Annotated in this window: 48 protein-coding genes and 2 pseudogenes; 15 read left to right on the forward strand and 35 right to left on the reverse strand. The window is 65.1% G+C overall.

Features of this window, described 5'->3' with window-relative positions; genetic code table 11:
• Positions 1-340: integrase core domain-containing protein (locus BLQ77_RS24635; protein ID WP_165617195.1), on the forward strand; the 340-nt coding region annotated here is incomplete at its 5' end.
• A gap of 5 nt (positions 341-345) precedes the next feature.
• Here the strand turns inward: BLQ77_RS24635 and BLQ77_RS29915 are convergent.
• Complete coding sequence (locus BLQ77_RS29915; RefSeq protein WP_089963609.1) at positions 346-1,095, reverse strand: transposase; 750 nt, start codon at positions 1,093-1,095, stop codon at positions 346-348.
• Positions 1,096-1,323: 228 nt separating this feature from the next.
• Here BLQ77_RS29915 and BLQ77_RS24645 point away from each other — a divergent pair.
• Positions 1,324-2,386 (forward strand): annotated as a pseudogene (locus tag BLQ77_RS24645) (IS110 family RNA-guided transposase).
• A 389-nt stretch (positions 2,387-2,775) separates the two neighbouring features.
• Here the strand turns inward: BLQ77_RS24645 and BLQ77_RS24650 are convergent.
• The 12 genes from BLQ77_RS24650 to BLQ77_RS24705 form a co-directional block, all read right to left on the reverse strand.
• On the reverse strand, positions 2,776-4,323 hold the full coding sequence (locus BLQ77_RS24650) for an AMP-binding protein (protein WP_165617196.1): 1,548 nt from the start codon (positions 4,321-4,323) through the stop codon (positions 2,776-2,778).
• Positions 4,324-4,346: 23 nt separating this feature from the next.
• Entirely contained in the window at positions 4,347-5,126 is a 780-nt protein-coding gene (locus BLQ77_RS24655) for an enoyl-CoA hydratase-related protein (RefSeq protein ID WP_207545889.1), read from the reverse strand.
• Between the two features lie 13 nt (positions 5,127-5,139).
• Positions 5,140-7,077 carry a TRAP transporter permease gene (locus BLQ77_RS24660; RefSeq protein ID WP_089963614.1) on the reverse strand — a complete coding sequence of 646 codons (1,938 nt, stop codon included), beginning with the start codon at positions 7,075-7,077 and terminating at the stop codon, positions 5,140-5,142.
• Positions 7,078-7,163: 86 nt separating this feature from the next.
• Positions 7,164-8,339, reverse strand: a complete 1,176-nt coding sequence (locus tag BLQ77_RS24665) for a TAXI family TRAP transporter solute-binding subunit (RefSeq protein ID WP_089963616.1) — start codon at positions 8,337-8,339, stop codon at positions 7,164-7,166.
• Positions 8,340-8,395: 56 nt separating this feature from the next.
• A complete protein-coding gene (locus BLQ77_RS24670; protein ID WP_089963619.1) occupies positions 8,396-9,166 on the reverse strand; it encodes an SDR family NAD(P)-dependent oxidoreductase in 771 nt (256 codons plus the stop codon).
• 17 nt (positions 9,167-9,183) lie between these two features.
• Positions 9,184-9,570, reverse strand: a complete 387-nt coding sequence (locus BLQ77_RS24675; RefSeq protein ID WP_089963622.1) for a Zn-ribbon domain-containing OB-fold protein — start codon at positions 9,568-9,570, stop codon at positions 9,184-9,186.
• A 1-nt stretch (position 9,571) separates the two neighbouring features.
• Positions 9,572-10,723, reverse strand: coding sequence for a thiolase family protein (locus BLQ77_RS24680; protein ID WP_089963625.1), 1,152 nt, complete (start codon positions 10,721-10,723; stop codon positions 9,572-9,574).
• Complete coding sequence (locus BLQ77_RS24685; RefSeq protein WP_089963628.1) at positions 10,720-11,829, reverse strand: acyl-CoA dehydrogenase family protein; 1,110 nt, start codon at positions 11,827-11,829, stop codon at positions 10,720-10,722. Before BLQ77_RS24685 ends, BLQ77_RS24680 begins: the two co-directional genes overlap by 4 nt.
• Complete coding sequence (locus BLQ77_RS24690) at positions 11,826-13,082, reverse strand: acyl-CoA dehydrogenase family protein (protein ID WP_089963631.1); 1,257 nt, start codon at positions 13,080-13,082, stop codon at positions 11,826-11,828. The genes BLQ77_RS24685 and BLQ77_RS24690 overlap by 4 nt, the downstream gene beginning before the upstream one ends.
• A gap of 140 nt (positions 13,083-13,222) precedes the next feature.
• A complete protein-coding gene (locus tag BLQ77_RS24695; RefSeq protein WP_089963632.1) occupies positions 13,223-13,993 on the reverse strand; it encodes an enoyl-CoA hydratase-related protein in 771 nt (256 codons plus the stop codon).
• A complete protein-coding gene (locus BLQ77_RS24700; protein ID WP_089963634.1) occupies positions 13,990-14,859 on the reverse strand; it encodes a MaoC family dehydratase in 870 nt (289 codons plus the stop codon). Before BLQ77_RS24700 ends, BLQ77_RS24695 begins: the two co-directional genes overlap by 4 nt.
• Position 14,860: 1 nt before the next feature.
• A complete protein-coding gene (locus tag BLQ77_RS24705; RefSeq protein ID WP_165617197.1) occupies positions 14,861-15,742 on the reverse strand; it encodes an NAD(P)-dependent oxidoreductase in 882 nt (293 codons plus the stop codon).
• Positions 15,743-15,977: 235 nt separating this feature from the next.
• On the opposite strand from BLQ77_RS24705, the gene BLQ77_RS24710 reads away from it, so the two are divergent.
• From BLQ77_RS24710 to BLQ77_RS24725, 4 genes are all read left to right on the forward strand, one after another.
• Positions 15,978-16,526: a TRAP transporter small permease subunit gene (locus BLQ77_RS24710; RefSeq protein ID WP_165617198.1), complete on the forward strand. Its 549-nt coding sequence runs from the start codon at positions 15,978-15,980 to the stop codon at positions 16,524-16,526.
• A gap of 1 nt (position 16,527) precedes the next feature.
• Positions 16,528-17,838: a TRAP transporter large permease gene (locus BLQ77_RS24715; RefSeq protein ID WP_089963639.1), complete on the forward strand. Its 1,311-nt coding sequence runs from the start codon at positions 16,528-16,530 to the stop codon at positions 17,836-17,838.
• Positions 17,839-18,234: 396 nt separating this feature from the next.
• Positions 18,235-18,498 carry a YjhX family toxin gene (locus BLQ77_RS24720; RefSeq protein WP_089963641.1) on the forward strand — a complete coding sequence of 88 codons (264 nt, stop codon included), beginning with the start codon at positions 18,235-18,237 and terminating at the stop codon, positions 18,496-18,498.
• A gap of 1 nt (position 18,499) precedes the next feature.
• Positions 18,500-19,000 carry a GNAT family N-acetyltransferase gene (locus BLQ77_RS24725; RefSeq protein WP_089963643.1) on the forward strand — a complete coding sequence of 167 codons (501 nt, stop codon included), beginning with the start codon at positions 18,500-18,502 and terminating at the stop codon, positions 18,998-19,000.
• A 176-nt stretch (positions 19,001-19,176) separates the two neighbouring features.
• On the opposite strand, the gene BLQ77_RS24730 is transcribed toward BLQ77_RS24725, so the two are convergent.
• Positions 19,177-20,298 carry a CaiB/BaiF CoA transferase family protein gene (locus BLQ77_RS24730; protein ID WP_089963645.1) on the reverse strand — a complete coding sequence of 374 codons (1,122 nt, stop codon included), beginning with the start codon at positions 20,296-20,298 and terminating at the stop codon, positions 19,177-19,179.
• A 51-nt stretch (positions 20,299-20,349) separates the two neighbouring features.
• Entirely contained in the window at positions 20,350-21,465 is a 1,116-nt protein-coding gene (locus BLQ77_RS24735; protein WP_242661856.1) for a CaiB/BaiF CoA transferase family protein, read from the reverse strand.
• A gap of 178 nt (positions 21,466-21,643) precedes the next feature.
• Here BLQ77_RS24735 and BLQ77_RS24740 point away from each other — a divergent pair, with 178 nt between their 5' ends.
• A complete protein-coding gene (locus BLQ77_RS24740; protein ID WP_089963648.1) occupies positions 21,644-22,678 on the forward strand; it encodes a LysR family transcriptional regulator in 1,035 nt (344 codons plus the stop codon).
• Positions 22,679-22,786: 108 nt separating this feature from the next.
• Here BLQ77_RS24740 and BLQ77_RS24745 read toward each other — a convergent pair whose 3' ends face one another.
• Complete coding sequence (locus BLQ77_RS24745; RefSeq protein ID WP_089963650.1) at positions 22,787-23,881, reverse strand: C4-dicarboxylate TRAP transporter substrate-binding protein; 1,095 nt, start codon at positions 23,879-23,881, stop codon at positions 22,787-22,789.
• 165 nt (positions 23,882-24,046) lie between these two features.
• On the opposite strand from BLQ77_RS24745, the gene BLQ77_RS24750 reads away from it, so the two are divergent.
• On the forward strand, positions 24,047-24,781 hold the full coding sequence (locus tag BLQ77_RS24750) for a FadR/GntR family transcriptional regulator (RefSeq protein ID WP_165617200.1): 735 nt from the start codon (positions 24,047-24,049) through the stop codon (positions 24,779-24,781).
• On the opposite strand, the gene BLQ77_RS24755 is transcribed toward BLQ77_RS24750, so the two are convergent.
• Positions 24,778-26,208: a hypothetical protein gene (locus BLQ77_RS24755; protein WP_131822057.1), complete on the reverse strand. Its 1,431-nt coding sequence runs from the start codon at positions 26,206-26,208 to the stop codon at positions 24,778-24,780. The two genes, BLQ77_RS24750 and BLQ77_RS24755, sit on opposite strands and share 4 nt — an antisense overlap.
• Positions 26,209-26,306: 98 nt before the next feature.
• On the opposite strand from BLQ77_RS24755, the gene BLQ77_RS24760 reads away from it, so the two are divergent.
• The 5 genes from BLQ77_RS24760 (at position 26,307) to BLQ77_RS24780 (ending at position 31,222) form a co-directional block, all read left to right on the forward strand.
• On the forward strand, positions 26,307-27,038 hold the full coding sequence (locus BLQ77_RS24760) for a FadR/GntR family transcriptional regulator (protein WP_165617201.1): 732 nt from the start codon (positions 26,307-26,309) through the stop codon (positions 27,036-27,038).
• A gap of 61 nt (positions 27,039-27,099) precedes the next feature.
• A complete protein-coding gene (locus BLQ77_RS24765; protein WP_089963659.1) occupies positions 27,100-28,257 on the forward strand; it encodes an acyl-CoA dehydrogenase family protein in 1,158 nt (385 codons plus the stop codon).
• Positions 28,257-29,393, forward strand: a complete 1,137-nt coding sequence (locus tag BLQ77_RS24770; RefSeq protein WP_089963662.1) for a CaiB/BaiF CoA transferase family protein — start codon at positions 28,257-28,259, stop codon at positions 29,391-29,393. Before BLQ77_RS24765 ends, BLQ77_RS24770 begins: the two co-directional genes overlap by 1 nt.
• Positions 29,390-30,403: a nitroreductase family protein gene (locus tag BLQ77_RS24775; protein WP_089963663.1), complete on the forward strand. Its 1,014-nt coding sequence runs from the start codon at positions 29,390-29,392 to the stop codon at positions 30,401-30,403. Before BLQ77_RS24770 ends, BLQ77_RS24775 begins: the two co-directional genes overlap by 4 nt.
• Before the next feature lie 60 nt (positions 30,404-30,463).
• Positions 30,464-31,222, forward strand: coding sequence for a short-chain dehydrogenase/reductase (locus BLQ77_RS24780; RefSeq protein WP_089963665.1), 759 nt, complete (start codon positions 30,464-30,466; stop codon positions 31,220-31,222).
• 37 nt (positions 31,223-31,259) lie between these two features.
• On the opposite strand, the gene BLQ77_RS24785 is transcribed toward BLQ77_RS24780, so the two are convergent.
• The 11 genes from BLQ77_RS24785 to BLQ77_RS24835 all read right to left on the reverse strand — a co-directional run bounded on the left by BLQ77_RS24785 (position 31,260) and on the right by BLQ77_RS24835 (position 42,724).
• On the reverse strand, positions 31,260-32,228 hold the full coding sequence (locus tag BLQ77_RS24785) for a PDR/VanB family oxidoreductase (protein WP_089963667.1): 969 nt from the start codon (positions 32,226-32,228) through the stop codon (positions 31,260-31,262).
• A complete protein-coding gene (locus BLQ77_RS24790; RefSeq protein ID WP_089963669.1) occupies positions 32,225-33,448 on the reverse strand; it encodes a CaiB/BaiF CoA transferase family protein in 1,224 nt (407 codons plus the stop codon). Before BLQ77_RS24790 ends, BLQ77_RS24785 begins: the two co-directional genes overlap by 4 nt.
• Positions 33,445-34,650 (reverse strand): CaiB/BaiF CoA transferase family protein, encoded by a 1,206-nt coding sequence (locus BLQ77_RS24795; RefSeq protein WP_165617202.1) that lies wholly within the window; start codon positions 34,648-34,650, stop codon positions 33,445-33,447. Before BLQ77_RS24795 ends, BLQ77_RS24790 begins: the two co-directional genes overlap by 4 nt.
• Positions 34,651-34,667: 17 nt before the next feature.
• Positions 34,668-35,993 (reverse strand): Rieske 2Fe-2S domain-containing protein, encoded by a 1,326-nt coding sequence (locus BLQ77_RS24800; RefSeq protein ID WP_089963673.1) that lies wholly within the window; start codon positions 35,991-35,993, stop codon positions 34,668-34,670.
• 42 nt (positions 35,994-36,035) lie between these two features.
• Positions 36,036-36,377 carry a hypothetical protein gene (locus BLQ77_RS24805; protein WP_089963676.1) on the reverse strand — a complete coding sequence of 114 codons (342 nt, stop codon included), beginning with the start codon at positions 36,375-36,377 and terminating at the stop codon, positions 36,036-36,038.
• A 13-nt stretch (positions 36,378-36,390) separates the two neighbouring features.
• Positions 36,391-37,503, reverse strand: coding sequence for a thiolase C-terminal domain-containing protein (locus tag BLQ77_RS24810; protein ID WP_089963679.1), 1,113 nt, complete (start codon positions 37,501-37,503; stop codon positions 36,391-36,393).
• Positions 37,500-37,904, reverse strand: a complete 405-nt coding sequence (locus BLQ77_RS24815; RefSeq protein WP_165617203.1) for a Zn-ribbon domain-containing OB-fold protein — start codon at positions 37,902-37,904, stop codon at positions 37,500-37,502. Before BLQ77_RS24815 ends, BLQ77_RS24810 begins: the two co-directional genes overlap by 4 nt.
• 280 nt (positions 37,905-38,184) lie before the next feature.
• On the reverse strand, positions 38,185-38,973 hold the full coding sequence (locus BLQ77_RS24820) for an SDR family NAD(P)-dependent oxidoreductase (protein ID WP_207545890.1): 789 nt from the start codon (positions 38,971-38,973) through the stop codon (positions 38,185-38,187).
• A gap of 27 nt (positions 38,974-39,000) precedes the next feature.
• Positions 39,001-40,434, reverse strand: coding sequence for an aldehyde dehydrogenase family protein (locus tag BLQ77_RS24825; RefSeq protein ID WP_089963687.1), 1,434 nt, complete (start codon positions 40,432-40,434; stop codon positions 39,001-39,003).
• On the reverse strand, positions 40,434-41,684 hold the full coding sequence (locus tag BLQ77_RS24830; RefSeq protein ID WP_089963690.1) for a cytochrome P450: 1,251 nt from the start codon (positions 41,682-41,684) through the stop codon (positions 40,434-40,436). Before BLQ77_RS24830 ends, BLQ77_RS24825 begins: the two co-directional genes overlap by 1 nt.
• Before the next feature lie 32 nt (positions 41,685-41,716).
• A complete protein-coding gene (locus BLQ77_RS24835; protein WP_089963692.1) occupies positions 41,717-42,724 on the reverse strand; it encodes a PDR/VanB family oxidoreductase in 1,008 nt (335 codons plus the stop codon).
• A 315-nt stretch (positions 42,725-43,039) separates the two neighbouring features.
• On the opposite strand from BLQ77_RS24835, the gene BLQ77_RS24840 reads away from it, so the two are divergent.
• Positions 43,040-43,750, forward strand: a complete 711-nt coding sequence (locus BLQ77_RS24840; RefSeq protein WP_165617204.1) for a FadR/GntR family transcriptional regulator — start codon at positions 43,040-43,042, stop codon at positions 43,748-43,750.
• 74 nt (positions 43,751-43,824) lie between these two features.
• On the opposite strand, the gene BLQ77_RS24845 is transcribed toward BLQ77_RS24840, so the two are convergent.
• The 6 genes from BLQ77_RS24845 to BLQ77_RS24870 all read right to left on the reverse strand — a co-directional run bounded on the left by BLQ77_RS24845 (position 43,825) and on the right by BLQ77_RS24870 (position 52,321).
• Positions 43,825-45,984, reverse strand: a complete 2,160-nt coding sequence (locus tag BLQ77_RS24845) for a 3-hydroxyacyl-CoA dehydrogenase NAD-binding domain-containing protein (protein ID WP_089963694.1) — start codon at positions 45,982-45,984, stop codon at positions 43,825-43,827.
• A 3-nt stretch (positions 45,985-45,987) separates the two neighbouring features.
• A complete protein-coding gene (locus tag BLQ77_RS24850) occupies positions 45,988-47,193 on the reverse strand; it encodes an acetyl-CoA C-acetyltransferase (RefSeq protein ID WP_089963696.1) in 1,206 nt (401 codons plus the stop codon).
• A 75-nt stretch (positions 47,194-47,268) separates the two neighbouring features.
• Positions 47,269-48,810 carry an AMP-binding protein gene (locus BLQ77_RS24855; protein ID WP_089963698.1) on the reverse strand — a complete coding sequence of 514 codons (1,542 nt, stop codon included), beginning with the start codon at positions 48,808-48,810 and terminating at the stop codon, positions 47,269-47,271.
• Positions 48,811-49,137: 327 nt separating this feature from the next.
• Positions 49,138-50,481 (reverse strand): TRAP transporter large permease, encoded by a 1,344-nt coding sequence (locus BLQ77_RS24860; protein WP_089963700.1) that lies wholly within the window; start codon positions 50,479-50,481, stop codon positions 49,138-49,140.
• A 33-nt stretch (positions 50,482-50,514) separates the two neighbouring features.
• Positions 50,515-51,018 carry a TRAP transporter small permease gene (locus tag BLQ77_RS24865; protein ID WP_089963702.1) on the reverse strand — a complete coding sequence of 168 codons (504 nt, stop codon included), beginning with the start codon at positions 51,016-51,018 and terminating at the stop codon, positions 50,515-50,517.
• Positions 51,019-51,253: 235 nt separating this feature from the next.
• Positions 51,254-52,321, reverse strand: coding sequence for a C4-dicarboxylate TRAP transporter substrate-binding protein (locus BLQ77_RS24870; protein WP_165617205.1), 1,068 nt, complete (start codon positions 52,319-52,321; stop codon positions 51,254-51,256).
• A gap of 305 nt (positions 52,322-52,626) precedes the next feature.
• On the opposite strand from BLQ77_RS24870, the gene BLQ77_RS24875 reads away from it, so the two are divergent.
• Complete coding sequence (locus BLQ77_RS24875) at positions 52,627-53,571, forward strand: NAD(P)H-dependent flavin oxidoreductase (RefSeq protein WP_089963707.1); 945 nt, start codon at positions 52,627-52,629, stop codon at positions 53,569-53,571.
• A 143-nt stretch (positions 53,572-53,714) separates the two neighbouring features.
• Here BLQ77_RS24875 and BLQ77_RS24880 read toward each other — a convergent pair.
• A pseudogene (locus tag BLQ77_RS24880) lies at positions 53,715-53,952 on the reverse strand (IS5/IS1182 family transposase); the annotation flags it as partial.

Consider the following 53,952-nt stretch of genomic DNA (forward strand, 5'->3'; position numbering starts at 1 on the left):
CCGGAACACTGCTTATTCTCGGCCCATGCGTTTCGACATGATCTGTGAGGCCAACGGGATTGTGCACCGGCTGACCAAACCCAACCATCCCTGGACCAACGGACAGGTCGAACGGATGAACCGCACGATCAAGGAGGCCACCGTCAAACGCTTCCACTACGAAAGCCATGATCAGCTGCAAACGCACCTCTCGGACTTCATGGCAGCATACAACTTCGCGCGCCGGCTCAAAACCCTCAACGGGCTCACACCCTACGAATACATCTGCAAGATCTGGACATCAGAGCCGGACAGATTCATCTTGAACCCGATCCACCAGATGCCGGGACTGAACACCTAGCGAACCTACTCACGCCTTGCTGCCGAAGGTCCGGCTGGGTCGGAAATGCTTGGCATTTGGGTCGGAATTGCTTGGCACGGCCCACTGACAAGATTCAGAAAATTCGCTGCCAAGAGTCGGAAATGTGCGGCATTCGACATCAGCCCTTCGAGGAACAAACGCCTGAACAGCCGCGCCAGCACCTTCACCGGCAGGAAGAATGCTGGGCGACAGGCGACCCAGCGAGTGCCATCCGGTGATAGGCCTCCCCCTGGGACGATGACATGCACATGCGGGTGGTGCGTCAGCATCCGGTCGCTGTCAATGTCGCCAACCTTCAGATGGGTGACCTCGCTGGTGCGCAGCCCGCCGCCATAGGGAACGCTGAAGGCGGCGCGATAACGAAGACCTGGTCCAGGCGCGGCTTCCAGAATGCGTGACACTTCCTCGGCGCTCAGTAGCACCGGGATCTGCTTGGTCGCCCGCTGATAGCGCATTTGCCGCTTCATCTCCGGTCGCAGGCTTGGCGTTGCATAGAAGAAGCTCAGCACCGTCAGCCGGTTGTTGAAGGTCGGTGCGCCAATGCCGCGCTCCTTCATATCGAGCTGGAACGCGCGCAACTCCTCCGGTGTCGCGCTATCCGGCGCGTGCCCAAGAAACCGCGTGAAGTCCCGCATCGCACGCAGATACTTCGTCTGCGTCTTTGCTTGCAGCCCCTTGATCTGCATGTCTTCGACAAAACGTTGGCGTAGTTTGGGAACATAATGATCTGACATCGAAACCTCCTGTCATCAGATTGAGACCTTCTCAATCGTCAGACAGGTTCGTCAGTTCGCAAAATCCACGCCGCTCACATCAGCCCACATCACACGCCACAAGCGCCAATACCGCGAGAGCGGTTTCGTCCTCGTCCACATAGCGGATGAGGTGGATGGCTCCTGCTCCACCGGCATCGAACGTGCCAAAGTGCAGTTGTCATTGACTGCTAGGGAAGGAGCCACCCAATGACAGTAAAGACCGTAGGCTTGGATCTGGCCAAGGACGTTTTCCAAGTACACTGCGTTTCGGCGACCGGGCGCAAGATCCTCAACAAGAAGATCAAGCGAGCGGAGCTTTTGGCATTTTTCGAGACCTTGCCGAGATGTGTGGTCGGCATGGAAGCCTGTGGTTCTGCGCATCATTGGGGCAGAGAGCTGCGCAAGCTGGGCCATGATGTTCGGCTGATGCCAGCCGCTTACGTAAAGCCCTATGTGAAGCGTGGTAAGACGGATGGTGAGACGGGACCGTGGCCCCGGTGGGGCCGCGAAAGCCCAAGCGAACGATGCCGAAGCGATCTGTGAAGCTGTGCGTCGCCCCACCATGCGGTTTGTCGAGATCAAATCAGAAGATCAGCAAGCTGTTCTGGCCATCCATCGTGTCCGGGATCTCGTCGTGCGCCAACGCACCCAGGTCGTGAACATGATCCGCAGTATCCTGCGGGAGTTCGGGCACATCCTGCCGACGGGCATCGAGCCCGTGTCGAAATCTGCCCGAGAGCATGGGACTGAAGAACAATTGAAAATGCCCGAGATGGCTGACGGCATTCTCGGGGTGATGTGCCATCAGCTGAATGGTCTCAATGCGCGTATCGATGGGCTGACCAAACTGATCGAGCAACATGGATGGCTGGATGCTGATGCACGGCGAGTGATGCGCATGCCGGGCGTCGGCCCCATCACGGCCTCAGCCATTGTCGCTCCCATCGGCGACGCAAAGCAGTTTGAAACAGGACGTGATCTCGCCGCTTGGCTGGGCATGAGACCACTGAACAAGTCCAGTGGCGGCAAGGAACGGCTTGGGCGCATTCCCAAGAAGGGGGATCGATACATCCGTAGACTGCTGATCATCGGCATGACGTCACGGGCGCTGATGGCCAAGAACAAACCGGAGAATGCTGACACTTGGACGGCAAGACTACTGGCTGAGAAACCATTCAGGTTAGCGACGGTCGCCATGGCCAACAAATCCGCCCGGATCATCTGGGCGCTTCTGGCGAAACGAGAGGAATACCGGCGGCCGATCGCTTGATCCTGCCCAGAGATGCAAGACGTTTGATGTGATGATGCGAAACGAAGTTGACCAAGAGCAAGGACACTCCGACGAATGTTGCGGCCCTCAGGGGTCGTTTAGCCGATAGGAACCTTGCTTGCGGAACTCATCAGGGCCAGTGGCAGCCGTCACGCAAACGGGCCGGACACACGACTGTACTGACAGACCATCGCGATCAGGAAAAGCTCTTGCAATGCAGGAGCCATCCACACAGGCATTCGAGACACCGATATCCCCGCAGATTTATGCGAACACATCGTGCTGCCGGAAGCCCAACCGCGCCGTGTCATTTCAGGGGCGGTGCAATACATCCTGTGAAGGGCCTGGCTCCCGGGCCCGTCCAAGCCGCTCCCGACGGGCCGCCCCTCTCAGGCCTCGCCCGCGATCACTGCGTCGCGCAGTTTGCGCTTCATGAGCTTGCCGCTTTCCTCGCGCGGCAGGGTCTCGACGATCTCGATCCGGCGCGGGATCTTGTATTTCGCGATCCGCGGTTCGAGGAAGGCGCGCACTGAGTCGGCATCGGGCGTGGCGCCCCGGGCGGGCTGGATATAGGCGGCGACGATCTCGCCGAACTCGGGGTCGGGCAGGCCGAAGACGGCGCAATCGGCGATGTCGGGGCTCAGGACCAACTCGCTTTCGATCTCGGCCGGGTAGATGTTGGTCCCGGCAAAGATGATCATGTCGCGCTTGCGGTCGCTGATGAACAGGAACCCGTCCTCGTCCAGATAGCCCACGTCCCCGATCGAGATGAAGCCGTCCTTTTCACACTCTGCCCGCGCCTCGGGGTTGTTGATGTAGGTGAAGTCCGAATAGGTGCCGTTCTTCACGTAGATCTCGCCCGGCTCGTTCGGGCCGAGGATTTCGTCGTTCTCGCCAAGGATGCGCACCTCGGCATGATCGACGCAGCGGCCGACTGTGCCGGGTTTCGCCAGCCAGCCCTCGGGCGAGGCGTGCAGCGCGATGCCGACCTCGGTGCCGCCGTAGACCTCGTGGACGATGGGGCCAACCCACTCCATGAGTTCGCGCTTGACTTCGACCGGGCAGGCGCTGGCGGTGTGGCTGATGAACCGCAGCGACGAGACGTCGTATTTGTCGCGCACCTCCCTGGGCAGCTTGAGCAGCTTGACGAAGATCGTGGGCACGGCGACGATCACGTTGATCCGGTGCTTTTCGATCAGTGCAAGGAACTGCTCGGCATCAAAGCGCGGCGTGATGACCAGCAGCTCGCCTTGGGTCGCGGCATAGCGGGCAAAGCCGTTGGGCGAGGCATGGTAAAGCGGCGTGGCGATGAGCCCGCGCATGTCCGGTGCGATGCCGATGGTGTCGCGAAACACCTTGGCGTTGCGGCGGGTTTCCTCGGGCGTCATCGGGTCGCGCATGACGCCCTTGGGTTTGCCCGTGGTGCCGGAGGTATAGATGATCACGCCGCGATCCGCCGGATTGGCCCCGGCATGGGGCTCGGCCGCGGCGATCCAGTCCTCGTAGTTCTTTTCGCCCTCGGGCACCATGCAATCGGCCGGGTCGAGGCGAAAGGCGTCCCGGATCGAGGGCGGCGTTTCCACCACGATCACCTCGCAGCCCTCGGGCACCAGATCGCGGACCGGCCGCAGAAGATCGGCATGGGCGACAAGCACCTCGGCGCCGCTGTCTTCCAGCAGGAACTGGATTTCCGGGGCGGCCAGGTGCCAGTTGAGCGGCACCGAATAGCAGCCCACGCGCCGGGCGCCGACATTCACCTCGATGATCGGGGTATCGTTGCGCATGAGCTGGGCGACGATCTGGCCTTCGCCCAGACCCTTGGCCTTGAGCGCGCCGGCAACCTTGTCGATGCGGGCCTCCATCTCTTCGCGGCCGATCGAGCGGTCGCCGGTGATGATGCCTGCGGGGCTGCGGGTTTCGCTTGCGGTGTCGCGCATGGGGGTGTCCTCGGGTTCTGTCGTCATGGTGTCTGTGTCGCCAGCGGGACTGCCGAAAAGTCGGGCGCGCGTTTGTCGCGAAAGGCCGCGCGGCCTTCCTGCGCCTCGGGCCCGGCGGAGCAGGCGCTTTGCAGGCGGTCCTCCTCCCTCAGCTGGCTTTCGAAATCGAGCGTCGCCGCGCTGTCGTGAAGCTGCCGGATGCGGGCCAGCGCATTGACCGGCCCCCTGGCCAGTCGTTTGGCCAGGGTCAGGCTTTCGTCCAGCAGCGTCTCGGCGGGGTACACGCGGTTCACGAGACCCCAGTCCAGCGCCTGCTCGGCCGGAAGGCGGTCGGCCAGCAGCGTCAGCTCGCGCGCCCGCGCCTCGCCCACGCGGCGGGCCAAAAGCCAGCTTGACCCGCAATCCGGTACCAGGCCGACCTTGGCGAAGGCCTGCAGGAAATAAGCGTTGGGCGCGCAGGTGACGATATCGGCCAGCAGCGCAAGACTCATCCCCGCGCCGGCCGCGACGCCGTTGACGGCGGCGACGATGGGCAGGGGACAGGCACGCAGATTGCGCACCAGCGGGTGATACCAGATTTCCAGCACCGACTGGCCCGGATCGGTCGGCAGCTTTTCCGACAGGTCGGCGCCGGCACAGAACCCGCGCCCGGTGCCAGTCAGCAGGATGGCCCGCGTCGCGTCGTCCCGGATGCAGTCGGTCACCGCGGCGTCGAGGTCCCGGGCAAGGGAGCCGGAAAGCGCGTTCATCGCCTCTGGCCGGTTCAGCGTCAGAACGGCAACGCCGTCGACATGGTCGATCAACAGGTCAGGCACGTCACGCTCCTGTGGGTTTCATCTGGGACAGTTGGAAGATCGGCACAAAGCGGATCGCCAGACCCGACAGGATCATGAGGGCGATGCCGAACCCCGCGCATTCCAGCTGGGTGATGCCCAGCACGGCGATCCCCGGCGAGGCGAGCGACAGGCCCGCGATCAGAAGGGCGCCGCGCAGCAGGAAGCCCCAGACCCGGTCCGAGATGCCGCCGAAGCCCAGCATGTAGCCCTGCAGCGACCATGAGATCGCGGCCACGCCGCAGACCGCCGTCGCCACCGCGATCAGGATTTGCAGCGGCGTGCCCTGCAACACCAGCGCCGGGTTGAGCACGAAGAAGAAGGGCACGAAATACATCACGCTGGCCAGCCGCATGGCGTGAAAGCCGATCTTGATCGCCGAGACCTTGGCGATGGCGGCGGCGGCATAGGTGGCGATGGCCACCGGCGGGGTGATGAAGGACAGCATGCCCCAGTACATGACGAAAAGGTGCACCGCGATCGGCTCGAACCCCACCTTGACCAGCGCCGGGACCATGACAATGGCAAGGAAAATGTAGCAGGCCGAGACCGTCATCCCCATGCCCAGCACAAAGGAGGTGAGCGCCCCCATGATGAGCAGCATGATCGGCGCGTCCCCGGCCAGGAACACAAGCTCGGTCGAGAGCGTGCTGAGAATGCCGGTCGCCGCCAGCCCGCCGGCGATCATGCCGATGGCGAGGATCACGGCAATGATCTCGGACAGCCCTTGCCCGATACCCGCGATCATGTCGCGGATGCCGGCAAGGGACAGGCGATTTTCCGGGCGCAGCTGGTTCACGACCAGCAACAGCCCCGTCGCGTAAAAGGCCGCGCGGCTTTCGTTCATGCCCTGCGCCAGCATCGTGATCAGCATCACGAAGACGATCAGGTAATGCCAGCCGCCCTTGAGCGCCGCCAAAAGCGTCGGCAGTTCCGACCGCGGCACGCCGCGCAGCCCCCTGCGGGCGGCATAGGCGTCGACCTGCAGCATCAGGCCAAAGTAGAACAGCGCCGCCGGAATGGCCGCGGCCATAGCGACCTCGACATACGGCACGGCGAGGAAGGTCGCCATGATGAAGGCGGTGGTGCCCATGACGGGCGGGGTCAGCACGCCTCCGGTGGAGGCGACGGCCTCGATCCCGCCGGCGTAAGAGGCAGAGAAGCCAGTCTTTTTCATCGCCGGGATCGATACCGAGCCCGAGGTCATGACGTTGGAAATCACGCTGCCGCTGATCGAGGCTTGCAGCGCGCTCGAGACGACCGCCACATGGGCCGCCCCGCCGCGCACCGTGCCCATGAGCGCAAAGGCCACGTCGTTGAAAAACTTGGCCGCGCCGGTGAATTGCAGCGCGAGGCCGAAGACGATGAAGCCCACCACGAGGTCGGCAAAGGCCCGCATCGGGATGCCGAAGACGCTTTCAAAGCTGTAAAGGTGATAGGCCGCGACCTCGGCCGGGGGCAGCGACATGCTGTTGAGCGGGCCGGGCATCACGTCCGCGAACATCGGGTAGAGCGACACGAACAGGACCACCAGCGTCAGGGGCCAGCCATTGGTGCGCCGCGCCGCCTCGAGGATGAGCAGCCAGAGCATCGCGGCAACGAGCTGCGCGTCGAGCGGCGCGATGAACTGCCAGCTGGAAAAGACTATGTCTTGCGCGTGGATGACCAGGTAGGCCGACCCGCCGAGCGACAACGCAAAGAGCAGCCAGTCGATCCAGCCCGGCACCGCCGTCGTGGCGTGCCTGAAGGGAACGATAAGGAAGATCAGCGGAAAGAAGACCAGCGTCAGCACATAAAGGAAAGTCTGGCCGTTCATCACGACGCCGATGGCCCGGGTGAACAGGAACGTCTGGTTGACGGTCAACAGCAATCCTGCAAGGGAAAAAAGCAGGATAATCCATCTCTTGAGAGTGAGCGACATATCGGCCCCGGCGCGTTTGAAGGAGTGAACCGGACAAGCCGGCAGCGGTCACGTGCCCGTCCGAATGGCCGGGCATGTGAGGGGGATCACCAGTCGCGGACGGGCACGTCGAAGCCGCCGGCTTCCAGCATCTCGATCCGTTTGGCCTTCCAGGCCGCCGCGAATTCGGCTTCGTCCGAGATGTTCATCGCGACCACCGCGTCCCAGGCCGCCTTCAGCGCGTCCTGACGGGCCACGAGCCTGTCGTTATGCGCCTGCATCTCGTCCGTCCAGACGCCCGCTTCCTTGAAATAGGCGATGGCGCCGTCGTGGAAGGGGACGGTGTAGCTGAGGATCTGGCGGTCCAGCTCGAGCCCGTAGGTGGTCGGGGTCGCGCCGTTGATGTCGTCGAAATTGTCGTAGATCGCCTTCAGCATCGCCTGGACATAGCCCGCGTCCCGGTCGGCGGTGGTGTTCAGAAGCATGTCGGGATAGCTCGCCATCTCGATCCCGCCCTCGGGGATGTTCACGCCCTCGGTCACGACCTTCTGGATCCAGCGCGGATCGGTGGCCCGGATCGCCTCCCAGCAGGTTTCGTTCGCGAAGGGCACCGGCACCCATCCCAGTCCGCGCGACGAGGCGTCTGCCTTGACCGAGGTGCCGGAGTTGGTCGAGGTGAAATAGACGTCAGCCTGATCGTTGATATAGGCATCGACCGAGGCGCCAAAGCCCGGCACCTCGACCCGTTGGACATCGTCCCATGTCATGTCACCGCAGGCGATGACCAGCGCCTGAAGCGCGCCCGCGATCGAGGGCGAGCCCTGCACGAAGGCGATGCGCAGCCCGCGCAGGTCGCCGGGGCCTTTGACGTTCTCGGCCAGCTCGGGCGCGATGGCCAGGCCGAAGCCCTGGTCGGTCATGCTGGTCATGACAAGCCGGACGGGCTGCGGTCCCCAGTCGGCGGCCCCGAACTGGAACGCGCCCTCCTGCGCGAAATAGACGTCGAAGCCGGCAAGGACAAAGTCCGCGCGACCGGCCTTGAGCGTGGATTGCTGGGCGGCGCCGTTGCCGGCGCTGATGACCCGCAGGTTCACGCCGTCGTTCTGCTTGAGCGCGCTGCTGATCGCCACGGCGGCGGAATGCATCGCGCCGCCGGTGTCGTAGGTCGTCCAGACGACCGTGCCGGGCAGGGCGTTGTCCTGCGCAAAGACGGCCGGTGCGCCGATGGTCAGCGACGTCGCCAGCGCTGCGCCCGCAAGGGGGCGAAGTTTGGTTGTTAACATGGTAGTCCTCCCTGGGTTTTGCGCGGACACTCCCCTATCCGCGCGTTTGGTATGCGTTACACGTTGATGTTCATGCCCCCGTCGATCCCGAGGTTCTGCCCGGTGATGTACGACGCGCTGTCCGACAGCAGGAACGCCACCGGTCGCACCACTTCGCTGGTCTCGGCCCAGTAGCCCATGGGGATACGGGACAGGATGCTGTCGCGGAACTTCTCGCCCCGGACGGTTTCGGTCATCGGGGTCTCGACCACGCCGAAACTGACCGAGTTCGAGCGGATGCCGTAGCGCGCCCATTCCTTGGCCGCGGTCATCGAGATGCCGAAGATCCCGGCCTTGGCGGCGGCATAATTGATCTGACCGATCGAACCGCCCCGGCCCGCGATGGACGACACATGCACCATCGCTCCGATGTTGCGGCTTTCCCCGTCCACGGCACGTTCGAGGATCGCGCGGCCCACGGCCTGGGTCCAGACATAGGCCCCGGTCAGGTGGACGCGGATCACGTCGTCCCACTGGCTGTGGGTCATCTTCTTGATCATGGCCGGGCGGGTGATCCCGGCGTTGTTCACGAGGCCGGTGAGCGTAAGGCCCTTCTTGCCGATATCCGCGACCGTGGCGGCGGCGAAATCGGCGTCGGACACGTCGCCGGTATAGACCTCGGCCTGCGGAATGTCGGCTTTCAGCGCCTCGAGCGCCTCACCGTTCAGGTCGATGCCGATGGGCGTGCCGCCAAGGTCGGCGATCATCCCGGCAAGCGCGCGGCCAATGCCCTGGCCCGCGCCCGTGACGACGATGACCTTGCCTTCGAGTGTTCCGAGGTTGTTCAAGTGTGTCTCCTGCGTCTTCAGTTTCGGTCGAGGCGGAAGACCGGCACGGTCAGCCCCTCGGGATGGGGTTCGAAGTCCACGCGCACCGGGTCGCCGATGGCGACATCCTCCGGGGCGTCGATGATCCGGGTCATCATCGTGGGTCCTTCGGCGAGCGTGACATAGGCCACGACGCGCAGCGGCTTGTCGGGGATCCGTGTCACAGCAAGGCTGTAGATCTCGCCTGTGCCGGAGGCCGGCTCGAAGGCGATCGTCTCGGCCCGGCAGAAGGGGCAGACGGCGCGGGGGTAGTGGTGGGCCTCATTGCAGCTGGTGCAGCGCGCGACGACAAGGTCGCCCTTGGCCGCCGCCTCCCAATAGGGCAGGGCGTCGAAATTCACTTGGGCCAGGTCAGACAGGTCCATCTCAGAGCCTTTCCAGAATGACGGTTGCGCTGCCGTGCCGGGTGGCGAGCGACCCGCCGGTGCCATGGGCCAGCGCGAGGTCGCAGTTCGGGACCTGCACCGCCGAGTGCGCCTCGCCGCGCAGCTGGCGGACGGCCTCGATCACCTTGGTCATGCCGCCGCGATTGGCTGGGTGGTTGTTGCACAGGCCGCCGCCATCGGTGTTGAAGGGCAGCTTGCCCTCGCCCGCGATCAGGTTGCCGTCGGCGACAAAGGCGCCGCCCTTGCCCTTTTCGCAGAACCCGAGGTCTTCGAGCGCGACCAGAACGGTGATCGTGAAGCTGTCGTAGATCGAGGCGTATTTGATATCGCCCGGCGTGATCCCCGCCTCGGCAAAGGCGCGCGGACCCGAGACGCTGGCGGCCGAGGTCGTCAGGTCCACGCGGCCCGCGTTCAGGTGCCCGACCGCTTCGCCGGCGCCGCGCAGTTTGACGAGCGGGCGGGCAAGCGATCTGGCCACGGACTCGCTGGTCATCACCAGCGCGCCGCCGCCGTCGCTGACCACGCAGCAATCGAGCCGGTGCAGCGGCGCCGCGACCAGCGGCGAGTTCACCACATCCTCGACCGTCACCACCTTGCGCAGCATGGCGTGTTCGTTGTGCTGGGCGTGATGCGAGGCGGCGACCTTGATCCAGGCCAGCTGTTCGCTGGTCGTGCCGAATTCGTACATGTGGCGCGCGGCGACCATGCCGTACATCTCGACCACCGACGGCGCATAGGGCGCCTCGAACGGGGTGTCGGGGGTGGGGGCAAGCGGCATCTTGGCCGATTTCATCCCGGCGGCGCGGGGCCGTCCGGCCAGCGTGATCAGCGCCACGCTGCATTTGCCGGATGCAATCGCCTGCGCCGCATGGGCGACGTGAACCAGATAGGCCGAGCCGCCGGTGTCCGTGCTGTCGAAGTGATGCACGTCAAGGTTCATGTATTCCAGCATCGACATCGGGCCGAGGCCCGGCGCGTCGCCGGCGCAGAAATACCCGTCGACATCGTCAAAGGTCAGCCCCGCATCGGCCAACGCGCCCGCCGCGCTCTGCATGTGCAGCTGCGCGACCGAGATGCCCTCGGCCTTGCGGGTCGGGTGCTCGTAGGCGCCCATGATATAGGCCGCGCTCATTGTGCCACCTCGCGCTGCATCTCGATGTCCCGGGCCAGCGTGGTGGCGCGGTCGCGCAGGGCGCCCGCCTCTTGGCCCATCATCGCCTGGAGGAAGATCAGCCGCCGGAAATAATGGCCAATGGCCATTTCGTCGGTCATGCCCATGCCTCCGTGAAGTTGAATGGCATTTTGCCCGACGCTTTGCGCGGCCCGGCAGATGCGGGCGCGCACGCGGTCGTGCAGGTGTTTCGGGTCGCCGTCGTCGCTTGCGGCAAAGGCGGCCAGTTCGGCCATGCTGCGGCTCGCCTCCAGCTCGACCAGCAGGTCGGCGACCATGTGGCGCAGCGACTGGAAGGCGGCGAGGGGCTTGCCGAACTGGCTGCGCTCGTCGAGGTAGGCAGTGGTCAATTCGGTGGCCTTTTCGATGGTGCCGGTGGCATCGGCGGCAAGCGCGCTGACCGCCAGCGTGGTGCCGCGCCGGATGGCCGCGCGGGCCGCGTCGCCGGTGGCGATCAGCGCGTCGGCGGGCACCGGGCCGTCGAAGGAGAGGCGCGCCAGGTTGCGGCCGTCGATGGCGCCGTAATGCGTGATGGTCAGGCCCGGTGTGCTGCGCGGCAGGCGGAAAAGCCCATCGCCACCGGCCGTTGCCACAAGGAACTCGGACGTGTCGGGGCCGGATTCGCAAATGTCGATCATGTCGGACAGATTGTGCCCCTCCGCCCCGGCCGTGGCTGTGACCCCGGAGGGTCCCCCGTCGCAAGGCAGACCGAACCCGGCAGGCGCGGCGATGGCCGAGCCGTCGACCAACGCGGTCACGTCCTGCCCAAGCGCCGTCAGCGTTCCGACGCAGACCACCGAGCTTGCCACGAAGGGTTCGGGCAACCGGGCGCGCCCGATGGCCTGACACAGCAGCGACAGCGCATCGGGACCAAGCCCGAGGCCGCCGTGATCGGGATCGGCCAGAAGCCCGTGCCAGCCCATCGCCGCCATCTCTGACCAGCGGCCCGGCGCAAAACCGCCCGAGCGGCGCACATCCGCGTCCGAGATACCGGCGGCCCATTTGTCGGCTGCATCCCGGATCATCCCGGTTTCGTCCGACGGGGTGAGATGTTCGAGGAACGTCATGGCCGTGTCTCCAGGGCAGAGCGGGCAAGGATGTCGCGCTGGATCTGGTTGGTCCCGCCGTAGATCGAGACCGAGCGCCCGAAGAGATATTCGTTGAGCGCCCCGTCCACGAAATCGGACGGCAGGTCGCCGATGTCGTCGAAGGCATCGACAAAGCCCGCGCCGCGCCCCGCCGCGTACAGGCCCAGGGTCGAGACGATCAGCTCGGCCAGGGTCTGCTGGATCTGGGCGCTGGCGAGTTTCAGGACCGAGGGTCCGGTCATGGCCGAGGGGCCGTTCTTTCCCTGCGACAGGATCCGGATCTCGGTGATCTCGAGGGCGGTCAGGTCCGCCTCGACCCGGGCAAGGTCGCGCAGGAAGGCGCCGTCCTTCGACAGATCGACACCGGGGGTCAGGTCGGCGCGGGCGAGGCGCTTGAGCCGTTCCACCTGCCGGCGGCAGCGGCCCACATTGGTGATCCCCGTGCGTTCGTTGCCCAGCAGGAACTTGGCATAATTCCAGCCCTTGCCGCGTTCGCCGACCAGCCCGTCAACGGGCACCTTGACGTCCTCAAAGAAGACCTCGTTCAGCGAATGGTTCATGTCGATGGCGATGATCGGCTTCACGGTGATGCCGGGCGTGTCCATGTCGAGCACGAACATCGAGATGCCGCCCTGTTTGCGCGGGGCCTCGTCGGTGCGGGCCAGCAGGAAGATCCGGTCGGCATAGTGCGCCTTGGAGGTCCAGATCTTCTGCCCGTTCAGAAGGTAATGATCGCCCCGGTCCTCGGCCCGCGTGCGCAGGCTGGCGAGGTCCGACCCCGAGCCCGGCTCGGAAAAGCCCTGGCACCAGAAATCCTTGCCCGACAGGATGCCCGGCAGGTACGTGTCCTTCTGCGCCTGCGTGCCGAAGGTATAAAGCACCGGGCCGATCATCGAGACGCCGAAGGGCGGAATGCCGGGCACGGCGTTGCGCGCAAGCTCGGATGAAAAGACCATACGCTGCAGTTGGGTCCAGCCGGTGCCGCCATATTCGACCGGCCAGGCCGGCGCTGTCCAGCCGCGGGCCGACAGCTTGGCAAGGAAATCCGCGATCTCGGATTTGGTCGCGGCATAGCCCCGGTCGATCCGGTTGCGCGTTTCCTCGGGCACCGCGCCGCGCAGAAAGGCCCGGACGTCGCGGCGAAAGGCGCGCAGGTCATCGTCCAGCAACAGGTCGATGTGGTCGCGCTCTTCGGCGGGTGCGCCGTGGTCGTGATCTCTCACTTCAGGCATCCCGCGGGAAACTCGTCTGGAATTGGGTCATGTCTTGTCCTCCAAGCGCGCGAGGCCGAGTCACGCTTGCAACGTTTATATTGGTCATACCATTAAAATTATTTGATGCCGCTGTCAATCGTAAGACGCCGACAGAAATCCTAACGATTGCGGAAGTTTGGCGGCCGCTTCTCGAGAAAGGCGGTGATGCCTTCGGCCTTGTCCTCGGTCGACAGAAGCAGTTGCAGCGCCTTGCGTTCGATCATCAGCCCGGCCTCGAGCGGCAGGTCCGCGCCCGCAAGGACGGCCTGTTTGATCTGGGCCAGCGCAATGGGCGCGCGGCGCGAGATGCGGCGCGCGAGGTCAAGCGCGGTGTCCATCACCGCGTCGTCCTCGACAAGGTCGGAGACAAGCCCGAGGTCATGCGCCGTTCGGGCCGGCATGACGTCGCCGGTCAACAGGTAGCGCATGGCGACATGTTTGCCGACGGCGCGGGGCAGGCGTTGGGTCCCGCCGGCGCCGGGCATCAGCCCGACCTTCGGTTCGGGCAGGGCAAAGGTGGCAGACTGCCCGGCGACCACGATGTCGCAATGAAGGACCATCTCGAAGCCGCCGCCAAAGGCGCGCCCGTTCACGGCGGCGACCAGCGGTTTCGGGAACGCCGCGATCGCCTGCCAATAGCGTTCCGGCGCGGCCTCCATCATCTCGACCGGGCCCATGCGGTCGATCTGTTTCAGGTCGGCCCCGGCGGCAAAGACCGACGCCCCGCCGGTCAGGATCACGGCGCGGATCTCGGGCGCGGCGGCAAAATCGGCCAGCGCGTCGACCAGCTCCTGCCGCAGGTCGTACGACAGGGCGTTCAGCACCTCTGGCCGGTTGAGCGTGATGAGCCCGACCGCCGGGTCCGGGCGGTCCGTGAGAACGAGGGTCATTGGATCGGGCCTTTCGCAAAGGTGAATGTTCCGTTGGTGGTGATCTGTACGCCGCGTTCGACCGCGCGGCAGCGAAAGAGCATGCGGGGGCCGTCCCGCCAGATCTCGGTCCGGATCGTGTCGCCGGGAAAGGCGGGGGCGGAGAACCGCAGCGACAGCGCGCCCATGCGCGCAGGATCGTTGTCGCAGACCGCGCGCAGCAGCGCGTGCCCGGCAATCCCGTAGGTGCAAAGGCCATGCAGGATCGGCCGGTCAAAACCCACGGCGGCGGCCACGGCGGGATCGGCATGGACGGGGTTCATGTCGCCGGTCAGGCGATATAGCAGCGCCTGATGCGGGCCGGTGGCCATATCGCGCGTGATGTCCGGGGCGCGGTCCGGCAGGGTCCAGGCCGGGGCGGGGGGCTGGCGGCGCCCGCCAAAGCCGCCCTCGCCGCGCAGGTAGGCGGTGCGATTGACGGTCCAGACGGGCTGGTCTGCCGCGTCGGTCACCTTGCATTCCACCTCGACCAGCGCGCCCTTGCCCGGCCCCTTGTCCCACAGGTTGACCACGCGGCTTCGGCCGGTCAGCGGCACGTCCAGCGGGATCGGCCGGTGAAAGCGGATGGCCTGTTCGCCGTGCAGCACGCTGTCCGCGTCGATGCCGAGGTCGGGATCCGCGACCCAATGGCCGGGGGTGCAAAGCGTGGCGGCCATGGTGGGCAGGATCTTCTGCCCGGCCTCGAAGACATAGGGCAGGTCACCCGCATCTGCCGGGTCATGCCCCAGCCCGAGGGCCACCGCGTAAAGCAGCGCGTCCTTGGCGGTGACGCGGCGGGTGACCGGGGGAAAGACGAGCGTTTCCAGCCTGTCGCGGTTGAACCCCATGTCACCGCGCCCGCATCTCGGTCACCAGCGCGCGCATCCGCTCGACGAGGGGCAGCCGCAGGTCCACGTCCTCTGCGAGGGCGGCGATGATCCCCAGGTCCTTGGCAAGGTTCGTTGGGCTGGGGCTGTCATAGGCGGGCATCTCGGTGCCGCCGAGATACCCCATGATCGCCTCGGTATGCAGCGCGGGGCCGATGAGCGGGGCGCCGCTGTCGATCACGCGGGTCCATTCCCGCAGCACAGGCGTGTCCGCGAAGCCGCCCGCGACGGCGGTGGCAAGGAGCCGGGGCGCGATGCCGAACCGGGACCCGAGGGCCAAGCCTTCGGCCAGTGCGGCGAAGGACAGGAAGCCGATCACCTGGTTGCAGGCCTTGACGACCTGGCCGCTGCCCGTGGGGCCAAGGTGCGTCACGGTGGTGCCGAGCGTCGTCAGAACCGGCCAGGCCTGCGCGACCGCCTCATCCTCTCCGCCGACGAAAACGGCAAGCCGGCCCGAGGCGGCGCCCGCCAGACCGCCGGACACCGGCGCATCCACCCAGGCCGTGCCGCACGCCTCGCGGACGCGGGCAGCGATCCGGCGCGTTGCCTCCGGCGATACGGTCGAATGGTCGACGATCACGGCGGGCGGCGCGTCAGCCTCTGCGATCCCGTCCGCCCCGAACAGCACCGCGTCAAGCGCGGCCGCATCGGTCACGCAGAGGCACAGCACATCCACCCGGCGCGCCAGATCGGCCGGAGAGGCCGCCACCGGAACCCCGGCGTCGCGAAAAGCCTGCGCCTTTGCCACGGACCGGTTCCAGACGACAAGGTCCTGCCCAAGCTCGTGCCGGCGCCACGCCATGAGCGCGCCGATGTTCCCAAGTCCTGCAAAGCCGACGCGCATGTGGTTGCCCCGTCCAGAGTTCAAAGAAAACCTATGCGAGGCGAAATTGGTCAGACCAATATGATTTGCGTTGCATGTCATAACATGCACCAAGAATATCACAATGATATCGAACCCATGCGGTTGAGTATTGGACGCGGTCCGGGTGCTGCGTGCAGGGTATCGAGGGACACATCTGTTCCGGCGCGGCCCAATGGGGCCAAATGCGCCGGCAAGACCGAACGAGGGGGATTTCGTGATACACCTGATCGACAGGATCGCCTCCGCGCTTGCGCGGGTCACCTTATGGCTTGCGGCGATGCTGCTGCTGCTCATGGCCTTTCACGTCACGGCCGATGTGATCAGCCGGTCGGTCTTTAACGCCCCGATCGCGGCGACGCTGGAATTCGGCACGTATTACTACATGGTCGCCGCCTCGTTCCTCGCGCTCGGCTATGCGCAGATGCGTGATCACAACGTGTCGGTTGACATCCTGATCCACGGGGCGGGCCCGAGGATGCGCATGGTCGTGGAATGCGTGGCCCTGATCGTCACGCTGATCTACGGGGTGGCCTTCACCTGGGCCTCGACCCTTTCCGCGCTCGAGAAGACGCGGGTCGGGGCCTATACGCTGACCCAGTTCTTCAACCTCGCCACCTGGCCGTCGCACTGGATTCTCGTGGTGGCGGGCGTGGTGTTCTGCCTGGTCCTGCTGGCGCAGATCCTGCGGATCGTTGCGGCCCTGGGGCGCGGCGAAGACCGGCGCGTCGCAGAGTTGATCGGCCAGAAAACGGAGAGCCTCTGACATGGAGCCGGGAACCATTGGCATCATCGGGATGATCGGCCTGATCGTCCTGCTGGGCATCCGCGTGCCGGTCGGTATTGCGCTTTCGCTCGTGTCCCTGCTTGGGCTGTGGATGATCCGGGGCTTCAATGGCGCAATGGGCGCGTTGAAGGGCATTCCTTACGATTTCACCGCACACTGGACCCTGTCGGCGATCCCGATGTTCCTGCTCATGGGCACGATTGTCGCCAACTCGGGCATGACCACCAGACTCTATGCGGCGATGCGGGTCTGGCTTGGCTGGCTGCCCGGCGGACTTGCCGTCGCGACGAACTTTGCGGGCGCCGGTTTTGCCGCGGCCAGCGGGTCGAGCATGGCGACGACCGCAACGCTGGGGCGGATCGCGGTGCCGGAAATGCTCAAGAGCGGGTACAACCCGGGTCTCGCCACCGGGGTGGCAACCGCCGTTGGCACCCTTGGCGCGGTGATCCCGCCCAGCATCATCGTCGTGCTCTTTGCCATTTTTGCGCAAGCGCCGGTGGGGCAGGTCCTGATCGCGGGGATCATTCCGGGCCTTCTGACGGCTTTTGCCTATGCCACGCTGATCGTCGTCCGGGTCAAGCTGAACCCGGCCCTCGCCCCGCGCCATACCACCGAGCGGGTGGATTTTGCCGGTCACATGCGGCTGCTCGCCCCGATCTGGCCCTTGCCGGTGCTGGTGTTGGGGGTCATCGGAGGGATCTACAGCGGGTTCATGACCGCCACGGAATCCGGGGCGGCGGGTGTCGTGCTGGCAATCATCGTCGCGATGATCCAGCGCACCTTTTCACTGTCGATGCTGTGGGACAGCCTGAAAGAGGCAGCAATCACCACCGCGAGCCTGATCCTGATAGCCGTGGGGGCGGCGCTTTTCACCCGGTTCCTAGCCTTCTCGGGCATTCCGAACCTGCTGTCTGACCTGATTGCGGCAGGCAACGCCTCCCCGATCTCGATCATTCTGTCGATCGCGGTCGTCTATATCCTCCTGGGGTGTTTCCTGGACCCGCTGGGCGTGCTGCTTTTGACGCTGCCCGTGCTCTTGCCCGTCTTTGCCTCGGCCGACATGAACATCGTCTGGATGGGGATCATCCTGGTGAAGTTCATCGAGATCGGGATGCTGACGCCCCCTGTGGGGTTGAACGTCTTCGTCATGAAGGGGGTCGTGGGCGACGAGGTGCGACTGGTGCAGATCTTCAAGGGCGTGTCGTGGTTCCTGCTGGCCGAGGTCGTGGTCATGGCGATCCTCATCGCCTTTCCGCAAGTCACGCTGTTCTTGCCGAACCTGATGCGCTGAGCCTCACCCAGTTGACATGAAAAGCCCGCACCACCTGCCGCAAGCGCCTTGCGGGAGGTGGTGTCCCCCCGCCCTGCAAGGACGCCGCGCGAACAGGCGGTCGCTATGACGATGTCTTCGCAGCAACCTGCGGGGACATCGTCGGGTTTTATGTCGGATGTGCGCGACGGAGCGCCAGGTCACACTGCGATGGCCGCGTTGCTTGCGACCGATCACGGATCAGTCCATATTCCTTCCGTACCGGGCTGCGACCGAATGCGCGACCCGATCAATGAGGACTGGATGTCAGAGCTTGTGTAGAAAGGCTCTCTGCAATTCAGAGAGCCGCGTGAAACCATAGCCTCCGGGTGCTTTTGCGCTCGGGACCTTTTTTCATGTCTGCGACAAGAGACTTCCATGAATATCTCAGAAAACGAACAACGTGCGCTGCACGTTCTGGCACTTGGTAGCCAGATGCTGAAAGGGCGCGACGAGGGGCCGAAGATCACCCCCGCCACCTGCACCAGGCGCGATGCCATGATCCTTTGTGATCTTTCCGTGGCCGCGTTTGGCGAACTGCGGGGCCAGCGCCTGATCAAAGCACAGTGGTCAGGCCCTCACTACATATCTAAGCGTGGTCGCCTTTCCGTTCCCGCTCAACGCGACAAAGAGGGGGCATAAGATGCTGATCCGAGATGAAACAGCCAGTGACGCCCCTGCGATCCGTGCGGTTGTGACCGAGGCCATGAAACTGCTGCCGCAGGCCAGCGGGACGGAGGCCGACATCATCGACAGGTTGCGCGCGGCGGATGCGCTCAGCCTGTCGCTCGTAGCCGAAGACGGGGGCGAGGTGGTGGGCTATCTGGCCTCCTCGGATGCCCGGATCGGTGCTGAACCTGGCTGGAGTCTGATCGGTCCGCTCGCCGTCGTGCCTTCGCGCCACTGCGAAGGGATTGGCAGCGCCCTCATGGCAGAGGCGATCTCGCGGCTGCGGGCAAGGTACGAAGGAGCGGCACTGGTCGGTGATCCCGGCTATTATGGCCGTTTCGGTTTCAGGACCTTTCCAAAACTCAGGGTGGGTGGGTGCCCGCCCCGGTTCATTCAGGCCCTTCCTTTCAATGCGGGCGAGCCCCAAGGCGAGTTGATCCATCACTCTGCATTCGGCCTGCATCAACGGGAGTAACGCAAGCCCGGGCCGCACACCCGCCAGCGCGGCCCGGATGTTTCCGTGGTGGGCCAGCGTCCGGCCCTGGCGGTATCGTCCGCGCGGACGGACCGCCGCAACATCCCTCCCACGGCGTGCGGGGCCCGGTACGGGCCTGTGCGTGGCAGGACCGGATGACGGTCTGTGAAAGCCGGTCAGAGGAAATCCGACAGTTTGTATTCCCCCAGTTCCGAGACCGACGGCACAGCCGAGACGGTCCTGCCCGACATCTTGAACGGCAGGTTCGTCACCAGGTAGTCGCCCGCCCGGTCGGTGACCGTCTGGAACGCCTCGCGGTGCTTGAGTTGCGGATCCTCGAGCGCCTCGGCCACTGTCCGATACCGGCCACAGGGCACCGAAGCCGCCGACAGGATGCGTTCGCAATCCTCGGACGTATGCTGGATCGTCCAGCTTTCGATGGTCTCCAGCAGCTCGGGGAAATGGTTGTAGCGGGCGTCGACGGTGGCAAAGCGCGGGTCCTCGATCCATTCGACGTGCCCGGTCGCCCGCGCCAGCATTTCAAAGTTGCGCTGGGTGTTGGGCATGATGATGACAAAGCCGTCGCTGGTGCGCGAGGGCTTGTAGACCGGGCGCGAGATCGTGGCCGGGAACTGCGCCTCCTGCACGTCATAGGGCATGAGGTTGATCACAGATTCCATCAGCGACACGTCGATGAATTGCCCGCGCCCGGTCTTTTCGCGGGCATAGAGCGCCGTGTTGACGGCGCTGAGCGCGTAGATGGCTGCGAGGATGTCGGCATAAAACAGCACGCTGTTGGCGGGCCGCGTCAACTCGTCCTGATAACGCAGCAGCGTCAGGTCGTGGCCGGACGAGGCATGGACGTTCTGCGCATAGGCCGGGCGGTCCGCCCCCGGTCCGGTCTGGCCGTAGCCCGAGACCGAGCAATAGATCAGCCCCGGATTGCTGCCCGACAGGGTGTCGTAATCCAGCCCGAAGCGGGTCATGACGCCGGGCCGGAAGTTCTCGATCACGATGTCCGCCGTGTCGATGAGCTGCTTGATGTCGGTGAGCGTGTCCGGGTCCTTGAGGTCCGCCACGACGCTTTTCTTGCCGCAATTGACCTGCCCGAAGTACGAACTCAGCCCGTCGCGCATGGGCGCCTGAGAGCGCATGTAATCACCATCGGCGCTTTCGATCTTGATGACCTCGGCGCCGAGATCGGCGAGGTACCGGCTGCAATAGGGACCGGCGACGAGGGTCGTGAAATCGACGACGCGCAGGCCTTCCAGCGGGCGGATGGGGGTGTCTTCAGTCAAAACGCGCTCCTCTCACGTATCGGGTATCGCTTGGATCTTGGGGGCCTGTGATCAGGCTGTCGTCAGGGCGGCCCAGCCGCGGGCGCGCATCCGCGCGGCCAGATCGGGGTCGAGGGCGCTTGGCGGTCTGGGCGTTTCCGGCTGGCTCTTGCTGAAGCGCGGGGCAGGGGCAGTCTGGGCGATTCCGTCCAGCTCGACGACGCTGTCGCGCTCTGTCACCTGCGGGTGGGCAAGCGCCTCGTCCATGTCCAGCACCGGGGCATAGCAGGCTTCGCGCCCGGCAAAGATGGCGTCCCATTCGTCGCGCGTCTTGCGGTCAAAGATCTGCGCGAAGACGCGCTTCTGTTCCGGCCAGCTTTCCTTGTCCATCTGCCGGTCGAGGTAGGAGGCGTCGAGCCCCATGCCGTCCAGCAGCTCGGCGTAGAATTTCCTCTCGACCGCGCCGACCGAGATGTATTTGCCGTCGCGTGTCTTGTAGCAGGCATACCACGGCGCGCCGCCGTCGATGAAATTGCTCTCGTAGTCGTCGACCCACAGGCCCGAGGCGCGAAAGCCCCGGAAGGTGGTCAGAAGCGACCCGACCCCGTCCAGGATGGCCGCGTCCACCACCTGCCCTTCGCCGGTCTCGCGGGCATGGTGCATCGCGGCCAGCATGCCGAAGGCCAGGTAAAGCGCGCCGCCGCCAAGATCGGAGACGAGGTTCAGGGGAATCGCCGGACCTTCGGCCTTGGAGCCGATCATCGACAGCGCCCCCGACAGGGCGAGGTAATTGATGTCGTGACCGACTGTCCGGGACAGGGGGCCGGTCTGGCCCCAGCCTGTCATGCGCCCGTACACCAGTGCGGGATTGACGGCGAAGCAATCCTCGGGGCCCAGCCCCAGCCGTTCCATCGCGCCTGGCCGGAAACCCTCGATCAGTCCGTCGGCACCGGCGACGAGGTCAAGGGCGAAATCCCGATCCGCCGGCGCCTTGAGGTCGAGCGGGATGGCGGGGCGGTTGCGTTTGGTGATGTCGAATCGCAGGTCCCGCTTGACGCCAAGCCCGGCATCCTGCGTGCGGTCCAGCCGAATGACCGTCGCCCCCAGATCGGCCAGCAGCATGGCACAGAAGGGTCCCGGCCCGATCGCGCCAAACTCCACCACCTTCAGTCCCGATAGCGGTCCCATCACATTCCTTTCGCGGTCCTGCCGGCTGATCGTCACGGGACGAGCGGGCCGGCAAAAAGTTGAACGACATTGGTCGGACCTTTAAAGTATTTGATTGGCGTAATGTAAAGATATATCCTGTTCTTCATGCGCGGCCTCTCCGATCGGAACGCAGGCGGGCATAAGGGAGGAAGAACCAATGACCAGCCGAACCGGATTAGCCGCAGTCGAGGCGAGCCAGGTGCTCTCGCTTCGGACACCTGTTCTCGAGGATATTCCCAAGGTGGAACTGCGCCAGCTGCGCTATTTCCTGGCCGTGGCCGAAGAACTGAACTTCACCCGCGCGGCCGAGCGGATGGGCATTGCGCAACCTCCGCTCAGCCAGCAGATTATCTCGCTTGAACATCAACTTGGCGCGAAACTGTTCATTCGGTCGTGGCGGCGGGTCAAGCTGACGCCCGAGGGAACCGAGCTTCAGGCCTATGCGCGGCGGATCATCAACACCACAATGCTGGCCACCGAATCGATCCGCTCCATCGCGAACGGCAAGAACGGGCAAATCGCCCTGGGCGCCGTCTGTTCGGCCATCCATTCGCTGGTGCCGCATATCCTGCCGCCCTTCGCCGCGTTGCATCCGGGGGTCCGGGTGCACCTGCAGGAAATGACGGTCACGGAACAGTTCCGCGCCCTGAACGAGGAACGGATCGACATTGCCATCGTGCGTGAACCCATGGCGACAACGGACTTTGCGACGCAGCCACTTTTCACCGAACCCTTCGTGGCCGCCGTGAACCGTAATAGCCCGCTGGCCCGGATGAATCGCCTGTCGCTTGAACAGATCGCGCGAGAGCCACTGGTACAGGTCTACCGCTCGGCCAACCGGGAATATTCGGACCACATGTTCAGCGCCCTGCTGGACCGTGGCCTTGAGCTGAACGTTGTTCACGAAGCGTCGGACATGCATTCGTTGCTTGGGCTGGTCGCTGCGGGCATCGGGGTTACGCTTGTTCCGGCATCGCTTGTCAACATCCAGACAGCCAATGTGATCTACGTGCCATTGTCGGACGATGTGCAGAGCAGCACGCTGTCGCTGGCGTGGAACCCGGACGCTCTGACTCCGTCGATGGACCAGTTCCTGAAGTCGGTCACCGATTACATGAATGGCGTCGAAAACCTCTCGCGCTTCTGGACGCCGAGCGAAAACCGGGTCGGACAAGACCGGCTGGCAAGCTGACGCGCAAGGGTGGCGGTCACGGGATCGTCGCTGGCCCCCTCAGCAGATTCAGACAGAAAAGTGCCGCTGGGTCTCTCCGGCGGCACTTTCATTCAGACCTGTCCGACATCACATGTCGTTGTAGACTTCATCCATCATCTTCTGGACGAAAGCGTCTTCGTCGTCGCCGATGTCTTCCATCGCCGCCGTCCACATGTCGAGCGTTTCGCGGAACCCGCTGACGATGGCGTCCGCATCCGCGATACCGCTTTCCTTGGCCCGCGAAATCAGCACCTCGTTGAAGTAGGGATTGAACTCTCCGAGTTTCGCCAGGAGCGCTTCGCCCGGTTCCACGATCGAATACCCAGAGGCATCGGCGAGTACCTCTGCGTCGGATGCGATGTAGCCGTTCGCCGCGCGGAAGATCCCGATGGCGGCCCCGGTCTGGAACGCAGTCTTCTGGGTGTCATCAAGCCCGTCCCAGAAGGACTTGGTCAAGCTGATAATCGGCCCGCCATAGGACACGCCATAGCTGACATCGAGCACGTTCTTGGCGACCTCGCCCAGAGAGAACTGCTTCAGCCAGCCAACCGGCGCGAGCGTGCAATCCAGCGCGCCACGCTGGAGGCTTTCATAGGTCTCGCCGATTCCCATATTCACCGGCGTCATGCCTAGATACGAAGCGAGATAGGAGAAGTCTCCGGGCACGCGGACCTTCAAGCCGGCGAGGCTTTCCAGCGTGTCGATCGGTTTGGTGCAGAGCAGGCTGTAGGAGGTCGTCGAATAGGAGCCCAGGAACATGATGTTATTGGCTTCCATCTCGGCCTTGCAGCCGGGGCATTCGGTCAGGATGTAGTCGGTGATCGCCGCAGCCAGTGCCGGTCCGCCGGAACGCAGCATCGGAGCGAGCGCCATGGCGAGGTTCGACAGCGGCAGTTCAGCCGGGTAGTACACGGCAAGCACCTGTCCGCCGTCGACCACGCCGTCCTTCATGCCTCCCAGCATCGCCTTTGCGCCCAGAAGCGAACCGCCTGAGTGCAAAGTGTACTCGATGGTGCCTTCGCTCATGGCCTTGGCCGTTTCGAGGAACGGGATGATTCCGAATTCCACGTTGGATGAGCTAGGCGGCCCGTAGGCCGCATAGGTCACATTGACATCAGCAGCCTGCACCGACGCGCCCGTAGCAAGTGCGGCCGCAAGGGCTACACCATTGAAAATTCTCATTTCTTCCTCCCGTCTTGGATGATCGTAGCTTGTTTTGGCCAGATCTCTCTTGTAGTCTAGCAACCATTAAATGATCAGACCAATACACAAGGTGGTATGGGCGAGAGTTTATCCATATCATTCTCGAACTGGACGACTTACCTGCAACGGACAAGGCGTAACGGCGTGGACGAGAATATCAGCTTCAAACCGGTCAAGACGAAACGCGCCTTCGAGGAAGTATGCGACCAGATCCGGCTCGCCATCCAGGAGGGGCGGCTGGAGGCGGGCGACAAGCTTCCGGCCGAAAGGCAGCTGGCCGAGGCACTCGACGTCAGCCGCGCCACGGTGCGCGAAGCATTTCGCACTCTGGAGATCGCGGGTGTTCTGTCGTTGCGCAAAGGTGTGAACGGCGGGGCGGTGGTCATGCAGGGCGATGTCCGTCCGATCACCCAGACCATCTCGGATCTTCTGTCCCTGGGCGGGCTGTCGCTGTCCGATTACATGGAGGCCCGTGTCTGCCTTCAGCGCGAGGTGATCAAACTGGCCTGTGCGCGCGGCGAGGAGGCCGATTTTCAGGCGCTCGAGACCAATATCGACGAGACCGAAAAGCTGACGACGGCTGCGCAGGTCGAGGATCGCACGGCACTGACGATCGAATTCTATCATCTGCTGGCGGCTGCAACCAAGAACCAGGCCATGTCCATCCTGATGGCGGCCGTGACCGAGCCTCTGGGCTATTACATCAAGCAGATCGGCGTGGACCGCAGTTGGAACGTGGCGGAATCGCGTCGCCGTTTCGTCGCTCACCTGCGAGCCCGGAACGCCCCCGAGGCGGAAAAAGAGATGATGTCCCACATGGAGCGGTTGCACGGCTACATGTTGCAGCGGACGGCGGCGGCGGCCGACAGGCGAAGTTAAAGTATCAGGGTCCAGCCGGCGAAGATCGCAAACAGCAGCGCGACGAAGCAGAGCACGAAAAGGCCGTTCCACTTGAGGCCAACCACACTGGCCGGCTGTTTCAGTTCGGCCGAGGTGATCGCAACGGTCGCTGTCACCGGGGAAATAACCATGCTGGCAGACCAGCCCGTCAGCGTTGCCAGGATCAGCATCGGCGCGGGCATTGCGACGTTGGCCTCGACGAAGGCTCCGACAAGCAGGGTGCCGGTGATCATCGGGCTGATCGCGACCATGCTGAGGCCAAAGATCACGACCACGATGAAGATCGCATATGCAAAGGTCGGCAGGGCGAGGGTGGCCACCAGAGACTCAAGGTGTTGTGTCGGCACGACCTCGATCAGGATCAACCCCAGAAACCCGGAGGCGAGGATCAGGCAAATTTCGTTCACCGGGTCGGTGAGGGATCGGAAGGCCGTATGCATGAGCGATCCGACACCTGCGCCCTTGGCCGGGCGTTCGGACAGTCGCCACAGAATGGCGGCAGTGGGAATGGCGATCAGAAGAGAGCCCTGTAGCGGGATGTCTGACACGTAATCGACCAGCATGCTGACCGCCATGATGCCGACGAGCAGACCAAGAAGCCGCAGGATGTCGATCCAGACGCCGGGGGCCTTGACCGGGTAGCTGCGGCCTTTGGGCCGCGGCCCAAGCCGGTCGAGGAAAAACTGCAGGCCGATGAAACCAATCGTGGCCATGACGCCGTATGGCGCGTAATCGAACCAGTCGAAATCGTCGATGAGCGGCACGATCAGGTTGATGGCGACTCCGATAGGCGACCACAGGATCGTTGCGCCGAAGCCTGCGATGATCGCCCCTTGGATGCGGCGCGTCTGGATCAGACGGACACGCGCGTCCTGGGTCATCCGCTGGCAATGGTCGACGGCCAGCCCCAACAGCAGGCGATATCCCCCGATGTTCAGCAGTATGCCGAACAGATGCCCGGCGAAGGCCAGCATTCCGAAGCGGCGACCGGGCGGCTGATCGACCACATATGCCGCGACGCGCATGACCGGAGCCGAGCGTTTCGTCGCCGACTGAAGCACGACCATCGCGGTCAGAAGGGCTGGCAGGAACAGAGCCCGGCTCGCCGCCAGCTTGAAGGCCTCGATATCGCCGCCCGTTGCAAGAAAGCCGATGGTGGTCACAAGCCCGACAGCGGCAATGATCAGGGTGAGCCGCGAAATCCGCCGCCATGACAGAATGAAGGTGACCGAGATGATCGCCAGGCTCACAAGCGAAAAGTCATGGACCCCAGTGATGCGATCGGCCAGGGTTGCAAGCGCAGCAAGAAGGAAGACCCACGCCTGCATCGAGACCCGGACGGAATCCGGTGCCTTCGGAGCATCGCGGTGCGGCAAGGCCGAACCTGAGGTCTTTTCGTTTTCCATGATTGGTATTACCAATAGAAGAACCGGGATGAATGCAAGATGCCTTTTCACGCCGCGCCGCATCCCGGGCCGTCCCGAATCCAGATTGGAAGACCCTGATGACCGCGCCCGCCAAACGAACCGAGCCGCCCGTTTTCGAACCGGTGAAACAGAATCGAAACTTCGAGGTGGTGGTGCAGGTCGTGCGCGACAAGATGATGCGCGGCGAGCTTCAGCCCGGTGACAAGCTGCCGCCGGAACGGGAACTGGCCAAGCAGCTCGACGTCAGCCGCAACGTGGTGCGCGAGGCGCTGCGCATTCTCGAAAACGCCGGGCTGGTGGTGACCAAGAAGGGCGCCTATGGAGGCGCCTTCGTGTCCGAAGGCAGCGCGACGCAGATGAGCCAGGTGCTGAGCGACCTTATTATGCTCAATGCAATCAAGCTGTCCGACCTGTTCGAGGCACGCACACTCCTGCTCGAGATGATCCTCGATCAGATCAAGCGCAGGGGGCAGATTCCCGACCTGACCGCGCTCGACGCCAACCTGGCCGAGACGGAAGAGGCCGTGACCGCCCGCGATTCCGCCCGGCGCGTGGCGGTGGCGCGCGATTTCTACCACCAGATCGCCGAGCTGACGGGCAACACCGCGCTGGTCTACACGACGGATGCGCAGACCGAGCTGACCCAGACCTTCCTGCAATTCCGAATCGGGGACATGGCGCCCGAAGTGCTTTTGAATTCGCGCCGGAGCTTTGTCGAACATCTGCGCGCCGGCCGGTTCGACGAGGCCAAAGAAGAGCTGCGCGCCCATCTGGACCGCGTGCACACGGGGTTGTGGGACCGGTCATAATGGATTGACATTTAATGGTAGGACCTTTAATTCTTTCCGGGAAGTGACCGGAGGACCTACCATGCTCGACGCAACCGACTACGATGAAGACCTGATCATGTTTCGCGACACCATCCGCCGGATGGTCGAGAAAGAGGTCGCGCCGATCGCGGCGAAGATCGATCAGGAAGACCACATGCCACACTCGCTTGTCCCCATCTTCGGGGACCTGGGGCTGATCCAGATCATGGTGCCCGAGGAATACGGCGGGCCGGGCGGCACGCTGACGATGGCCTGCATCGCCAAGGAAGAGGTCTCGCGCGCCTCCTTCGCCGTGTCGCACCTGGTAGGGGCGACCTCGATCGCGATGGCGCTGCCGCTGACCCATTACGGCACCGATGCGCAGCGGAAGAAATACCTGCCCGAGATCGCCGAGGGCCGCACGCTGACCTGCATCGGCCTGACCGAACCGCACACCGGCTCGGACGTGTCGGGCATCAAGACCACCGCCAAGCGCGACGGCGACGATTACGTCATCAACGGGCAGAAGGTGTTCATCACCAAGGCGGACCAGGCCAAATACATCCTGCTCTTCGGCCGCACCTCCGAAGGCAAGGGCCACGATGGCATCTCGTCCTTCATCGTTCCGATGGACAGCCCCGGCGTCAAGATCGGCGGCAGCCCGAAAAAGATGGGCCTGCGCGGGATCAAGAACTGCGACCTGTTCTTCGAAAACGTCCGCGTGCCGGCCGAGAACCTGGTGGGCGCAGAAGGTCAGGGCTTCAAGAACGCCATGGGCGTGCTGAACCTGAACCGTCCGACCGTGGGCGCGGCCTCGGTGGGCATCGCGCAGGGCGCGCTGGACGCCGCCATGGCCTATGCCAAGGACCGCGTGCAATTCGGCCAGCCGATCGCCAACTTCCAGCTGGTTCAGGCCATGCTGGCCGACATGGCGATCCAGATCGAGGCGGCGCGGGCGCTGCTCTACAAGGTTACCGCCTTCATCGATCGTGACCCGACGCACCCCAAGGTTCCGATGTATTCGTCGATGATCAAGACCTTCGCCTCGGACATGGCGATGAAGGTCACGACCGACGCGGTTCAGGTGTTCGGCGGGGCAGGCTACCTGCAGGATCACCCGGTCGAACGCTACATGCGCGACGCCAAGGTCTGCCAGATCTACGAAGGCACGAACCAGATCCAGCGCCTGATCATCGCCCGCGCGATGCTTAAGGACTGATGGCGGAGGGGCCGAAACCGATCCGGGTTGTCGATTTTTCGCAGGTGATGGCGGGGCCCTTCTGCACCCGGCTCATGGCAGATATCGGCGCCGAGGTCATCAAGATCGAGCCCACGGAGGGGGACGCCATGCGACGGCGTCCCCCGCTGCGTGACGGGCATTCCAGCTATTTCGGCACCCTGAACGCCGGCAAGCGCAGCGTCGTTCTGGACCTGCGCACCGAGGCGGGACGGCAGGACGCGCTGCGCCTTGTCGAGACTGCCGACGTGCTGGTCGAGAATTTCCGGCCCGGCGTGATGGCGCGCCTCGGGCTCGACTGGGACACGTTGTCGGCCCGCAATCCGCGGCTGGTCTATTGCGCGATCTCGGGCTTCGGGCAGACGGGCACGGCGGCGTCCCGCCCCGCCTATGCGCCGATGATCCATGCGACGGCCGGGCTCGACATGGCGCTGATGTCCTATCAGCCCGGGCTGGAGCGGCCCGCGCCGACGGGCATGTTCTATGCCGACATTCTGGCGGGCGTCTATGCCTGGGGGGCCATCCAGACCGCCCTGCTGGCCCGCGTGCACACCGGGCGGGGGCAGATGGTGGATGTCGCGCTTCTGGACAGCCTCATGTCGATGATGGTCTATGAATGCCAGGAGGCCCAGTTCCCGCAAAACCGGACGCGGCATGTTTATACGCCGGTCCAGGCGGCGGACGGGTTCATCATGGTCGTGCCGCTGTCGGACAAGAATTTCGGGGGCATGCTTTCGCTGTTCGGACATCCTGACTGGGGCACCGACCCGCGTTTTGCCACCGCGGCGAGGCGCGAGGCTAACTGGGAAGACCTCATGGTCCATGTGGAAGCTTGGGCCGCCGACAAGCCGGCCGAGACCTGCGAACGGTTGCTGCTGGAGGCCGGCGTGCCCTGCGCCCGCTATCGCGAGGTGGCCGAGGTCATGGCAGACCCGGCGACGCAGGAACGCGGTGTGATGGGCACGGTCCGGGACGGGGCCGGGGCGTTTCAAGTCCCGAACCCGCCGTTCCGCATGTCTGCCACCGACGCCCGGGTGCGGCCCGACATCCCCGAGCTGGGAGAGGGCAACGCCGACGTCCTCGAGCCGCTCAAGCCAAAGCCGGACGTGGCCCCATGACCCGCCCGGCGCCAAAGGCCGAGGCGGGCCGCGCGGTCTCGACGCCTGCAGGCCCGCTGGCGCGGCTCTGGCAGGCGCTGCGACGCGAGTCCCGGTTCTGGCGGGGCGTGATCTATGACGCGCGGCGGTTTCGGCGGCACGCATGGCTGCACCGCGCCCGGTCGGAGGCCAGCCGTGACGCCCGGATGTTGGCGGATGCGCATTTCCTCGAATACGGCATGGCCCTGCGGGCGGCGCAACCGGGCTTTGGCCGGGCGCGGGCCGTCCGGCTGGCGGGGGATCTGCAGGGCGGCGGGCAGGCCACCGACGCCGGTGGCATCGGGCGTGACACCCTACGGGTCTGGACCGACTTCAACGCAGGTGACGTGCCGGATGCGGTGGCGCACCTCCTTGGCGATCAAGGCACCCATGAACCCACGGGACCCGCCGGGGTCACCCATCTGAACCCGGCCGAGATCGCCCGGGACACCGCATTCGACTACCTTGCCTTTGCCAGATCGCGCCATTCGCTGCGCCGTTTCGGCGCGGACCCGGTGCCGCAAGACAAGATCCGGCGCGCGGCCGAGGCGGCGCAATACACGCCCTCGAGCTGCAACCGCCAGACCTGCCACCTGCATGTCTGGACCGAGCGAGCCTTGATCGACCGCGTGCGCGCCCATCAGGCCGGGAACCGCACCTTCGGGCACGAGCTGGGCGGGATCGCCGTCATCACGAGCGATCTGCGGCATTGGGAACATTCGGGCGAGAGGTATCAGGCATGGATCGACGGCGGGCTCTTTGCCATGAGCTTTGTCCACGCCCTGCATGCCGAGGGTCTGGGCACCTGCATGCTGAACTGGTCGGTCGATGTCGCCACGGACAAGGCGCTGCGCAGGACCATCTGTCTCGACGATGCGCACGCGGTGATCGTCCTGGTGGGGTTCGGGACCCTGGCCGAGGACCTGACGGTCTGTGCCTCGACCCGCCTGCCAATCGAGACGGTTCTGTCGATGAACCCACCTCTGGCCTAGAACAGCTTTGCGCGTGGCGGGGACACCGACCCGTGCGACAGGAACCGGAAGGGAGAGCCGATGGACCTGAACCTGGCGGGACTGAACGCGCTGGTCACCGGTGCCAGCAAGGGCATAGGCCTGGCCGTCGCCCGGACGCTGGCGCAGGAGGGCGCGCAGGTCACGCTGGTTGCGCGGGATGCCGGCAGGCTCGCCGCAGCCGCCGCGCAGATCTCCGAGGATACCGGCGTCACGCCCGACATCATCGCCGCCGACCTCGCCAGCCGCGAGGGTGTCGATCTGGTTGCCGCCCACAAGGGCCCTCTGGATATTCTCGTGAACAATGCAGGGGCCATCCCCCCGGGCGACCTTGCGACTATCGACGAAGGGACATGGCGCGCGGCCTGGGACCTCAAGGTCTTTGGCTACATCAACCTCACCCGCGCCCTGGCCCCGCGGATCGCTGCGCGCGGCGGGGTCATCGTCAACGTGATCGGGGCGGGGGCCGAGACGCTGAGCCCCGATTACATCTGCGGGGCAGTCGGCAATGCCGCGCTCGTGGCCTTCACCCGCGCCTATGCCAGGCAATTCGCCGGGATGGGCGGGCGGATCGTGGGGCTGAACCCCGGATTGGTCGCGACCGAGCGGATGCAGGTGTTTCTCAGGTCCCGCGCGGCGGCCGAGTTGGGAGACGAAGGGCGCGCGGCAGGGCTGACGGCGGGCCTGCCCTATGGCCGGGCCGCCACGCCGCGGGAGGTGGCCGATGCGGTCGCGTTCCTCGCCTCGCCGCGCTCTGGCTATACCAACGGCACCGTCGTTTCGGTGCACGGGGGCGCGTGACGCCCACCGTGTCGCGGCTCATGCGCGGCGCAGGGCGCTAGAGGTCCAGCACCAGCCGCGCGCTTTTGGACCCCGAGCAGCAGATCATCATCGTCTTGCCCTCGGCGCGTTCCTCGTCCGACAGGATGACGTCGCGGTGATCCGGGCGCCCCTCGATGACGCCCGTCTCGCAGGTCCCGCAGGTGCCTTCGGCACAGGCAAACGACACGTGAACGTCGGCCGCGATCAGCGCGTCGAGGATGGTCTGACCCGGCTCGACCACGATGGTCTTGCCCGACCTGTCCAGCACGACTTCGAACCCGCCATCGCGGGCGACCTCTTCGCTGGACGAGAAATACTCGACATGGACCTGTGCGCGCGGAACATCCCGGGCCGCCTTTTCATAGGCGGCCAGCATCGGCTCGGGCCCGCAGCAATAGAAATGCGCGGTGGAATTGGCGGTGAGGATGCCCGCGATGTCCACCAACGCCCCGTTCTGTTCGTCGTCGAGGTGGTAATGGACCTTGCCCTTGCCCGCGCTCGCCTCTTCCAGCGCCTCGAGCTCGGCGCGGAAGGCTGCGGCCGAGCGGCTGCGCGCGGCGTAATGCAGTTTCCACGCCCGCCCGTTCGCGGTCAGCCGCCGGATCATGCACAGGATCGGCGTCACCCCGATCCCGCCCGCGATCAGCACCGACAGCTCGGCGCTCTCGTCGAGCGGGAAGTTGTTCTTGGGCCGCGAGATGACCGTCTTGTCGCCCACCCTCAGGGTCTGGTGGACATAGGCCGAGCCGCCCTTGCTGTTCGGGTCGCGGTGGATCGCCACCGTGCAGGTCGGCCCGCCCGTGATCTCGCGGGTCAGGCTGTAACTGCGGCGAATGTCCTTTCCCAGGGCCACGTCCACATGGGCGCCCGGCGCCGCCAGCGGCAGATCGCGCCCGTCGAGGGTTTCGAACTCGACCGACAGGATCGTGTCGGCCTCGTAACGCATCTGGCGCACGCGGACCGGAATGTCTGCTCCCTTGCTCATCCCAGAAGACCCCTCTCCCTGAGTTCGGCGATCCGGGCGTCGTCGTAGCCGAGGATCCCGGCCATGACCTGGTCCGTATGTTCGCCCAGCCGGGGCGAGGCGAAGCGCAGATCGCTTGGCGTGCGCTCGAAACGATAGGCCGGGCCGTTGTACTTGAGCGTTCCCATCTCTTCGTGGTGCAGCGGCCAGAAATGGTCCCGCGCGGCAAAGACGTCGTCCTCCAGAAGATCGGATGCCTTGTTCGCCACACCCGCAGGGACGCCCGCCTCGCGGCAGGCGGCCATCAGCGCGAAGGCATCCCAGGGCGCAGTCGCCTCGGCCACGGAGGCCTCAAGCGCATCCGGTCCTTCGGCACGTGCGGCGGCAAGGGCGTCGGCCCGGTCCAGGACGGCGCTCAGCGCCGACCACTGGTCTTCGGTCACGGCTTCCAGCGCGATCCAGCGTTCCTCGCCTTCGCAAGGAAAGACGCCGTGCACGATGGACCCGGCCTTGCGGCTGCCCTGGCGCGTGATCTCTTCGCCGGTGGCCTGGTAGATCAGCAGCTCGGGGGCCAGCAGCTGGGTCGTCGCCTCGACCTGGCTCAGTTCCACATGCTGGCCCTCGCCGGTCTTTTCGCGGTGGATCAGGGCGGCGACCAGCGCGCTCAGCGCGTAGCGGGGCGAGACGCTGTCGGAATAGGCACCCTTGGGCATCGCCGGTGCGCGGTCGGGCCAGCCGGTCATGCCGTGGACGCCCGCCAGCGCCTGACCCTGCGCGCCGTAACCGGGATGACGCGACCAGGGGCCGTCGGCCCCGTATAGCGAGGAGGACAGCATGACGACCGAGGGGTTGATCGCCTTGAGGCTTTCATAATCCAGCCCCCATTTCTTCATCACGCCGGGGCGGAAGCTTTCGGCTACCACGTCGGCCCATTCGATCAGGGGCCGGATGATCTCGATCGCCTCGGGGTTGCTCATGTCGACGGCGATGCCAAGCTTGGACGAATGGAAATCCGCGAAAAAGCCCGAGCGGTTGATCCCCGGCTTGTCGTCGATGAACGGCCCGCCCAGGCGGATCGAATCGGGGTGCTTGAAGCTTTCGATCTTGACCACGGTCGCGCCATTGTCGGACAGCTGCTTGGTGGCGATGGGACCGGCGGCGGCCCAGGTGAAATCGGCCACCTTGAGGCCCGCGAAGATCCCGGTCTTGCAGTCGAGAGGGGAGGCGCCGTCGAGGCTCATGTCAGGCTTCCTTCTGGTTCCATGGCAAGGATCGCGTCCGTGTCCGCGCCGGGCGCGGGGGCCGGGTGCGGGTCGGCCAGGGGTGTTGCGGACAGGTTCGCCCAATGCGACGGCAGTTCGACCGAGAGCCCGCGCGCGGGATCGTCGAGCTTGCGGAACAGCCCACGGGCGCGGAACTGGCGGTTCTCGAACACCCCGGCGACCGACGAGATCGGGGCGAGCAGGATGCGCTCGCGCACCGCGCGCTCCATCAGCTCTTCGGTGGTCTTGGTCTTGATGAACGCCATGATCACGGCTGTCACCGCGTCGTAATCGTCTTGCGAGATGAAGAACTGGCCGTCGCCGTTCCAGTCGTTCTTGGTCAGGATCGGGTCGTTGAACCCGTCCTCGTTCATCCAGTTGACGAGCGCCTCGTAGGACTTGATGCGCGCCGCACCGCCGCCGCCACCCACGGGACCGAAAAAGATGTAACCGTCCTGCGTTTCCCAGACGAGGCGCGTGAAGAAACGGTTCGCCCGTTCCTTGCGGATCGCCCCGCCGCGCATTTCGTTCAGGCCCAGGATCTGCCAGGCCATCGTCGAATTGAGCAGCGTCCAGACGATGCACTCCTGCACCGAGATGTCGACGCGCTGGCCCTCGCCGGTCTTCAGGCTGTGGTAATAGGCCATGAGCGCGGCCGAAGCCGCCTCGGCCCCGCCCTGGATCAGGCCCACGGGCAGCGAGATGCGCACCGGCGGGCGATCCACGTCGCCGTTGAGGTAGAGGTGCCCGCCAAGCGCCTGCAGCGTGGTGTCCGTCGCGGCGTAATCCTGATAGGGCGCGCCGCGGCCGAAGGGCAGGATCTCGGTCCAGACCAGCGCCGGGTTCGCGGCCCGCGCGGCGGTGCCCAGCCGGTCCATCTGCGCAATGCTCAGGCGTTCCCAGTCGGTCACGACGATGTCGGCCGTGGCGCAAAGCCGGGCAAAGGTGTCCAGCCCCGCGTCCGTGTCCACGTCGAGAGTCACGCTTTTCTTGCCGTGGTTGAAGGCAAGCCAGGCGCCGCTTTCCTCGCCAAGGGACGTCGGAACGGTCGGCTCGGACCGGCGGAAGGCCTCGCCCCCCTCCGGTTCGACCTTGATCACCTCGGCGCCGAGGTCGGCCAGAACGCGCCCGGCCACAGCGCCCGCCAGTGCGGAGAGCTCCAGCACACGGACGCCGCTCAATGCTTGTTTCGCCGCTGTCATAGCTCGTAGCCAAGCCCTTCGCCGACCTTGGCGGTCATGGGCGCCTTGCCGGCGTCGGCCCAGGGCTGGTCCTTGGGCAGCTTCAGCGACACGGCCCGCACCAGATAGAGGTCGGGGTCATCGAACCGGTCGGGCTTCTTGCCGCTTTCGGCAAAGGCATGCGCGGTTTCCAGCAGCATCCGCCGCGTCATCGCGATGCCCGTGTCCGAGGTGCACAGATGTTCGCGTGTGCGGTCATAGACCCGCAGCACGCCCGACTGGCAGGCGGCGTCCTGCACCCAGAGCCCCGGCAGGCCCGAGAACCAGGTGGTCTTCTGCGCCTCGTTGTCGAACAGCCAGCCGGTGTCGCGGCGATACTTGCTGATATAGCGGCCGAACGGCACCTGCGCGCCCTGATCGTCAAAGCCTTCGCGGCTGGGGTGCCCGGTTTCGCGGCCGCCGTGGCCCTCGAGGAAGACCTTGCGCGACTTCGGATGCAGCGGCTCGTCCGGGCGGTAGGAGAACATGATGCACAGCGTGTTCTCGTCGTCGATCGGCACCCAGGCATGGCCCGACAGCTCGTAGAACTCGTTCGATTGCGGCGGCACGAGGCTGTAGAAGGGCATCACGAACTGGTTCACGCGCCAGTAGAGCGTGTCGTCGTCCAGCACCCGGCGCGACGCGATGGACATGCCGAAATCCTGCCGCATGCATTCGAAGGTCGGGCGCAGGTCGCGCTTGGCCACCCATTGGTTGATCGAGCCGCCATCGTCGATCCGGCCATGCAGGATCGGCGCATGGGCCGAGTCGATCTCGCCCTCGAGCGCCTGCAGCCAGTTGCATTCCTGCACCCGGAAGGTCACGACCACGTTCTCTTCGGGCACCATGTTCCATTCGAAGGACGGCAGCGGCGGGCGGCTTTCCTCGGGCTCGGTGCCCATGTAGGTCCACACCACACCGCCGCGTTCCACGCAGGGGTAGGACTTGATCTTGACCCGGTCTTTCAGGCGCGAGCGCGGCGGCTCGGCCGGCATGTCAGACACGTTGCCGTCCACGTCGAATTTCCAGCCGTGATAGACGCAGCGCAGCCCGCAATCCTCGTTCCGGCCAAAGACCAGCGGCGCGCCCCGGTGCGGGCAGATGTGGTCAACAAGGCCCACGCGCCCTTCGCTGTCGCGGAAGGCGATCAGGGTTTCGTCCAGGATCTTGACCGTCTGCGGCTGGCCGTCCTTTTCAAGGTCGGCAGAGGCCATGAACGGCAGCCAGTACAGCCGCATCATGTCGCCCATCGTCGTGCCCGGGCCAACCCGGACGAGCGTCTCGTTATCTTCGTGCGACAACATGTTGGGTCTCCTTGTTATACGTCATGTTCGTGTTCGGGCCGCTCAGTGGCGGCCGATCTTTTCCGTGCCGGCCAGGTCGCTGGCCGGGCTGTCGATGACGCCCTCGACCAGATCGCCGATGCCTAGAAACCTGGCCCACCAGCCCTGGTCGGTCGTCTCGAGCGGCGGCCGGGGGATGGGGGGCGTGTCGCCTGCGCGCAGCCGGCGCAGGATTTCCTTGATCCGCAGGCGTTCCACTTCAAGAAGCGCCTGTTCCACGTCGTCGTGCCGGGCCTCGAAGTCGCCCAGTTCCGGATACCGGAGCCGGCGCGTCCAGGTGCCGTTGATCTCGACCGCCTGCGCTTCGAGGATGTAGGGGATGGCAAGATAGTCGCGCACTTTCATCGTTGTTCCTTTGTCATTGCGCCGCTCTGGGGCGGTCCGGTTCGAGCAGGACGAAGGACGCGTCGTCGAACGGCCCGACCTGCACGAGGGCAGGGCCCGGGCGCACCAGACGAGGCCCGGCCCGGCCGGTGGCTTGCAGGTAGGCCTCGCGCAGGTGGCCCATGCCGTGCAGCCGCCCTTCGCCAAGCGCGCCGCCGAAGGTGTTGAGGGGCAGCTTGCCGTCCCGCGCGCCATGGCCGTCGCGGATAAAGGCAGCGGCCTTGCCGGACGCCGTGATCCCGAAGCCGTCGAGCCAGTCCCAGACCATCGACGAAAAGCCGTCGTAAAGCTGGGCCGAGGTCAGATCGCCCGGGCCTCGCCCGCTCATGTCCCACAGGGCATCGGGCTTGCCGAAGCCGCTCCACCCGGTGACCCAGGCGGGGGCGGCGCCTGCGGGCACGTCGTCGCCCCGGCACATGACAAAGGCCTGCGCGCCGCAGACCGGCATGTCGCAATCGAACAGGCAATGCGGCTCGGCGATCATGCGGGCGTTCATGTAGGCGGCGCGATCCAGCGGCTTGTCGCGCCACAGCGCATCGGGGTTGTCAGCGGCGTTCCGGCGCGACAGGTCGACAACTGCGAAAAGATCCTCGCGCGTCAGCCCGTGGCGCGCCATGTAGGCCCAGGCCCGGCTCGCGAACCGCGCGCCGAGCGTGTCGAACCCGTAGGGGCGGGTGAATTGCTGCGACCCGTAGGCCGCGTGCGCCGCGCCGGTGCCATAGCCGCCGCCGGGCAGCGCATACATGGCGCGCAGGCCCAGAACATAGCGGCTGGTCCCGGCGATCAGGGAATGGGCCGCCGCCGTCACCATGTCGGTCGGATAGCGGCGATAGAGATCGGCCCCCCAGGTCAGGGTCAGGCCCATCAGCCCGGCCATGGTCTTGAGCGAGATTTCGTCGCCCGCTTCGGCATGGGGCGAGCCTGCGTTGGTGGCAAAGGGGGCGCCGACATAGCCGTCGATCTCGTCCCGCGCCAGCCGCGCGTCCGACAGGGCCGCCACGGCCGCGTCCAGCGCGAAGGCCGCGATGCCGCGGGGGCTGGACTTGACCAGATGGGATGTGCCGAAGCCGATGATCGCAACGCTCATGCCGCGCCCCCGATCGTGGCGAGAGGCACGCCACCGCCCGGTGCGGTGAAGCTCAGCGTCACGGGCGCGCCGGGTGCAAGCGTGCGGGTCAGATCCTCGGGGTCCTGCGCAATGAGGGTGATGCGCGGCTCATCCTCGATCACGCATTCGGCCACGGGGGCCGGCACGGCCTGGCCTTCGAACGCCGGGACGGTGAGCACGGTCCTGCCCTTGAGAAGGACGCGGCCCGCATAGGGCCGCGCCCGCAGGCTTTCGGACAGGCAGTCCGGACATCGCGGCGCCTGCGGATGCGCGAGTCGCCCGCAATCATCGCAGCGCCACAAGACGACACGGCCATCCCGCGCCGCATCCCAGAAGGGCTGCGTTTCCTGCGTTGGCACGGGTTGCGGGGGCTGGGTCATTGCGGGCTCACGAAGCTTCATTGGTTGGTATTGTATAATGGACTGACCATTAGATCAATGACAGAGGCCCACTTGCTCAAGACGTGCGAGATATCGAAAGGACGTCGCCGGAATGGGTCTGCGGCGGTGCCCCGACCAGGTTGGGCGACCGGGGTGTCCGACAGGCGAAGGACCGGTTCGGTCCGCGCCGTCTCGGGGTCGCTATCCGGGAGGAGGGAGGTCCAACCTGGTCGGGGTCTTGCGAACCCGGCATGCCGCAGACACGCCGGGTCATTCGAGGTCAGGCCGCGGTTATGCCGCCGTCGACGACCAGTTCCGTGCCGGTGATGTATCTGCTTCCATCCGACGCGAGAAAGGCGATGGCATGGGCGATATCGTCCGGTTCGGCATAGCGGCCCAGCGGGGTCTGCATCTTGACCACGTCGATCATCGCCTCCTTGCTGGGCAGCGGCACGCCGCCATCGACAAGGTCCTGCATCGCGCCAAGCCCGAGCGACGTGTTCACCAGCGTCGGGTGCACGGAATTGACGCGGATCTGGCGCGGGCCCAGCTCGACCGCCAGCGCCTTGGACATCAGGCGCACCGCCCCTTTCGAGGCGCAATAGGCCGAGAACATGCGCCCGCCGACCAGACCCAGCGTTGAGGACAGGTTGATGATCGACGCCGTGCCATCCCGGGCCGCCGTTTCGGTCATCAGGTCCAGCGCCGTCTTGCACCCGATCCAGACGCTTTCCACGTTGATCTTCTGCTGCCTCTGGTAGGTCTCGAGCGTGCAGGCCTCGATGGTCTGGGTGATCATGATCCCGGCGCTGTTGATCAGCACATGCAACTGGCCCGAGGTCTCGGCGATGGTCTTCACCGCCTCGGCCCAAGCCTCTGCACTGGTCACGTCGAGGGTCACCAGATGGGCCGTGCCGCCGCAGGCCGCAATCTCGTCGACCGTTTTCTGGCCGCCTGCCGTGTCGATATCGGCGGCATAGATTTCGACACCCTGCCGCGCCAGTGTCAGGGCGGCGTCGCGCCCGATCCCGCTGGCGGCGCCCGTCACGAGCGCGGTTTTGTCTTTCAATGTGAGCATGGTTTTGCTGGCCCTCGATCAGGCGCTTCGTTCCAGAGCGATGGTTTGCGTGATGGTGTAGGCGCGCAGGCCTTCGATGCCGTTCTCGACCCCGAAACCCGACGACTTGTGTCCGCTCATCGGGGCATGAGGCGAGGGCTTCTGGATGGTGTTGATCCAGACCGTGCCCGTCCGCAGGCGCCGCGCCAGCGCCCGGCCGCGCGCCTCGTCCCGTGTCCAGACCGACCCGGCAAGGCCGAAATCGGTGGCGTTGGCACGGGCCACGACCTCGTCCTCGGCGCTGAATTTCAGCAGCGGGACGACGGGGCCGAAGGGCTCCTCGCGCACGATACGCGCGTCGTCCGGCGGGTTGTCGATCACGGTGGCGGGCACGAACCAACCCTCGCCCCCGGGCAGAGCGCCGCCGGCGAGGATGGTATATCCCTGATCCTTGCAATCCTGCAGCAGGTCGCAGACCCGCTCGTATTGCCGCGCGTTCTGGACGGGCCCAAGCTGGACGCCTTCTTCCAGCCCCGGACCCATCTTCACGCTGCGGGCCAGATCGGCGAACCTTTGGGCAAAGACGTCATAGATGCTGTCGTGCACGTAGATGCGCTTGGCCGCGATGCAGATCTGCCCGCTGTTGATGAAGGCCCCCCAGAACAGCGCCGGCGCGGTCGTGTCCAGATCGGCATCGTCCAGAACGATGGCTGCGTCGTTGCCGCCCAGTTCCAGCGTCAGCCGGACCAGGCCGTCGGCGGCGCTGCGCATGACCGCCTTGCCGGTGTCCGTCGAACCTGTGAACGAGATCTTGTCGAGCCCCGGATGAGAGGTCATGCGCGGACCAAGGTCGTGATCGCCGCTGATGGCATTCAGGACACCGGCCGGCACCACCTCGCGCATCAGCTCGACCATCCGCAGCGTCGTCAGCGGCGCGAAGGGCGAGGGTTTGAGCACCATGGTATTGCCCGCAAGCAGCGCCGGCGCGATCTTCCACACGGCCAGGACGACCGGGTAATTCCAGGGGACCAGCGCGCCCACTACCCCAAGCGGCAGGTGGCGCACGACGGTCATCCCCGAAGCGTCATCCGAAATCACATCATCGTCGATCCGCAGCTTCGCGGTTTCCGAAAACCAATAGGCCGAGATCATGATTTCGCGCAAAGCCGCCTCAAGCGGGCGGCCCTGTTCCATCACCAGCAAGCGGGCCAGTTCGTCCTTGTTCTGCACAAGGACCCCGGCCATGTGCTGAAGCACCGTCTGGCGGTCTTGCCAGGGCGTGGCCGTCCATGCGGGCCCTGCGTCGCGCGCCGCGTCGATGGCGGCGTCAAGGTCTGCGGGTGATGCATTCGGTGCCGTTGCCAGCACCTTGCCGGTCGAGGGGTCGAAGACATCAAACCGATCGGTGCCGTTGACCGCCCGCCCGGCAATAGTCATCGCCGGGGTCGCCTGAATGCTGTCCTGCACGCCCATCACGCGGCGGCCTTCTGGCGGAAGCGATACCGCACTGGAAGGCTCGACAGCCCGGAGATGCGGTTGGAGGCGACACACTTGGGGTCCCCGGCCAGTTCGATGCTTTCAACCCGCTCATTGAATTCCGTCAGGAAGGTCGGGATGACGAGACGGGCCAGATGCTGGCCAAGGCAGCTGTGCGCACCCATGCCAAAGGCGATGTGACGGTTCGGTGCCCGGTTGATCCGGAAAGCATAGGGATCTTCATAGACCTCCGGGTCGAAGTTCGCGAAGTGGAAGAAGAGCGCGAGCGCGTCGCCTTCCCGGATCGTCTTGCCGCGCAACTCGTAATCCTGCGCCGCTGTACGCACGAATTGTTTCACCGGCGAGGCAAAACGGAACATCTCTTCAACCGCAAGCGGGACGGCCATGGGGTTGGCCCGAAGTTCGGCAAACTGGTCGGGGTGCTTGAGCAACTGGTGGATACCGCAGGAGAGGGTAGAGCTGGTCGTGTCATGCCCGGCGGTGGCCAGCACGATGTAATAGGACACCGCCTCCATCACCCCGATGGGTTCGCCATTCACCTCGGCATTCGCGATAAGCGAGGCCAGATCCTCGGTCGGATTGGCACGGCGGTCGGCCACGACGCCCGCGAAATAGGCCCCGAATTCCTTGGACGCCGCCGCGATGCTGGCCCCTTCACCGGCCTGTTCATCCTTCGGCGCCATGAGACGCATGGTCAGGCGGAGGATCTTGTCGTGATCTTCCTCGGGCAGATCCATCAGCGTCGTGATGAAGAGCAAGGGGTAGTAGACCGCGATGTCTTTGACGAAATCGCATTCGCCGCCCAGGGCTTCCATCTTGTCGACCAGCTTGCGCGCGCAATCCTGCAGTTGTGGCAGCCTGGTCCGGATGTTTGCGGGCATGAAATAGCCCTGAAGAATGCCGCGATAGGCTTTGTGCTCGTCGCCGTCCATGGTGATGATGGTGCGGATTGGCGCGGTCTTTTTCCCGGATGCCGCCATGGTGAGGGCCATTTCCTCATCATCTTGAAGAAAGGCCTGAACGCTGCTCAGGAACACATCGTTCCGGCGGCCGACCTCGGCCAGGTCGGCGCGCTTGGTCACCGCCCAGAACGGGTGATGCCCCTTGGGGTCTGTCCAGTGCAGCGGGTCTTCGGCATGCAGCTGGCGAAACACCTCATAGGCCTTTTCGGGATTGGCATAGAGGTCGTGGCTCACCAGGGCCTGATCTAGCCGTGCGGTATCCATGATAGTCTCCTCCTTGATACTATGGTCAGCCTTCAGAGCTTGATCCTGAGGCGGCCCCCGGCCGCGCGCGACACGCAGCCCATGAAGCAATCTCCGCGGGCCTTGTCGGCGTCGGAGAGGTAATGATCGCGGTGGTCCGGCTCGCCCTCGACAAGCTCCAGCAGGCAGGTGCCGCAGACGCCTTCCGCGCAGGAGGTCAGAACGAAGATCCCTTCGCGCTCCAGAGCCTCCACAACCGATTCCTCGGGACCTACGGTCACGATCTCTCCGCCGGGAACCAGCTCGATCTCGAAGCTGACTTTCTCGGCGGGGTCGTCAGTTTCGGGCGCGACAAAGTATTCCCAATGGATCTGGTCCGGGTCCCATCCATTGGCCTTCGCGACCGTCGCCACATGGTCGATAAAGGGGGTGGGGCCACAGACGTAGACATGCGTGTCAGGGTTGGGCTCCGCCAGAATCTGGGGAATGTCATAGGCGGGATAGTCCGCATGGCCGTCCACGTGAAGCATGCATTGATCGGCAAAAGGGCCGGCCTGGATCAGGTCGCGCAACGCCATCCGGGACAGGTCACGCACACCGTAATGCAACACGAAATCGGCCTTATGGCGCGACAGCGCATGGGCCATCGACAGAAGCGGCGTGATCCCGATGCCTCCGGCCAGCAGGATGTGCCGCTTGGCACCCAACACCAGCGCGAAATTGTTGCGCGGAAGGCTCACGGCAACCTCCGCCCCCTCATCAAGCGCATGCATGGCGACCGAGCCGCCCTTGCCATCGGGCTCTTTCAGCACGGCAATCACGTAACGATGCGTCTCGGCGGGATCGTTACAAAGCGAATAGGCACGCGACATCTGCGGGCCAAGATCGATCATGATGTGATCCCCGGCGCCAAAGGGGGGCAGGGGCGCGCCATCGAGGCTCGAAAATTCGAAGGCGACGATCCCCTCCGCCGCCGTACGCTTGGCAGTCAGCCGCAAAGTCTGCTTCGCCGGATAAATGTCAGGGAAGGGCTGCGCGGCCAGTGTGGTTGCATATGCCATGAGCGGTCACCTTCCGGCCGTTCCATGGAAGGCGGTCGCCTTCTGCACGGGTGATCCATTCCAATCGATCGTCTTGAACAAGATCGCCATCATGACCGCCCCTCCCAAGGCTGGTTATGCGTCCGGCTCTGGCCGGGACTGCGTCGGTAATCTGCAATCTCTCAGATTCGGCGCGTTATATCAATGGTTGAACCATTGATATCATCTGTTGAGCTGCGTCTCAACGTCCGGCCTGCTTCGGACCCGTCAGCGCTTGCGGACAGGTTCCCATTCCATCGCGGAGGCATTAGTTTGGGGCAAAGCAACAAGAGGCCTGTGATCACAGTGTTCAAGCCCGTCAAAAGCATTCGCACCTTCGAGGCGATTTCCGATCAGATCCGGCGGCAAATCGAAACCGGAGTCCTTCAACCAGGCGACAAGCTTCCGTCTGACCGCGAATTGGCGGTGCAGTTTGGGGTGTCCCGGAATTCCGTCCGTGAGGCCCTCAGGATTCTGGAAAGCGCCAGCATCCTTGAACTGCAGCAAGGCGCAAGCGGCGGGGCCTTTATCCTTGAAGGGGATGGATCGAACGTCAGCCGGTCGATCAGCGACATGATGGCGCTGAAGCAGATCAGCCTGCAGCATGTTACCGAAGCCCGGGTCGAGCTGATGAACGTGATCCTGCGGCTGGCCTGCGAAAATGCCGATGCGAGCGATTTCGAGCTTCTCGAAAAGAACATCAACACGACCCGCGCGGCTGTCGAGACGAACGATCTCGAGTTGCAGATGGAATCGACCAAGGACTTCTACACGATCATCGCGCAATCGACGAAGAACCCGATGTATACGCTGATCGTCGCGCCGATCTCGGAAGTCGTGCGGCGCTTCGTGCGCGAGGCCGGCATTCGCATTCCCATCGAGGTGGTCAAGACCCGCGAACAGCTGCTGCAATTGCTGCGGGATCGTGACGCCGAGGGCGCGATCGCGGTGCTGAGCGCCCATCTGGACACAATCCACGAGGCCATTCTGCATCGCTCGCATCACTAGGCAACGCCGACCTGTTCCGACACGCGCCACCCTGGGCGCGCATCGTTTCTTTCCGAACGGCCCCTTGGACGGGCCTAGATAAAGGCCTCGTTCCGGACGGCCTTGTCGCGCAGCAGCGCGGGCGGGCGGAACCGTTCGCCATAGGTGTCGGCCAGAGCATCGGCACGGGCCGCGAATTCCGCCGTGCCGACCATGTTGACGAATTGCAAAACGCCGCCGGTCCAGCGCGGATAGCCGATCCCCAGTATTGACCCGACATTCGCATCCCGCACGGTTTCCACCACCCCTTCCTCGAAGATGCGGATCGCCTCGATGGCCTGGATGTAAAGCAGGCGGTCTTCGACGTCCCGGGTGTCGATCTGCGTGTCGCCCGCGTTGAAATGTGTGGCAAGGCCGGGCCAGAACGTCTTGGTCCCGTCCGCGCCGTAATCGTAGAACCCGCCGCCGGCGGCGCGCCCCTTGCGGCCAAGCTCGACCATCTTCGCGACGATGTCGTAGCCGGCGGCGGGGGGCAGGGTCTTGCCCTCGGCTTCCGCGTCGCGCAGCGCCTGTTGCCGCGCGGAATTGGTGAGGATGAGCGACACCTGATCCAGAACGGTCAGCGGCCCGACCGGCAGCCCGGCATCCGCCGCGACATTCTCGACCACGGCGGGCGAGACGCCGTCCTCGACCATCTGCGCCCCTTCGCGGGTGTAGGTGCCGAAGACGCGGCTGGTGAAAAAGCCCCGGCTGTCGTTCACCACGATGGGGGTCTTGCCGATCTGCTGCACGAAATCGAGCGCACCTGCCAGGGTCTCGGCGCTTGTCTCGCGCCCCTTGATGATCTCGACCAGCGGCATCCGGTCCACCGGCGAAAAGAAATGCAGTCCGATGAAGGCATCGGGCCGCGTCGCCGCCTCGGCCAGCCCGGTGATCGGCAGGGTCGATGTGTTGGAGGCGAGGATTCCGCCCGGGGCCAGCATCGGTTCGGCCTCCCGGGTGACGGTGGATTTGAGCGCGCGATCCTCGAACACCGCCTCGATGATCAGCTCGCAGCCGGCAAGGTCGGTCGCCGCACCCGTGGGGGTGATCCGATCCAGCGCCGCGTCGGCCCGGTCGCGGCTCATCCGACCCCGGTCAATTTGCGTGTCAAGCTGTGCGCGCAGCTGGTCTTTGCCCTTGGTCGCCGCCTCGGTCGTGACATCCTTGAGCACGCTGTCGATCCCGCGCGAAGCGGCGGCAAGCGCGATACCGCGCCCCATCATGCCCGCGCCTAGCACGCCAAGGCGGGACACACGGCGCGGGGCGATACCCTCGGGCCGCGCCTTGCCGGAATTCGCCTCCTGCATGTGGAAAAACAGCGTCGTGATCATGTTTTTGGCCACGGGGCCGGTGGCGACGGCGGCGAAATGGCGGCTTTCGATCCTCGAGGCCGAGGCGAAATCCACGCTCGCCCCTTCGATCGCGGCGCGCATCGCGGCCTCTTGCGCCGGGTAGCGCCCGCGCGATTTCTTCATGAGAAGGGTCGGGGCCGTGCGCAGATAGAGCGAATCCGCGACATAGGCCTCGGTGCTGCCGGGCAGGCTGTAGCCCTTGCGGTCCCACGGCTTGGCCAGCTCCGGGTCGGACCCGATCCAGTCGCGGGCCATTTGCAGCGCGGTGTCGGTGCCCCTTGCCGTATCTGTCAAAAGCCCCAGAGAAAGCGCCTTTGCCGGAGCCATGGTCTTGCCCTCCACGATCAGCGGCACGGCCGCCTGCAACCCGATCATGCGCACCAGCCGAACGATGCCACCCGCCGCCGGGATCAGGCCGAGGGTCGTCTCGGGCAGGCCTAGCCTGACGCCCTTGGCATCCACGCAAAAGCGGGCGTGACAGGCCAGGCACAGCTCCATCCCGCCGCCCAATGCGGTGCCGTTGATCACGGCGGCCACGGGCCGGCCCAGCAGCTCGAGCCGCCGGAGCAGCGCCTTGGTGTCTTCGGCGCGACGAAAGCTTTCGGCGGCATCACCCGGCGCAAGCGCCAGGATGGCGCTCAGGTCACCGCCGGCCAGGAACGTCTCTTTGGCCGAGGTGACGATAACGCCCTTGATGGTGTCGCGCTCGGCCTCGAGCCGGTCGATGCAGTGCTCGAGCGACGTGCGGAAAGCCGTGTTCATCATGTTGGCCGATCTGCCGGGGTTGTCGAGCGTCAGCGTGACGATACCGTCGCCGGCGCGGTCATATCGGATGACATCCGGCTGTGTTTCCCTGTTCATCTGTCAGACCCTTTCCAAAACCAATGCGGAGCCCATGCCGCCCATGACACAGGCGGTCACCACGCCGACCTGCTTGTCGGCGCGTTCCAGTTCGTCGAGCAGCGTGCCGACCAGCATCCCGCCGGTCGCGCCAAGCGGGTGGCCCAGGGCGATGGCCCCGCCGTTCACGTTGATCCGGTCCATGTCCACGCCGGTGGCCTCGGCAAAGCGCAGGACGACCGAGGAAAACGCCTCGTTCACTTCGAAAAGATCGACGTCCGACAGCGTCATGCCAGCCCGGGACAGCGCCAGTTCGGTCGACGGCGCGGGAGCCGAGAGCATGATGGTCGGCTCATCCCCGATGGCAGCCGCCGACACGACCCGCGCGCGGGGCGTCAGGCCCAGCTTTTCGCCCATCTCGCGCGAGCCGACCATGACCAGCGAGGCGCCGTCCACCACGCCCGAGGAGTTGCCGCTGGTGTGGATGTGGTTGATCGCGGCGACCTGCGGATAGCGCGACAGGGCCACGGCATCGAAACCCATCTTGCCCATCTGCTCGAACGACGGCGCCAGCGCCGCCAGCTTGTCGAGCGAGGTGTCGGGGCGCACCGTTTCGTCGCGGTCCAGGATGACAAGCCCGCTCTCGTCCGTCACGGGCACGATCGACCGGTCGAACCGCCCCTCGGCCTGCGCCTGCGCCGCCCGTTGGTGCGACTGCAGCGCATAGGCATCCACATCGGCCCGGGTCAGCCCGTCGAGGCTGGCGATCAGGTCGGCGGCCACGCCGGTCGGCAACTGGCGCAGCTTGAAGGACAGGTCGGGCAACGTGTCGCTCGCGCCCGGCGCCCCGCCCATCCGCACGCGGGACATGCTTTCGACGCCCCCCGCCAGCACGAGGCGTTCCCAGCCCGACATCACCTTTTGCGCCGCGATGGCCAGGGATTCGATGGCAGAGCCGCAATAGCGGTTGATCTGGGTGCCCGGCACGCGGCTGTTCCAGCCCGCCATGAGCACCGCCGTCCGGGCGATGTCGCCGCCCTGTTCCTGGCGCGGCTGCGCACAGCCCAGAACGACGTCATCGACCAGCCCGGTGTCCAGCGCGTGCCGCGCCTCGAGCGCGTTCAATAGCCTGGCGACCAGAGAGATCGGATCGACTTCGTGCAGCCCGCCCCCCGCCTTGCCCCGGCCTCGGGGCGTTCGGATGGCGTCAAAGATATAGGCCTGGGACATGGGTCCTCCGTCTGTTTCCTCGGCGCGCAGGCAGTCGGCGCCGGGTGCAATGGCGATGGTTTCGGGGGGCAGGGGTCAGATCCGGCGTCCGGTCTGTTCCCAATAGGGGGCGCGCAGCAGGATCTTTCTGACCTTGCCCGTGTCTTCGCGCGGCAGCGTGTCGGCAAAGACGACCCGGCGCGGCACCTTGTAGCCGGCCAGCCTGTCGCGGAGGCGGGTCTGGATGGCCGTGGCATCGCTCTGCGCGCCGTCGCGCAACTGGATGTGGGCACAGACGGATTCTCCAAATTCCGCGTCGGGAATGCCGAAGACCGCGCAATCGGCGACCTCCTCCATCCCGTGCAGGACGGCCTCGATCTCGGCCGGGTAGATGTTCACGCCGCCCGAGATGATCATGTCTTTGTTGCGGTCGCAGATGAACAGGTAGCCGTCGTCGTCCAGATAGCCGGCATCTCCCGGCACGATCAGCCCGTTCATGAAGCTGGCGGCGGTTTCGTCCTCGCGGTTGCGATAGACGAAATCGGTGATCCCCGGCGACCGGCCAAGGATCGTGCCGACCGTGTTGGGGGGCAGTTCGTTGCCCGCATCGTCCACGATCATGAGTCCGGCCCCCGGTATCTTGCGCCCCACCGTGCCGGGCCGTTCGAGCCATTCCTGCGAGCTGCAGAGGGTGATGTTGCCCATCTCGGTCGAGCCGTAGAATTCGGTCACGATCGGGCCGAGCCAGTCGATCATCGCCCGCTTGACGTCCGGCGGGCAGGGGGCAGCGGCATGGGAGATGTAGCGCAGCGACGACAGGTCATAGCCCTCGCGCACCTCGCGGGGCAGCTTCAGCAGCCGCGAGAACATGATCGGGACCATGTTGAGATGCGTGATCCGCTCGCGTTCGACAAGGGCCAGAAGCTCCTCGGCGTCGAACCGCGCGACGACGAAGAGATCCGCCCCGAAGCTGTAGCAGAAATTCGCGTGGATCGTGGGGGCGGCGTGGTAATGGGGCCCGATCACGGCGGTGCGTATCTGCGCGCCCTCCTGCCCGGCCAGCCCGTAGACCTGCATCAGCGCATTGCGTGAGGCCTTGGCCTGGTCCGGGGTGCGCGGATGACGCACGACGCCCTTGGGGTGGCCCGTGGTGCCCGAGGTATAGATCACGTTGCTGGGCATGGGGGGTGTGTCGCTGATCATCGGCGCGCAGGCATCGCGCCAGGCGCGATAATCCTGCGTGCCCTCGGGCACCCGCGCGCAGGACGGGTCGAGACCGAAGGTGTCGCACAGCACCGGAGGCGTCGGCAAAACCAGCACTCGAACCCCTGGCGGAAAGGCCCCAGCCCCGGCCGAGAGGTAAAGATCGGAATGGGCGACGACGATCTTCGCCCCGCAATCGTTCAGCACGTAAAGCGTTTCCTCGGGCGCGTTGTGCCAGTTCAGCGGAACCGCCTGCACGCCTGTGATCGCCGCCGCCTGCTCGACCTCGAGAAAGGTCAGGTCGTTGCGCAGCAAAAGCGCGACCGAATCTCCCGCGCGCAGCCCCTCGTTCAGCAAGGCGGTGGCCACCCGGCCAAAGCGGTCGCGGAAGGCATCCCGGGACAGGGATTCGCCGCCCAACATTGTCAAAGTCATCGTCTCTCTCCCGTTCTGATCGGCGCGCCTTGGCCGGGTCAGGCCCGTGCTGCCCTGGGCGTATGGTCTGTGAGGATGGCGCGTGAGGCCGCGTTTCCGGCGCGGAATGTCCGCCGCGCGGGCTTAGGGCCTGTCTCGAAACTCGCGTCCATTGCGCCTCTTGCGCGGCACGTTTTCATCTGCATGGTTTCTATGGTAGAACCATTGAAACATCAACCACAGAATCCATCCGGAACGCCCTATCCCGCGCCCCACGTCGGAAGCCCGGGGCCAAAAATGAAACGGCCCCCGACAATGCGGGGGCCGGTGCCTGATCGGTCTGTGCGCCTATGGCCCAAGAAGCGACGGCAGCCAGAGCGAGATCGCCGGGAAGGACAACAGCAGCAGCAGCGTGACGAGGTCGACGGCCAGGAACCCCAACACGCCCCGGAACATCGTCTCGAGCTTGACCTCGTCCCCGACGACCCCCTTCAGGACAAAGACGTTGAGTCCGAGCGGCGGGGTGATCATGCCGATCTCGAGGAGCTTGATCAGGATGATGCCGAACCAGATCAGGTTGTAGCCCAGCCCCTCGATCACGGGGATCACCACGGGCAGGGTCAGCAGCATGATCCCCAGCGGCTCCATGAAGCTGCCAAGGACGATGTAGAGCAGGGCGATCAGCAAGAGCACCACAAATGGCGCAACGTCGAGACCCAGGAAGAAGCCCGACAGGATCTGCGTGACTCCGGTCAGCGTGATGAAGGCGACAAAGATCTTGGCCCCGATCACGATGGCAAAGATGCTGCCGGTCTGCACCACGGTCTCGATCAGCGATCCGCGCGCGATCTGCGGGGTCAGGCGGCGGCTCAGCAGCGAAATGCCATAGGCCCCGATGGCCCCGATGGCCGCCGCTTCGGTCGCGGTGACGATGCCGGCGTAAAGCCCGCCCATCACGATGGTGAAGAGGGCGATCACCGACCAGACGCCGCCCAGCGACCGCATCCGCTCGGGCCAGCCGACCCTGCCGGGGCGGGGGGCCCAGCCGGGTTGCACATAGGCACGGACCCCGATGTAAAGCATGAACATCAGCGCGCTGAGAAGGCCCGGCACGATCCCGGCCTGCAACAGCCGCCCCACCGATTGCTCGGTGAAAATCGCATAGAGAATCATGAGGATAGAGGGCGGAATCAGTGCCCCGAGCGTGCCGCCCATGGCAACGACGCCGGTCGCCAGACCCTTGTCGTACTTGTTGCGGATCATCTCGGGCACGGCCAGCTTGCCCATCGCGGCGGCGGTCGCAAGGCTCGATCCGCTGACGGCCGCGAACATGGCGCAGCCGACGATGGTCGCCATCGCCAGACCGCCGGGCAGACCCGACATCCAGGCCCGGCCGGCGGCGTACATGTCCTTGGTAAAGCCCGAATAGAAGGCGACGAACCCCATCAGCAGGAACAGCGGAATGGCGATCAGCGTGTAATTGGCGACCGCGTCATAGGGTTCGCTTTTCAGATAGGTCCAGGCAATGTTGATGCCGCGTTCCAGGTTGGCCGGACGGTTCGCAGGAAAGGCGAAGGACAGGACCATGCCGCCCACGCCGACAAGCCCGAGCGAGACCGCCAGCGGCGCGCGCAGCGCGACGAGGGCAAGCATCACGAAAATGCCGCCAATTCCAAGGGTCATGGGATCCATGTTCTGTTTCCTGTTCGTGGCGTTTGGGGTCGGTCAGGCCGGATCGGACGGGGCCTGTCCGTCGCCCGCGTCGAAGATGGGGCGCGCAAGCTCGAGCAGCAGCCTCAGGACGAAACCGATCAGGCCCAGGGTCATGGCCGCATGGACGGGCCAGGTCAGCAGGTCGAGCTCGCCATATTCGATGTCGTTGATCTTGTAGGCCTTCAGGGTCGCGGCATAGGCCGTGGCGGCGAGCAGCCCGTAGAAGAGCAGGCTGAGAACGCGGCCGAAGACCTCGAGCCTGCTCAGCCCGGCGGGGGGCAGCCAGTCCGAGAACAGCGTCACCGACACGTGCTGGCGCACCTTCTGCACATGCGACAACGGCAGGAAGACGAGCAGCGCCATCAACATCTGGTTGATGACCACGTCATCCGGCACTGGGCGGTTGAGAAAGTAGCGACCCAGCGCCGAAAGGCCGGTCATGGTCATCATGACGGCCAGGGCGGCGGCGGCAAAGGCCACCAAAGCCTGATCCAGCAGATTGACGAGCTTTCTCATGGCACGACCTCCGATAAGACTGATGGGGCAAGGCACCCTGCCGGCGCCGCGACGGACAGGCGGTTCGCAATGTACGTCCGACGCCGGCCTGAATGTGGTAGGACCATTGAACTCAGCGCGAACCCGGGCGGACCGGGCCTATCCGCTGCGCCCCGAACCGGACGGATGCTTCGCCTGCGGGCGGCATGCTGCGCGGGTGCAAGGGCCCGGGGCCCATGGCGCTGTTTCTGCGCGACTACTCCGTCCAGGGGTACCCTTCGGTCGCCACGATCTGACGGTACTTTTCAAGATTGGCGCTGTAGGCGTCCCAGATCGCCTGACCGTCCAGGCCGCTTTCGTTGGCCGCGTCGACATAGGCCGGCACGAGGAAGGCGGCGCGCTCCTTCCAGCGGGCCAGCTCGTCTTCGGGCAGCTCGTGGAACGTCACCTTGTAGCCGTCGACGCCCTGGGTCAGCGCCTCCATGATGGTGTCGGTTTCGGCGGTGAGGGCCTGCGCGTAGCGGTCCATCAACTCCACGCTGGTGTCCTGCAGGATCGCTTTCAGGTCGGCGGGCATGCTGTCGAAGAGCTCCTGGTTGATCACGACCCCGGTCGAGGTGGTCATGCCGGAATTCGCCAGCGTGATATGCGGCGACACTTCGTAAAGCTTGTAGGCCCGGGTGACGGTGATCCAGCCCTGCAGGGCATCGGTGGTTCCGCGCTCCAGCGCCTGATACCCCTCATGATAGGGCAGCGTCACGGGGACGGCCCCCATCGCCTTGCCCCAATCCTGCCAGGCGCCCGCGCCCTGGAATTTCTTGCCGGCGAATTCCTCGACCGTGGTGATCGGCTCGCGGCTGAGAATCTGGGTCGGCCCGGGGCCAAAGGTGTTCAGAAACTGCACCCCGGTTTCGGCCAGCTGATCCTGCACATCTTCGTTTTCGGACACGGTGTCAAAGGTCGCCCGCATCGCGACCCAGGGATCGTTCTCGACATAGGGGATGCTGGCAAAGGCCATCCGCGACAACAGGGTGGTATATTCACCCACCACATAGCCCATGTCGGCCAGACCGGAGCCGACCGAATCCACCATGGACGCGGGGTTCGCCAGGGCACCGCCCCAGAAGAACTCGATCTCGACGCGGCCATCCGAACGGGACTTGATCTCGTCCGCCCACCACATCATGACCTCGGCGCGGGTGCCGCGCGGCGGGCCGATATCGGCAAAGCGCAGGTGGTAACTGTCTTGTGCGACAAGCGTCGTGGGCGTCAGTGCCGTCATGAAGACGGCAGCGGCCGTTCCGATCAAAGCGGATTTCGTCATGGCGTCTTTCCTCCCATGGTTTTGCAGGCCCCTCCCGCATTTGCCCGGCATGTCATGAACGCAGCCGAGTTTCTGTTTTAATTGCTATAATGGCCCTACCATTGAATCAACCATTAATTGATACTTTGGCACAAGGCCCTTCGATGGGCCGCCAAATCGCAGGGCCTCGCTGACCGGCATTCGTCAGCCGCGGAGGCGGCGTTCCGTTTGCACCGGCCGGCAAAGATTCAATGGTACGTCCATTGCACCTTTAGTGGCGTTCGGCTAAACCCGGGTCGATCCCTGCCGCAAGGAGTCGCACCAGGATGTCTCAGCCCGATACCCTCGACCCGTTTCGTGACCTGCGCGTGCCGGTCGTTGCCGCGCCGATGTTCCTCGTCTCCGGCCCCGGGCTAGTCATCGCGCAATGCCGTGCGGGCATCGTCGGCACGCTGCCCGCGCTGAACGCGCGCACGACCGAAGAGTTCGCGGATTGGTGCGACCGCATCACCGCAAGCCTGCCCGAGGGGACCATGTGGGGCGTCAACCTCATTGCCGCGCCCACCAACACCCGGCTGGGCGCGGATCTGGACGTATGCGTCGCGAAAAAGGTCCCGCTGGTCATCACCAGCCTCAAGGCGCCCGCCGAAGTCGCGCAGAAAGTGACGGGCTACGGCGGCATGCATCTGCATGACGTGACGACCCTGCGCCATGCCAAAAAGGCGCTGACATCCGGGTGCAGCGGCCTGGTGCTGGTCTGTGCCGGGGCCGGCGGGCATGGTGGCACGCTCTCGCCCATGGCGTTCAGCGACGAGGTGCGTCGCATCCACAAGGGGCCGATGCTGATCGGTGGTGGCATCGGCACCGGGGCGGGCGTGCTCTCGGTCCGCGCCATGGGGGCGAACGCCGCCTATGTCGGAACCCGCTTCATCGCCGCCGAGGAATCGCTGGCCTCTGTGCGCCACCGGAACATGCTGATCGCGTCCACCTCTGCCGACATCACCTACACGCCCTTGTTCTCGGGCGTGGCCGCCAATTACCTCAGCGCGAGCATTGCCGAGAACGGACTTGACCTGGCCGCCTTGCCGACGGGCCCCAGGCTGGACGCGGGTCAGGCCCGGCCCGAAGGGCTGCGCGCCTGGGTGGACATCCTGGGCGCAGGCCAAGGCGCAAGCGCAGTCGAGCGGTTGGAGCCGACCGAGACCATCGTGGCGACGCTGGACGCAGAGTATCAGGCGGCGCTGCGGTCCATTGGCACGGCCTCGGTTTGAGCGCGCGCCATGATCGGGGCGACAGGCCGCTTGTGAATTGCAGCACAGAAACGGCTCCTACGTCCCAAAGGTATGCCAAGGTGGTAAAGGGCTCTGTTGCACAAATCGGCTGAACGCCGAGGTTCCCCTTTTCCCAGACGGACTTATCCTACAGCGTCCGTGACGGGTATGCCGAGCGCGGTGTAGCCGTTCAGGACGACGATGCGGACTTGGAGCTCGGCGACCTGTCGGTCGAAGTCCCGTGCCATGAGCCGCTGGCCCAGCAGTTTCACACAATGCATCTTGGTCTCGACGCGGCTCCTGCGGTGGTATCCGCTCCATCGTCGCCAGAGGGCCCGGCCGAGGTATTTCGCGGCGCGCAGGGCCTCGTTTCGGGCGGCC

Source organism: Salipiger thiooxidans (assembly GCF_900102075.1).
Taxonomy (GTDB): Bacteria; Pseudomonadota; Alphaproteobacteria; order Rhodobacterales; family Rhodobacteraceae; genus Salipiger; species Salipiger thiooxidans.

What these genes read in the sequence shown, in the direction of transcription:
- BLQ77_RS24700 (WP_089963634.1), bottom strand. Translation starts at nt 14,859, where the DNA reads ATGGGGTTCAACCGCGACAGGCTGGAAACGCTCGTCTTTCCCCCGGTC.
- BLQ77_RS24810 (WP_089963679.1), bottom strand. Translation starts at nt 37,503, where the DNA reads ATGAGCGTTGCGATCATCGGCTTCGGCACATCCCATCTGGTCAAGTCC.
- BLQ77_RS24870 (WP_165617205.1), bottom strand. Translation starts at nt 52,321, where the DNA reads ATGACGAAATCCGCTTTGATCGGAACGGCCGCTGCCGTCTTCATGACG.
- BLQ77_RS24735 (WP_242661856.1), bottom strand. Translation starts at nt 21,465, where the DNA reads ATGGGACCGCTATCGGGACTGAAGGTGGTGGAGTTTGGCGCGATCGGG.
- BLQ77_RS24705 (WP_165617197.1), bottom strand. Translation starts at nt 15,742, where the DNA reads ATGCGCGTCGGCTTTGCAGGACTTGGGAACATCGGCGCGCTCATGGCG.
- BLQ77_RS24720 (WP_089963641.1), top strand. Translation starts at nt 18,235, where the DNA reads ATGAATATCTCAGAAAACGAACAACGTGCGCTGCACGTTCTGGCACTT.
- BLQ77_RS24695 (WP_089963632.1), bottom strand. Translation starts at nt 13,993, where the DNA reads ATGACCCTCGTTCTCACGGACCGCCCGGACCCGGCGGTCGGGCTCATC.
- BLQ77_RS24665 (WP_089963616.1), bottom strand. Translation starts at nt 8,339, where the DNA reads ATGTTAACAACCAAACTTCGCCCCCTTGCGGGCGCAGCGCTGGCGACG.
- BLQ77_RS24745 (WP_089963650.1), bottom strand. Translation starts at nt 23,881, where the DNA reads ATGAGAATTTTCAATGGTGTAGCCCTTGCGGCCGCACTTGCTACGGGC.
- BLQ77_RS24780 (WP_089963665.1), top strand. Translation starts at nt 30,464, where the DNA reads ATGGACCTGAACCTGGCGGGACTGAACGCGCTGGTCACCGGTGCCAGC.
- BLQ77_RS24660 (WP_089963614.1), bottom strand. Translation starts at nt 7,077, where the DNA reads ATGTCGCTCACTCTCAAGAGATGGATTATCCTGCTTTTTTCCCTTGCA.
- BLQ77_RS24825 (WP_089963687.1), bottom strand. Translation starts at nt 40,434, where the DNA reads ATGGGCGTGCAGGACAGCATTCAGGCGACCCCGGCGATGACTATTGCC.
- BLQ77_RS24835 (WP_089963692.1), bottom strand. Translation starts at nt 42,724, where the DNA reads ATGGCATATGCAACCACACTGGCCGCGCAGCCCTTCCCTGACATTTAT.
- BLQ77_RS24765 (WP_089963659.1), top strand. Translation starts at nt 27,100, where the DNA reads ATGCTCGACGCAACCGACTACGATGAAGACCTGATCATGTTTCGCGAC.
- BLQ77_RS24805 (WP_089963676.1), bottom strand. Translation starts at nt 36,377, where the DNA reads ATGAAAGTGCGCGACTATCTTGCCATCCCCTACATCCTCGAAGCGCAG.
- BLQ77_RS24785 (WP_089963667.1), bottom strand. Translation starts at nt 32,228, where the DNA reads ATGAGCAAGGGAGCAGACATTCCGGTCCGCGTGCGCCAGATGCGTTAC.
- BLQ77_RS24875 (WP_089963707.1), top strand. Translation starts at nt 52,627, where the DNA reads ATGTCTCAGCCCGATACCCTCGACCCGTTTCGTGACCTGCGCGTGCCG.
- BLQ77_RS29915 (WP_089963609.1), bottom strand. Translation starts at nt 1,095, where the DNA reads ATGTCAGATCATTATGTTCCCAAACTACGCCAACGTTTTGTCGAAGAC.
- BLQ77_RS24800 (WP_089963673.1), bottom strand. Translation starts at nt 35,993, where the DNA reads ATGTTGTCGCACGAAGATAACGAGACGCTCGTCCGGGTTGGCCCGGGC.
- BLQ77_RS24860 (WP_089963700.1), bottom strand. Translation starts at nt 50,481, where the DNA reads ATGGATCCCATGACCCTTGGAATTGGCGGCATTTTCGTGATGCTTGCC.
- BLQ77_RS24775 (WP_089963663.1), top strand. Translation starts at nt 29,390, where the DNA reads ATGACCCGCCCGGCGCCAAAGGCCGAGGCGGGCCGCGCGGTCTCGACG.
- BLQ77_RS24815 (WP_165617203.1), bottom strand. Translation starts at nt 37,904, where the DNA reads ATGACCCAGCCCCCGCAACCCGTGCCAACGCAGGAAACGCAGCCCTTC.
- BLQ77_RS24830 (WP_089963690.1), bottom strand. Translation starts at nt 41,684, where the DNA reads ATGGATACCGCACGGCTAGATCAGGCCCTGGTGAGCCACGACCTCTAT.
- BLQ77_RS24760 (WP_165617201.1), top strand. Translation starts at nt 26,307, where the DNA reads ATGACCGCGCCCGCCAAACGAACCGAGCCGCCCGTTTTCGAACCGGTG.
- BLQ77_RS24755 (WP_131822057.1), bottom strand. Translation starts at nt 26,208, where the DNA reads ATGGAAAACGAAAAGACCTCAGGTTCGGCCTTGCCGCACCGCGATGCT.
- BLQ77_RS24680 (WP_089963625.1), bottom strand. Translation starts at nt 10,723, where the DNA reads ATGAGCGCGGCCTATATCATGGGCGCCTACGAGCACCCGACCCGCAAG.
- BLQ77_RS24740 (WP_089963648.1), top strand. Translation starts at nt 21,644, where the DNA reads ATGACCAGCCGAACCGGATTAGCCGCAGTCGAGGCGAGCCAGGTGCTC.
- BLQ77_RS24650 (WP_165617196.1), bottom strand. Translation starts at nt 4,323, where the DNA reads ATGCGCGACACCGCAAGCGAAACCCGCAGCCCCGCAGGCATCATCACC.
- BLQ77_RS24790 (WP_089963669.1), bottom strand. Translation starts at nt 33,448, where the DNA reads ATGAGCCTCGACGGCGCCTCCCCTCTCGACTGCAAGACCGGGATCTTC.
- BLQ77_RS24865 (WP_089963702.1), bottom strand. Translation starts at nt 51,018, where the DNA reads ATGAGAAAGCTCGTCAATCTGCTGGATCAGGCTTTGGTGGCCTTTGCC.
- BLQ77_RS24725 (WP_089963643.1), top strand. Translation starts at nt 18,500, where the DNA reads ATGCTGATCCGAGATGAAACAGCCAGTGACGCCCCTGCGATCCGTGCG.
- BLQ77_RS24685 (WP_089963628.1), bottom strand. Translation starts at nt 11,829, where the DNA reads ATGACGTTCCTCGAACATCTCACCCCGTCGGACGAAACCGGGATGATC.
- BLQ77_RS24675 (WP_089963622.1), bottom strand. Translation starts at nt 9,570, where the DNA reads ATGGACCTGTCTGACCTGGCCCAAGTGAATTTCGACGCCCTGCCCTAT.
- BLQ77_RS24850 (WP_089963696.1), bottom strand. Translation starts at nt 47,193, where the DNA reads ATGTCCCAGGCCTATATCTTTGACGCCATCCGAACGCCCCGAGGCCGG.
- BLQ77_RS24845 (WP_089963694.1), bottom strand. Translation starts at nt 45,984, where the DNA reads ATGAACAGGGAAACACAGCCGGATGTCATCCGATATGACCGCGCCGGC.
- BLQ77_RS24715 (WP_089963639.1), top strand. Translation starts at nt 16,528, where the DNA reads ATGGAGCCGGGAACCATTGGCATCATCGGGATGATCGGCCTGATCGTC.
- BLQ77_RS24855 (WP_089963698.1), bottom strand. Translation starts at nt 48,810, where the DNA reads ATGACTTTGACAATGTTGGGCGGCGAATCCCTGTCCCGGGATGCCTTC.
- BLQ77_RS24690 (WP_089963631.1), bottom strand. Translation starts at nt 13,082, where the DNA reads ATGCCTGAAGTGAGAGATCACGACCACGGCGCACCCGCCGAAGAGCGC.
- BLQ77_RS24770 (WP_089963662.1), top strand. Translation starts at nt 28,257, where the DNA reads ATGGCGGAGGGGCCGAAACCGATCCGGGTTGTCGATTTTTCGCAGGTG.